Here is a 57,671-nt window from a genome sequence, read left to right on the forward strand (position 1 = left end):
CACGAGCAGGACATGCGCAAAATGGGTGGCCTGCGACACAAGATGCCCGTTGTATATTGGACCTTCCTGATAGGAGCTGCATCGCTGGCGGCCCTACCACTTATCACCGCAGGTTTCTATAGTAAAGATCAGATTCTGTGGTATGTACTGGCTGGTGAGAATGGTAACATTTGGTTATACTTAGCCGGACTGACTGGGGCATTCATTACATCTATTTATACTTTCCGGATGGTGTTCATCACCTTCTTCGGCGAGAGTAAAACGCACCTGGAGCACCCGCCTGGTAAGGTCATTACTGTACCACTCATCATCCTGGCTATACTTTCATTGTTTGGTGGTTTTATAGAATTGCCGCACAATTTCGCTCATGTTACCTTCTTCTCTGATCTGATGGCTCCTGTACTTCCGGGTATAAATGCTAACGAAGCTTTGGCAGCAAACGAATGGATGTTCCAGTTGGTGGCGGCTGTAGTTTCCTTGGGTGGGGTGTTTGTGGCTTACCTATTCTACATCAAGAGTCCGCAGCTGTTGGCAAGTATAGAGCGCTCTGCTTTTGCGATGGCGCTGCACCGATTCTGGCACTACGGCTGGGGTTTCGATGCGCTGTATGATGCCCTGATCGTGCGGCCCTACGTGTTCATCTCCCGGCTCAACAAACGCGACTTTATCGACAGCTTCTACACCGGACTCGCCCGCCTGGCCGAAGGCTTCCATGTGATGTTTTCGGAAACACAGAATGGTGTGCTTCGCAACTACGTGGCCGGCATTGTGGTCGGCGCGATCATGATTCTAACTATAAGCCTGTTCCTATGATACTCGTCTGGCTGATTGTGATACTGATGGCTGGCGGACTGCTGGCTTGGCTCTCTAAAAAAGTAAGTCCTGTGTTACCCCGCTGGGTGGCGCTGGCTGCCGTACTGCTTGATCTTATTCTTATAGTTTATCTCTGGATCAGCACGGAAGCAACAGCCGGTTCAGCCTGGTTGATGCGCTACGAAGTGCCGTGGATTCCACAATGGGGTGTGAGTTTTAGCCTGGCGCTGGATGGGTTAAGTTTACTGATGCTGGTACTGACGTTCTTCCTAGGCTTGCTGGCCGTGCTCATCTCCTGGAAAGAGATCAAAAACAAAGTCGGCTTCTTCCACTTTAATTTGCTTTGGGTGCTGGCTGGTATTACCGGCGTGTTCCTGACTATGGACCTGTTCCTTTTCTACTTTTTCTGGGAAGTGATGCTGATACCAATGTACTTCCTGATCGGGGTTTGGGGGCACGAGAACCGCACCTACGCAGCCTATAAATTCTTCCTGTTCACGCAGGCTAGCGGCTTGCTCATGTTGCTGGCTATACTTGGGTTATACTTCATCCACGGCTCCGAAACAGGTAGATACACATTCAATTATTTTGAGTTACTCAACACACCCCTTGCCCCTGCCGCAGCACGCCTGCTGATGTTTGGTTTTCTGGCTGCTTTTCTGGTAAAGTTACCTGTAGTTCCATTCCATTCGTGGTTACCCGATGCGCACTCTCAGGCCCCCACTGCTGGTAGTCTTATACTTGCCGGACTGTTGCTTAAAACAGGAGCTTATGGTTTGCTGCGCTTTGTTATCCCACTCTTCCCGACAGCAACTATAGAGTTTGCGCCGTGGGCGATGCTGCTGGGTGTGATCGGCATCATTTACGGGGCTATAGTTGCCTACTCTCAAACCGACCTGAAACGGTTGGTTGCTTATACTTCGGTGAGTCACATGGGCTTTGTGATACTGGGAGTTTTTGCCTTTAATGAATGGGCTTTGCAGGGTGTGGTAATGCAGATGATCGCGCATGGCCTAAGCACAGGCGCACTGTTTATACTTGCCGGCTTCCTGTACGAGCGTCTGCATACCCGCGACATAACACAGATGGGCGGTTTCTGGGCCAAAGCTCCCAAAATGGGCGTGATAGCCTTAGTGTTTGTAATGGCATCGCTGGGACTTCCGGGGCTAGGCAACTTTATAGCTGAATTCCTGACACTGGTCGGTTCCTGGCAGGCTGATAACTTAATGACCATTTTTGCAACGATAGGCATCGTTATGGCAACGGCTTATTCACTGCGCATTATGCAGAAAGTATTCTACGAACCCGGCCCGCAGCACGAATCATTCAGCGACCTGAACTTCCGTGAAATGCTCATTGCTGTACCGATGGTGCTTGGCTTGCTCTGGCTAGGCCTATATCCGCAACCTATATTGGATACAGCGAAACCATCCATCAACGAACAGCTCCAGGCTTATACTTCACCGGAGCCAACTATAGCGGAGCCAAAAACCGCGCTTCACCAGCAACCTGAAGCAACTGTAAACCCAGCTCAAGTGACTATACATCAGCGATCATTTACCAATCTCCAAATCTTCCAATCTCCAAATTAAAAGATATGAGCCAGACTGATTTCATATACCTGATGCCGCTGCTGATACTCACATTTGCGGTGCTTGTTTCGATGCTGGTGATTGCCGCGTGGCGCAACCATAAAATCATTTATGTGATTACGGCGCTGTCGTGTATTGCAGCTTTTGGTTCGCTGTTCGAGTTGCGTACAACCACTGCTTATGTCATAGAGCCAATGTTTGTAATTGATGGCTTTGGCGTGTTTTATATTGGGATGATTTTACTGACTTCCCTGCTCGTAAGTATGTTGTCGTATGCCTATTTTGAGCAGCGCGAAGAGCGGAAAGAAGAATATTATTTGCTGCTGGTTCTTGCTACTTTGGGTGCCTGCGTGCTGGTTATCAGTACACATTTTGCATCGCTGTTCCTGGGCCTGGAGATTCTCAGTATCTCGCTATACGCACTCATCCCCTACCTGCGCACCCGTCCCCGCTCCGACGAAGCCGGTATCAAATACCTGATTCTGGCTGCTTTCTCATCTGCTTTTATGCTGTTCGGAATGGCGCTGGTATACTTTAGTACGGGTACAATGGTGTTTTCCGGATTAGCCGCAAGTATAGCCGGTATGCAGGAGTTACCGCTGTTGTTGCTCACAGGCATCGGCATGATGCTGATTGGGGTTGGTTTTAAGCTGGGTATCGTGCCCTTCCATATGTGGACACCGGATGTATATGAAGGTGCGCCTGCCCCGGTTACAGCCTTTATAGCTACTGTTTCAAAGGGTGGTGTGCTGGGTTTATTAATTCGTTTCTTTATGGAAGTGGATGGATTCCGGTACCCGGTGCTGGTTACGATCTTAACTATAGTTGTCATTGCATCCATGTTCGCTGGCAACCTGCTGGCCCTAATGCAGAAGAACGTAAAACGCATCCTGGCTTATTCTTCCATCTCGCACCTAGGGTATATTTTAGTAGCTTTTATGGCCGGTAACCAGATGGGCGTAGAAGCTGTGACTTTTTACTTAGTTGCTTACTTTATTACCAGCGTTGGTGCCTTTGGTGTAGTAGCGATGCTTTCGGATAAGAACAGTGATGCGGAGCTGCTGGAAGATTACAAAGGCCTGCTCTGGCGCCGCCCCTGGACGGCTGCCGTTTTCTCTGCTATGTTGCTTTCACTCGCTGGAATTCCACTCACAGCTGGCTTTGTTGGTAAATTCTACATTATCGCGGCGGGTGTAAACGACCAACTTTGGCTGCTGGTGGTGATGCTGGTGCTCAACAGTGTTATCGGTTTGTACTACTACATCAAGATCATTGCGGTCATGTTCCAGCAACCGGAAATCGAGCGTGAACAAGCAATCCGCCTACGCCCATCTATTTATGTAGCCAGTGCTGGCACATTGGCTGTGTTGGCATTGCTGCTGGTTTATGTGGGCGTTTATCCAACGGGGTTGGTGCAGCTTATTCAGAATGTGTTGGTGAGTGTGCCGGAGATTGTAGCTAAGTAGGATTTTATAGTTGACGAGATCCAACCACCCTTAACCCCTCCTTGTCTAAGGTGGGGAATTTTCTGCTACTGCTATAGTTGTGGCTACTATTGTTCTATAGTTACTGCCTTAACACCCCTATAGTCCCCTCGAGGGGACACTCTCTGCTTATGCTCCTCCAGCAACCAGAGTTCTATAGTTTCAGATTGTGAGTAGGATAGGTTTACCTGTCCCTTTGGAACAACAACCACGGGAAAAGCTATGCATCTATAACATCTCTTCCAACTATAGCAGCTATTATCGAAAGATCACAGTCTTTGGGTTGAGCGCCTTGTGAATATCTGGTGCCGCAGGCATTGCAACCGCAGGAGCAAAAGAGATTCGCGCAGCGCGATGCCCAAAGACGGGGCCGCTCGGCCCGAGAGAGCCAAGGTAACTATAAAAAGATATGTGAGTAGAGCTCCCAGGAATGGAAGTGGCTATGAAACAACAGGCTTGGCTCCAGTTGCAGAAGGCTTCAACTATAGGATATATAAGACCCCTCGGCTGACGCTCGGGGTGACAAAGAACAACAACAAAAAAGCTCTTGAAACAAGAGCCTTTTTATCTATTCACCTATACTAAACTTCTAAACTTTTTCTTTCTCTAAACTAAACAAAGCGGCTAAACCTTCTACCAACGCCTCCGACTCACCACGCATACAAGCAGCTTTTAACTCCAGGGCAGGTAGCTTTACGATCTTGTTCAGGATATTTTTGGTAAGTGTTTCCACTACTTCTCTTTCCGCTTCGCCCAGGTTTTTCAGGTACCGGTTTAGTTCCTGCTGACGGATCTCTTCCAGCTTGCTTTTGAACTGCTGCAGGGCCGGCGACATGGCCATTTCGCGGGTCCAGGTACTGAACTCTGTCATAGCTTCTGCAATGATCTGCTGCACCTGCGGGATGGCCGCCATGCGCATTTCGAGGGCTTCAGAAGCACGATTCTTGATCGTATCTACATTATATACTTCCACACCAGTCAGCTCTTCTAAAGCGCTGTCGATGCTGCGTGGCATGGATAGGTCCAGGAAGAATTTTGGAGCGTTTACACCTTGTTTCTCTATTACTTCTTTACTGATAAAAAAGCAGTCGCCTGGAACAGACGAGATAACCACATCAGCTTTGGCAATCTCTTCCCACACGTTCTCCCAGTACACAGCAGTAGCATTGGTCTTCTCAGCCAAAGCCTGTGCTTTATGATGGGTGCGGTTAACGATAACCACGTTGTTTATACTTGATTTCTGGAAGTTGTCGCACACATTCGCACCGATCTCACCTACCCCAATCATCAGCACGCGCGGGTTAACCAAATCAGCTATCAGCTCTTCTACCAGTTCCACTGTAGCATAGGATACCGACGCAGCGCCATCGAAAAAGGCTGTTTCGTTAAATACCTGTTTATTGGTAGCGAAGATAGTGTGCAGCAAACGGTGCAGGAACGGGCCAGCCATGTTTGCATCTGCAGACCACTGGTAGGCTTTCTTCACTTGGTTCAGTATCTGCATGTCACCCACCACCTGCGACTCCAGACCAAGGCCAACATAGAACAAATGCTGCACAGCCAGTGCAGGCTCGGTAATGTGCTTAAAGTATGGCGTGATATTTTTAGTAGCTACAAAGCCGCGTTCCATCGCAATCAGTTTAATGATCGCCTGGTCCAGTTCTTTCTCTGCGCTATAGTATATTTCGGTACGGTTGCAGGTCGAAAGCACCAGCACATCCTGGGCATCAGTAAATTCCTTTATCTTATCCAGCAGGTTACGACAGCCGATCTCATTCAGCGCAACTGCTTCGCGCACGTTAATCGGCGCATGTTTGTAGGATAATGTGAGGGCTTTAAAGTTGTTTTGCATCTTCTTCTGTCAGATTACATTGCAAAGTTGCAAAATGCTACTCTACAGAAACATGACTATAGTCACTTATCGAAAAGATTGATGTCAACTTTATAAAAAACTATAGCCCGGACTCCATTTCTGAAGTTCGGGCTATAGTCTAGAGGTGAGTTATAGTTTCTCCTAATTCCGCATTTTGGCTAGTTTCTCGGAGTTAAGTATAAAGATGCGGCTGCCCTGGCTGTCAATCAGTTTCTCGTCTTTAAAGTCGGCTAAGGTACGGATGACAGTTTCTTTGGAAGCGCCAACTATACTTGCCAAGTCTTCGCGGGTTATACTTATCTGGGTCTTGTTTCCGGCCTGTTGCTGATACTGTTTTTCTACCAAAAGCAGGGCTTCGGCTACGCGTTTGCGCACCGAGTTGTAAGCCAGTTTCAGCAGGCGTTCCTCACGATCAGCCAGGTTATCGGATAGAATTTTGATGAACTTGTTGGCGATGTCGCGGTTATGGTTCAGCAGCGAGAAAAAGTCTTCCTTCGGAATGATATATACTTCAGAATCTTCCAGCGCCACAGCTGACTCACGATATGGAGTTTCTTCCAGCAGGTCCAGGTAACCTATAAAATCACCGTCTTTGTAGAGGTTGGTGATGTACTCTCTGCCTTCTTCGTTTGCCTTAAAAGTTTTGATCTTGCCTTTGTTCAGGAAGTATAAAGCTGTCGGGCGGTAACCTTCCATGAACAGTTGCTGCTTCTTTTTGAACACTGTAACTTTCCGGTTATCAGAGAGCAGTTTGTTCAGGTCCTCAAAGCCGCGCGCCTCCTGTATAAAGTTATCTATACCTTCCACACTCTTCGTAAATTCTGCCTTCAGGATCTCGTTCTTTTTCAGGCGCATTTCCACGGCATCCAGCAGTTCCAGGTCGTCGAAAGGTTTAGTCAGGTAATCATCTGCACCCAGATTCATGCCTTTTCTAAAGTCTTCTTTCTCTGATTTAGCTGTCAGGAAAATAAAAGGAATGCTAGATGTTACCGGGTTTTTGCTGAGCATGTGCAGCACGCCATAGCCATCCAGTTGGGGCATCATTATGTCGCAGATGATGAGGTCGGGGTGCTCGTTTTTGGCAAGCTCCACACCTACTTTTCCGTTCTCGGCTTCAAGTACCTCATAGTTTGCCAGCGAGAGAATTTCGGCGGTGTTTTCCCTGATCTCCTGGTTGTCTTCTATCAGCAATATCTTTTTCATGCGTCGGCTGTTGTGTTCGGAAATATTATCCTGAAAGTGGTTCCTTCGTTCAGTTCGCTTTCGTAAGTTAAGGTGCCGCCCATAATATCTACGTAGCGGTTCACGATGTTAAGGCCCAAACCGGTACCCTGTATGTTGGTTACGTTCTGCGCCCTGAAAAATGGGGTGAATAAATGGGCTTTATCGGCCTCGGGTATACCAATGCCGGCATCTTTTACAGTTAAGTTTATACTTGGGTCTACTTTCGTATCAATGTAAATCGGCTTCCCTTCGCCGGAATATTTACTGGCGTTGGAGAGCAGGTTGATCATGATATTTTTGAGTAACTGCTTATCCAGCGTAACTATAGTTTCAGCGCCGTGATGCGTGTAGTGTATCTTCTGCCCAATCTTCACCAGTCCCTGCATTTCATCCACAATATCAGCAGTAAACTCCTTCAGGTCAAAGGTAGTAGGTACGTTGTAAATCTTACCTTCTTCAATCCTGCTTATCGACAGGAAATCGTTGAGAATATTGGTGAGGTTGCTGACTGCCGATTTTATGCGCTCTACGTGTTTCTGGCGTTTCTCGTCGTCTTCAGTTGTTTTATACTTGCTGATGAGCGAGGCAGACGAAAGCACAGTACTTAGCGGTGTCCGGAACTCGTGAGAGGCGATGGTTACAAACCTGGATTTAAGCTCGTGCAGTTCTTTTTCTTTTTGCAGTGCTTTTCTGATCTCTACCTGCGCCTCGTACAAACTGCGGTTAGAGGCTTCCAGTTTCCGGACCGCTTCGCCCAGTTCGCGGGTACGCTCCTCCACCCGGTGCTCAAGCTCTGTGTTCAGTTTTTGTATCTCGGCCAGACTTTTGGCGTGCTCTACACTATACCTGATAGAACGCTCCAGGGTATACGGGTCGAAAGTACCTTTAACCAGGTAATCGGCGGCCCCTACACGCATGGCTTTTTCGTCGGTTTCGCGGTCGCTTTGGCCAGTTAAAAGTATAAACGGAGCCATACTTCCGGTTTCTACTGCCTGCGAGATCAACTCCAGCCCGTCGTGCGCTCCCAGGCGGTAATCTACCAGGTACACGTCGTGCTTTTCCTGCTTTATCAACTCCGCCGCTTCACTGAAAGAGGCAGTCCAGTCGAGCAGGTAGTTGCTCCCCGGAATATCTTCTATCGTATCCCGGGTAATGATGAAATCATCCTCATCATCATCGATCAGCAGTACACGTGTCTTGTTGTCAGGCATATTTTATAGTTTGGAGTTTTGGAGTTAGAGAGTTTAGGAGCAGATGATTTTGAGGGTTTTTCTATTGAAAGATAATCCAAACCCAACTATACTTTTCAACTCCATCATTAACACTTCTTTAACTCACAAACTCATTAACTCTTTAACTTTTTGGCAGTTCTACGATCTCGAACCAGTATTTGCTCAGGGTTTTCATTACATCTACCAGCGAGCTGAAGGTTACCGGTTTGGTTATAAAAGAGCTCACGCCCAGGTCGTAGGTGCGCAAAATGTCTTCTTCGGCTTTGGAAGTGGTAAGCACCACCACCGGAATCATGCGCAGGTGCTCATCGTTCTTTATTTCCTTCAGGGCTTCGCGTCCATCTTTTTTGGGCATGTTCAGGTCCAGCAGTATAAGGCCCGGTGTAGGGTACTGGTCCTTGTCTGTAAACTTGCCGCGGTTGTGCAGGTAGTCCAGCAACTCTTCGCCATTCTCCACAAACTGTATGTTGTTATTCAAACGGCTTTCTTCCAGCGCTTCCTTTACAAGCATCCGGTCTTCGGCATCATCATCGGCTATAAGTATAATGATCGATCTTCTGTTTGGATTCATGGGAGTATGGTTTATTCCTGAAGGTGTTTTTTTGCTAAGGTAATAATAAATCGGGTGCCTTCGCCGGGTTTGCTTCTAGCGGTAATATCGCCGCCGTGGCGCACGGCAATTTTGCGGCAAACGGCCAGGCCTATGCCCGAGCCTTCGTACTTCTGCCCTTCCAGGCGCTGGAAGATATTAAAGATGCGGTCCAGGTACTTCTCATCGAAACCAATACCGTTATCTTCTATACTTATCTCTACCAGTTCGTCGCCGGGCGTGGCGGTAAGGTGGGCGTGGCGCTGCACCATTTGTGCCGAGATACGAACCACCGGTGTAACCCCCTCTTTCCTGAACTTAATGGCATTGCTGATCAGGTTCTGGAAAAGCTGGCGCATCTGGGTGGGTTCGGCTTCAATAGTTGGCAGTGGTGTTCGCTCAATTACGGCTCCGGTCTGTTCTATAGTTACCTCAAGGTCCGAGAGCACCTCGGTCAGTATCTTGTCCAGTTTTACTTTTACAAACGCTTTGGATTTGCTGGTAACCCTCGAGAAATCGAGCAGGTCGTTTATCAGGTTCTGCATACGCGCAGCGGCGTTCAACATTCTGTCGATATAATCCTTGCCCTGATCGCTCAGCTTATCATATTCCTTAGTTTTAAGGCGGTCGCCGAAGGCCTGTATCTTACGCAAAGGTTCCTGCAAATCATGCGAAGATACATAAGCAAAGTCCTGTAGTTCGCGGTTGCTGCGCTCCAGCTCAGCGGCATAGCGGCGCAGGCGTTCTTCGCTTACTTTCTGCTGGGTAATATCGTGTACAAAACCGGTGTATACTTTACGGTCGGCCAGCTGCACTTCGCTTATACTTAAAAAGAACGGGAAGATACTTCCATCCTTCCGTAAACCCGAAACTTCACGTCCGATACCGATTATATGGGCTTCCCCAGTATGATGGTAGCGTTCCATATAGGCATCGTGATGGCTGCTGTCTGGTTCCGGCATCAACATACTGATGTTGTGCCCTATCAGTTCATGCTCCTCGTAGCCAAAAAGCTTTTCAGCCGATGGGTTCACCATTTCAATCAGCCCGCGGGTATTGATGGTGATGATGCCATCCACAGCCGTTTTAATAATAGAATTGAATTTATTCTCGCTTTCGCGCAGGGCGGCTTCCGTTTTTTTCTGCTCGGTTATGTCATGTATGATTCCGGTAAATATCTGCTTGTCGTGCAACCTTACCTCGCTTATACTTAGCAGAAACGGGAAAATAGTACCGTCTTTTTTCTTACCCAGCACTTCGCGGCCAATACCAATTATTTGCCCTATACCTGTCTGGTGATAATTCTCGATATACACATCATGCAGGCTCCTGTCCGGCTCAGGCATCAGTATCTTAATGTTATTCCCGATCACCTCTTCCGGCTGGTAACCGAAAATGCGTGCTGCTGCCGGGTTCATGGTTTCTACCACTCCCCTGTTATCGATGGTAATAATGCCATCAATGGCCGTATCGATAATGGCCTTCAGCCGTGCCTGACTGTCGATGTTGTTGCTACTGTTTTGCTGCTCTTCCAATACAAACGGATTTTACTAAATATAAGCTTTCTGCTTTAAACGGCAAAGTATAGCCGCCCGGGCAAAGATACGTTTCGTCTGCCAAAGCGGGTTACCTCATCAAAAGTATAAACCAAACCTCAGAGATACGCAAGCTATACTTTATATGCAATGATTCTTGTCATTTTTGAGGTTGATGCTGCTCATTTACCAGCCTTCACGGGCTGCCTACCTTGCGGTATGCTTAACGTGTGCCTGCACCAACTATATAGTTATACCTGCGGCACCCGGCGGCTTATACCTAACCTTATACCCATGCAACTTACTACACCGCACACTTTTCATTTACCTGTAATGGGCCTTGCCTTTTCTATTGATTCGCCGGTTAAAGTCGCGCGTTTCGGTATTTCATCGGTAGTATCGCTCAGCGATGATGCCTTGCTGGAACACACCCGCTCGCATTACAGCCAGGTGTATAACCGCCCTTACGAGCCCATTACCGATAAAGAAGAAGACTACAGGGCTAAACGTACCACCGCTTTCCTGAACCTGTTAAATGAGATTGTGAAAGAGCAACTTCTGGAGATGCGCACCCAGGATTTTACCCCGGAAACTGACCTAACCAAATATTTTACGTTGTTGCCCGATGCCTCGCCGCTAAGTATAAAGTATAAGCAAATGCTGCAGGTTAAAGATGAGGCACAGAAAAAGCTGTTACAGGATGAACTGCGCAACGCACTGGTAGCTGGTAAAATTGATGTGAACATCATGACCAAGCTGGACAAAACCAACTATAGCAAAACCGGCGAACCCCTGTCGCAGGAATATTCGGATGCGCTGGCTGCCTTACGTGGTTTCGCTAACAGTACGGTTAATTCGTCAGTGGTTTTCTCGGCGGGTATGAACATGCGCCTGTTCGCTTACCTGGAGCAGTTTCCGTGTTTTCTGCCGGATGCCAAAGGTCATTTTGAGAAGACGGTGATCATTAAAGTGAGCGATTACCGGTCAGCGTTGGTACAGGGCAAAATTCTGGCTAAAAAAGGAATTTGGGTATCGGAGTTTAGAATAGAATCAGGTTTGAACTGTGGCGGCCACGCGTTTGCTACCGATGGCTACCTGATAGGCCCAATACTGGAAGAATTTAAGCAAAACCGCCAGACGCTGCAGGCAGAACTTTATAGTTTGTTCAGCTCGGCACTGGCCAGCAAAGGTTTACATGTACCGGTTGAGATTCCGGCGCAGCGTATAACTATGCAGGGCGGCATTGGTACGGCAGCCGAGCACGATTTTCTGCAGGACTATTATGGCATAGATGCCACCGGCTGGGGAACACCATTTTTACTGGTGCCCGAGGCCACTACCGTAGACGAACCAACCTTGCAGCAACTATCCGCTGCCAAAGCAGAAGATCTATACTTAAGCTCGATATCGCCTTTGGGTGTACCATTTAATGCTTTGCGCGGCACATCCAGTGAAGAACTGAAGCAGATGCGCATTGACAAAGGTAAACCCGGCAGCCCTTGTGTTAAAAAGCACCTGGTTTCCAGCACAGAATTTACCGAAGAACCTATCTGCACTGCATCACGCAAATACCAGCGCCGCAAGCTGGAACAACTACAGGAGCAGGTTCAGACACAAACTATAACCCAGGAAGTATATTTATCGGAAGAAGCTAAAGTACTGGCCAAAGAGTGCCTGTGCGAAGGGCTGGCGAACTCTGCGTTGCAACTGTTCAATATCGGCAAAAAAGCTGCTACAAAAGCTGTTACAATTTGTCCGGGTCCCAACCTGGCTTACTTCTCAGGGGTGTTTAAACTACAGCAAATGGTAGATCATATCTATGGTCGCTTTAATGCCCTCAATCAAACCTATCGTCCGCATATGTTCATCAACGAGCTGAAAATGTATGTAGAATACTGGAAAAACAAGAAAGCGGAGCAACTAGAAAATCTGACCGACAAGCAGGAAAAATACCTCAGTAGCTTTTGGCAGAACATGCAGGATGGCATTGCCTATTACAAACAGCTGTTGCCGGAGCTTTTCAGGAACCAGCTCGAGCGACAGGTACTTATGCTGGATGAACTATTGGATGCAGAAGATGTATTGCTGCAAGCCAGACTCAGCAAAGCCGAAGCTATAGTTTAACAACAATGGATTACATCAGACTTACCCGCCAGTTCTCTTTTGAGACGGCACATGCTTTATTAAACTATAATGGCCCGTGTAAAAATATACACGGGCATTCTTACAAACTGCAGGTAACTATACTGGGCAAACCTATTACCGATACTACAGACCCCAAATATGGCATGGTGATGGACTTCGGTGACCTGAAAAAAATGGTGAATGAAACTATAGTTGCGCCACTCGACCACGCCCTGATACTTCGTGAAGATACCGACCCTGAACTGGTTGCTATGTTGCAGCAGCTTAACCATAAACTGGTGCTCACTTCCTATCAGCCTACCTGCGAAAACATGCTCATCGAGTTTAGAAAAAAGCTGCAAATCAGCCTCCCAAAAAGCGTACAATTACACAGCCTGCGGCTCTGGGAAACAGAAAACTCTTTTGCAGAATGGTTTGCTTCCGATAATGTATAACTTAACTACAACCGTATGTTTTACCTGCTAAGTATAGTTGCCATTTATTTTGCTGCAACCGCCACTCACCGGCTATGCCATGGCTCCCACTCCAGCTAGCACCACGCTGCCTGCTTGTGTTCTACTTTTTGCATTATATTCAGCCACAGTGTACACCAAACTTTGTTAAAAGCATTCTTTAAAACGATTTAAGGCACCTCCCGAAACTAATAAGTTGCATTATCGTTGCAAATACAATATAGGTATTCAAAGATTTAAACATCTGACAAGAAAGCCTTTAGACTAAAACGCAATGCAATGAAAAAAATATCAATAACAGGTTTAATAGCCAGTGTGCTGCTGCTCTTTAACTCCTGCTCCACTAACCCGGTAACAGGTAAAAAAGACGTTATCCTGATGTCGGAAGGCCAGGAACTGGCTATGGGGCAGCAGGCAGACCCGCAGATCGTTGCCCAATTCGGGATGTATGATAACCCGGCCATGCAGCGGTTTATAAGCGATAAAGGCCAGAAAATGGCCGCCATCTCACACCGCAGCAACATCAAATATGAGTTTAAGGTGCTGGACTCACCTGTACTAAACGCCTTTGCCGTACCAGGTGGCTATGTATACTTCACACGCGGTATTATGGCACACTTTAATAACGAAGCTCAGTTTGCCGGTGTACTTGGCCACGAGATTGGGCATATTGCCGCCCGCCACTCAGCACAACAGCAAAGCAAATCTATACTTGCACAGGTAGGTCTTATTGCTGGTATGGTCATCGCACCTGAGCTGGCACAATTTGGTGATATAGCTTCGCAGGGATTAGGTTTATTGTTCCTTAAATTCGGGCGTGATGCTGAACGTGAATCTGACCAGCTGGGTGTGGAATACTCTACCAAAATCGGGTATGATGCAAACGAGATGGCAGACTTCTTTTTAACACTCCAGCGCAAGCAGGAAGAAAGTGGCCAGTCTATACCTGAGTTCCTGAGCACGCACCCTGACCCAGGTAACCGCTATAATACCGTGCACGAACTTGCCGACCAGTGGCAGAAAAAAACCAATGCAACAAACCTTGCCGTCGGACGTGATTCTTACCTGCGCATGATAGATGGTATTGTGTATGGCGAAGACCCGAAACAGGGATTTGTAGAGAATCAGATCTTCTATCATCCGGAGCTTAAATTCCAGTTCCCGATCCCGCAAGGCTGGAAATATCTTAACTCACCACAGGCATTCCAGATGGCTGAGCCTAATGGGAAAGCTATTATGAATCTGACCCTGGCACCGGGTACCTCGCTGGAAGATGCGGCCCGCAAAACACTGGAAGGCTATAAGCTAACGGCAGTAGAATCGAAAAATGTAACTGTAAATGGTAATAATGCCCTGGCTATGGTAGCCGACCAGCAGCAGGAACAAGGTACTATCCGCACGCTTACTTACTTTATACAGTATGGCAGCAATATTTATAGTGTAATGGGTATTACCACTGCCAACGATTTTAACAACTACTTTAACACCTTCTCCGGCACCATGACCAACTTTAAGCAACTTACAGATCAATCCAAGATCAACAAGAAGCCGGAGCGTGTTCGTATAAAAACTATAGGTCAGAGCACTACCTTAGCACAAGCGCTTCAAACATTAAATATGCCTAGCAAACGAATGGAAGAACTGGCTGTGCTGAATGGTATGCAATTAAACGACCGTGTTGAAAAAGGAACTTTGATTAAAGTGATTTCGCAGTAAAAGAGCATAACAAGTATAAAAGCAGCGGCCAAACTATAGATTTATAGTTTGGCCGCTGCTTTCATACTTGTATTTATACTTAACTCAGCTTTCCTTCCAGTTCTTCCACTTCCATCATCTGTTCTTCCCACTGGTTGTTTGCCTGTGCCAGTTCTCTCTGCACAGTTTCAAATTTCTGAGAGGTTTCCTGTAACAGGCTTACATTGCCATATACTTTCGGGTCGGCCAGCTCAACTTCATACTTTGCCAGTTCCTCTTCCAGTTGCTGTACTTTCTTTTCCAGCTCGGTCAGCTTTTTGTTTGCCTGCTTCAGTTGGTTATTTAACTGGTTGTACTCGTTGTTGCTGCGTTGTGGCTTTGGTTCTTCTTTTTTTGGTGCCGGAGAAGTGGCAGCCTGTGCCTTGGCTTCTTTCTCGCGCTTCTCCTGGAAGGCCTCGAACTCGTGGTAAGTACCTGGGTATTCTTTCAATTGATAGTCTTCGATATACCAGATCTTGGTGGCCACATTTTCTACAAAGTAGCGGTCGTGCGAGATCACTACAAACGTTCCTTCGTATTGCTCCAGTGCCTGAATCAGGATGTTTACCGACTGCATATCCAGGTGGTTGGTAGGTTCATCGAGCATCAGGAAATTGGCCTCCGAGATCAGTGTTTTAGCTAAGGCTACACGACTCTTCTCCCCTCCCGATAATACCTTTATCTTCTTGAACACGTCATCGCTGGTAAACAGGAAAGAACCTAACAGCGTACGCAGTTCCACTTCTGTTTTTTTTGAGCCGGCTTGCTGTAGCTCCTGCAGTATCTCGTTGTCCACGTTCAGCGATTCGAGCTGGTGCTGTGCGTAAAAAGACATGATCACGTTGTGGCCCAGCTCACGTTTTCCCTGTATCGGCTCGGTGCCTGCTATAATGCGCAGCAACGTAGATTTACCTTTACCATTCGCACCAATTAAGGCAATTTTATCGCCACGTTCGATGTGCACGTTGGTATCCCGGAAGATGACTTTATCGCCATAGGCTTTGCTCATGTGCTCCAGGCGCAGAATGTGGCGGCCAGGCTGTGTGCTGAACTTAAAGCTGAAGTTTACCTTGGCTGCATCCGGCGCTACCTCCTCTATGCGTTCCATGCGCTCCAACTGCTTCATACGGCTTTGTGCCTGCTTTGCCTTGGTAGCTTTGGCTTTAAAACGTTCAATAAAACGCTCTGTCTGTCGTATCTGGGCCTGCTGGTTTTCGTAAGCTCCTTTCTGTATCTCGTTGCGCAGCGCCTTCTCCTCCAGGTAAAAACTATAGTTGCCCGGGTAGTAGTTCAGCTTGGCTCCCGATACCTCCACGGTAATATTGGTCGTGCGGTCCAGGAATTCGCGGTCGTGCGAAACAATGATAACAGCTCCTTCAAACCGCTCCAGGTATGTTTCCAGCCATTTAATAGATGGTAAGTCGAGGTGGTTGGTAGGCTCATCGAGCAACAACAGCGATGGTTTCTGTAACAGGATCTTGGCCAGCATTACACGCATGCGCCACCCACCTGAAAACGATGCCAACGGTTGCTGTAACTCTTCGGTGCTAAAACCCAGACCCTCCAGTATTGCTTCTGCTTCGGCCTGCATGGTATAGCCGCCCAGTGCTTCAAAACGTTCCTGCAGATCGGCCAGTTTCCCTACCAGGTCGTCATGGAAATTATTTTCGAACTCCACCAGCACCTTGTCAATTTCGGCCTGCAAACCAATAGCTTCTTCAAAAGCCTGCATCGCCACCGAAAGTATACTTTCGTGTGTCTGGTAGCTGAGCAGGTCCTGATTCAGGAAACCGATGGTTGTTTCCTTACTCATTTGTATGCTGCCGCTATCCGGTTTATACTCGCCTACAATAATGCGAAGCAAGGTAGATTTACCGGTACCATTAAGCCCGATAAGACCTATTTTATCTTTCGGACGGATGTGCAGGCTGGCATCCTCGTACATCGGGCGGCTGCCAAAATGAAAGCTAAGGTTATTAATGGAGATCATGTAATCAAATCAAACTATAAAGTACAAAGGTACTTAAATAAACGTATACCGCGCAGCATGTGTGTTTCAGGTATACCAGAAGTGTACTTACTGCGTTTTAACCGTTTGGCTAAACAAATCCCTGCACCAGCCGTTTCATACAGAAATGCATGATATAAATGCATACATTTGCCGTTTGGCAAACCCAATATTTAGCAGGTAACTATGATTGCGATAACTTCGCTGTTAGATAAAACCCATTCTGCTCGTGTTTCTGAACTGACAGAACATTTAGAAACAAAATTTGGGCTTAATGGGGTTAAAATAACTCCCTATCCCCACCTGACTTTGCTTACAGCGGAAGTCCCGGACATGGAAGAACTGAAGCAATACTTGGAGCTTACCTGTTTTGAGATGCCTGATTTTACGATACGTACTACTGGCTTAGGCATATTTCCTGGTCCATCTCCGGTGGTATACATACCAGTACTGCGCACGCCGCCTCTTAACCAGCTACACTCTAAACTGCACCGCAATATATCTGAGATGAGCAGCGAAATGGGTGTTTATTATAACCCTAACATGTGGCTCCCTCATATTACGCTGGCTTTAGGCGACACCACTCCTGCCATGCTTGGTCCAGTGCTCTCGTTTTTGTGCCAGTATAACTTTAACTGGGAGATAACCCTGGATAATATTACCATCCTGCAGCAATGCGGTGATTATTACCTCAAAGAAGAAGAATTCAGGTTTGGCCGGCGCGAGCTGATCAGCTAAACTATAAGCTATAAAACAAGAGCGGCTGCAAGTATAAACCTGCAGCCGCTTCTGTTTTATAGTATAAGCCTCTCGGCCAGAATTACATATCCAGCACGATCGCAAATACCAGTGGCGCAACTATAGTTGCATCCGATTCGATCATGAATTTAGGGGTATCTTTACCTAGTTTACCCCAAGTAATTTTCTCGTTTGGTACAGCCCCAGAGTAAGAACCATAGCTGGTAGTAGAGTCAGATATCTGTGCAAAGTAGCCCCAAAGCGGAACACCTGTGCGTTGAAGATCCTGGTGCAGCATTGGCACTACGCAAATCGGGAAGTCGCCGGCAATACCACCACCAATCTGGAAGAAACCTACAGTAGACTCTTCTTTGGCATTCTGAGTATACCAGTCAGCCAGGTACATCATATACTGGATACCAGTTCTCATGGTATGCACATTCTTGATGTCGCCTGCAATTACGTGGCCTGCATAAATGTTACCTAGTGTAGAGTCTTCCCAGCCCGGGCAAATAATTGGCAGGTTCTTTTTAGCAGCTTCCAGCATCCAGCTGTTCTTCGGGTCTATCTGGTAGTACTGCTCCAGCTCACCTGATAACAGGATCTGGTAGAAGAACTCGTGCGGGAAGTATGATTTGCCTTCCTGGTCTGCTTTCTCCCAGAACTTAAGTACCGTGTGCTCAATGCGGCGCATCGCTTCTTCTTCCGGAATACAGGTATCGGTTACACGGTTCATGTGGCGCTCCAGCAAGGCCTCTTCGTCGGCAGCTGAAAGTTCGCGGTAATGCGGCACGCGCTCGTAAAAATCGTGGGCTACCAAGTTAAAGATATCTTCTTCGAGGTTGGCACCGGTACACGAAATAGCATGTACTTTGTCCTGACGGATCATTTCGGCAAGTATAATGCCCATCTCAGCTGTAGACATGGCTCCAGCCAGCGTGATCATCATTTTACCACCGTTGTTCAGGTGTGTTTTATAGCCTTCGGCAGCGTCTATCACAGAGGCTGCGTTAAAATGTTTGTAGTGTTTCTTTAAGAAATTTGTTACTTCCATGTTCATTAGCTTAAAGCACCCTTTTGCTCAGGGATACTTGAGTCTGCAAGTTATAAATTAATAATGATTTATACTTTACGGTTTATAATCTGCAGCTGTTCGAACACCTGAACGGAGCAGGTGGAATAGGTAGCCTTGATTAGGTCTGCCGATTTCAGAAACGAAACATATTACAGCGCAAAAGATTCCATTTTAAGAACCCGGAATTTTAACTTTTGCACAGTAATACAAGCCGACTATTTAGCAGGTTTTTCTATGATCAGGTTATGGTTGGTATAGATGCAGATATCAGCAGCAATATTGAGGGCTTCGCGCACCATTTCTTCTGCTGATAAATGCGGGGCATGTTTTTGCAAAGCCAGCGCTGCAGCGTGTGCATACATACTTCCCGAGCCTATAGCTGCGATCTGGTTATCAGGCTCCAGCACATCGCCTGTACCTGATATAATCAGTAATTCGTCTTTGTTGGCTACCACCATCATGGCTTCGAGTTTGCGCAGGTACTGGTCTTTACGCCAGTCTTTGGCCAGCTCTATGGCAGCGCGTTTCATGTTGTGCTGGTAGGCGTTTAGTTTCTCCTCGAAGCGTTCCAGTAAGGTAAAGGCATCGGCGGTGGAGCCGGCAAAACCGGTTACTACTTTACCATCCAGCAGCTTTCGTATTTTCTTAACGTTGCTTTTGGCGATATGCTTGTCCATGGTGGCCTGGCCGTCGGCACCCAGTGCTACCTCGCCGTTATGGTAAATACCTAAAACAGTGGTCGATCTTATCTTGGTCATGAGTTGCTTGTGTTTGTTAGCTGGGTATACGCAACTATAGTTTATACTTTGCTGCGGTACGCCTGTAAAACTACGGCATCCTCAAACAAAAAGCCAATTGTAGGGTTTACGCCAAATTGTCGGTAAAAATTTTAAAGTGCGTGCAACCAATTCGCCTGGTTAAGCATCTATTGAGGTATATATAGCATAGCTACAATACAGCAACCTGACTTCTTCAGGAAGTAAAGAAATATTACCCGCTCCAAATAGTATAGATTAGTTTGTATAAGAAAAGCCGCTCTCCTGGAGCGGCTTTCTCTTTTATGGCCAATTTTATACTTGCAGGCAAGTATAGCTTTTCCTATATTTAACATAAAGTTTATTTCGTTTAGCCGCCGTATTTGGGTGTATAAACGTAATAAACTCCGTTTATACAGTAGTTGGGCAACAAATCAAAACAAGATAAATGAAACAAACATTACTGCTCTTTTTCCTTCCATTACTGTTTTGCTTTCATATCGCAGCCCAAGCTAAGAAACCAGAGGACTTCGGCTTCAGGCACCTGCAAACTCTTTACAAGCAGGATACGGTGGATATTCTGTTACTGTCGAAAAGAGGTGAAGAAGAGATGGAGAAGCCGCTGTTCCTCTTCATCCAAGGGTCGCTCCCAAAGCCGCTCATCAAGCTTCAGGAGAATGGAAAGCCATACATGGTGTTCCCTTTTGAACCGGGAATTCTATTGAATGATTATCACCTTGCCATCATCAGTAAACCGTACGTGCCGCTTATCCGTGAGGCGAGCGAGTTGCGGAGGGATATGGCTTACGTGGACCCTGAAATCAACAGCTTCCCTGAGAAATACATCAAGCGGGATAACCTGTACTACTATGCCAACAGAAATAAGCAAGCTATAAAATTCCTGAAGAAGCAAAACTGGATAAGCGATAAAGAAGTAGTTGTTGCTGGTCACTCAGAGGGCGCTGCCGTGGCAGCTAAGCTAGCGGAGCTGTCAAAGGACGTAACGCGCCTCATTTTTGCAAGCACCAACCCTTTCGGGAGAATGATTACCATCATCTCGCAGATGAGGCAACAAGACGACTCATTGGGAACGGCAACAGAGAAGCAGTTTAAGTTGTGGCAAGAGCTGATCAACGACACAGAGAATAATCAGGTTCAGGGAGAGACTACATTCAAATCCATTTACAGCTTCTCCAAGCCACCTATAAATTCATTGCGCAAGCTGAAGATTCCTGTGCTGGTAGCTTATGGCACTGAAGACATCGCTGCGCCTTTTTTCGATTACATGCACCTAGAGGCCATTCGTAATAAAAAGAAGAACTTCACTTTCTTGCCCTATGTAGGCAGGGAGCATAACTTCTTCGGCTTGGACGAGAGTGGAAAGGTGAACTATGACGACTTCGGGTGGGATAGCGTGGCACAGGACTGGAAGGAGTGGCTTAAAAAGAAATAATCCATTGCCCAACAAGGTGCAGCCTTAACCCTTGCTACGCTACGGGCTTCGGCTGCACGAACACGTTAGACTTAATTACAACTATAAAAAAGCTTATGAAAACACTTTATACCTTGTTTACGTCAATGTGCCTCTTGTTAGCAGTACAGGCGAACGGTCAGACCTATCATGAACAGCATGCAGAATGCTCCGTGGCTTTCAAAAACAAAGAAAGTCTAACCCCAGGATTAGTGGCAGACTTCAACGAATGTATGGTGGGAGCAGACGCTCCTAATTTCATTGTAACTACCTTGGATGGGGCAGAAATTGAACTGGCTAAGCTAAAGGGGAAAGTGGTAGTGCTTAATTTCTGGTCAACTACGTGCAAGCCTTGCATAGAGGAAATGCCTGCCTTAAATGAGTTGGTACGCTTCTACAAGGACGCAAACGTAATATTCCTTTCATTAGCACCTGAAAATGCAGAAACCCTTGAAAAATTCTTTGTTAGATTTCCATTTGACTACACTCCAGCAGCCGACGCGGAGAAAGTAAAATCAGAAATTTTCAAACTCCAAACTATTGTACCTTACTCTGTAATCATTGACAAGGAAGGTAAGATTAAGAAAATGTGGTTTGGTTCGTTTCCCGGACGGGAGCATATATTTAGCCTTTATACCCCTCTTATTGACGAGTGCTTGGCAAAAAGATAGAACTACTTAGTCTAACAAGACCTATAAGGTAGCTACACCATCTTATAGCAAAGCCGTTACTTGCAATAAATAATTATGAATCCAGATATAGATTGGGTAAAAGAATTGATTAAGGTTTGTGAAAGTAGTACACTTAATAAGACCTTAAGCTGGTTGGGGCAAGTATATAAGACTGATGTTGACTACAAAAAGGTCCCAATTTATTTCCTCAAGCCAAACAACACACGGATTGATAGAATAATTGTTAATGGAGAAAATGGCAAAATTAGATAGTATTGGAATAGAAGGGAACACGTTCTCACTCTCATTCGATTTTCTTCGCGGACTAACTGAAGACTATAAAAGAACTTTTAACACTTATGACCCAATTTTGGATGAGCAGTACATGTTCTATCCAGCTAAAATTGAGTTTCCTTTTGTTGCAATTGACAGCTGGATTCCAGAAGAAGAACAAAAAAAGGATTTAGAAAATATAAGATTCAAAAATGTCAGCTTTTATTTTGGAAAGAATAAAGTCCCATACCATTATAGAGACGGGTGGATTTTAGAAAATCGGCAAATAAAATAAAATAAAATTAAAGCAAGTAACCACAGCTATACGGCAGCTACGCCACCCCAAAGCCCAGTCGTTGGCAGCAAGTATAGCAAACCAAAAGAATAAAAACTTACTCGGAATTCTCATAAAACTAAATTGGATGAACAAAATGACGCTGGTAGACGCTAATCAAGCTACAAAAGGCTCTGTAGAAGATTTACAGCACCTAAAAAATGCCCAACAGGATATGCGGGAGGCCTACCTGAATGGTTACCCTGGTGTGGTAGTATCCGGTATGGTTTGGCTTATTTCAGCATTTGTAGCCATGTATGTGTCGCCAGACAAAGCAGTTTGGTCCTTACTTGTTGGAGGCATTTTTATACATCCTGTAAGCATGCTGCTCAATAAAGTTTTGGGAGCTGCTGGTGCACACGCGCGTAGTAATCCCTTGGGCAAGCTTGCCATGGAGGGAACTGTATTTATGATCATGTGCCTACCGCTGGCATATGGGCTGTCTTTTCAAAAAGTAGAATGGTTTTTCCAAGGCATGCTCCTCATCATCGGGGGCAGGTATTTGCATTTTGTAACGCTCTACGGTTCCAGGCTTTACTGGGCATTAGGCATCGGATTGGGTGCAGCAGCCTACCTGTTGTTTAACATGCATGCACCTTCCCATGCTACACTTTTAGTGGGTGCAGCTATGGAAATCTTGTTCGGTCTTGTCATGCTCGTAGCGATTAGCAGAAGAAGATCGCCATTATAAAGGTAATTGGGCTGCAAGGCAACAGCCACCAACAAAATGCATTGTATAGGTTACGCCCACACTATACACTGGTGCGTTATTCCTAAAAAGATAACAATCACCTACACATGAAAATTAGCAGAGAAGAGGTTTTAAGTATAGAAGCCAAACTTATTGAGGCAATAAAATCAAGTGACATTAAGTTTTTGGATAGTATTCTATATGATGATCTGCTATTTATAGCACCCAACGGACAGGTGATTACGAAACAAATGGACCTGGATTCTCACCGGGCAGGTGAAATGTTGGTGGAACAACTCTTGCCAACTATTGAAGAAGTGAAAATTGTTGATGATACCGCCATTGTTATAGTTGTTTATGATACAAAGGGAACAATGCTGGGCAACCCCATTGAGGGGCAGTTTCGCTATCTCAGGATCTGGAAACAGTTTAGTGACGGGTTAAAAGTAATCGGAGGTAGTTGCTTTAAGTTAACATAACGCAGGTTTTCATAAATCTTATTAACCCCTTACCTACAACTCTATGTTAGAAATAAGGCCCATTTGCGAGAACTGCGGCAAAGACTTACCACCCGACAGCACAGAAGCTATGATCTGCACGTTTGAGTGTACGTTCTGCGCTGATTGCGTAAATAATGTACTGCATAACGTTTGCCCTAATTGTGGTGGCGGCCTCGAAAAGCGTCCGGTCCGTCCAGGAGTATTGCTAAAGAAGTACCCTGCTGAAACCGAGAAGTTGCTTAAAACTGTAAACCTTAAAAGTTTCGCTGTTTTACGTGATAAAAACAAACACATTGAACCCTCTGACAGGTAGCATTACTTTCTAAAACTAAGATTACAGAACCTAAACTATGGAAATTGAAAACCTTAAATACCCGGTGGGCCGTTTTCAGAAGCCCGAGCAGATCTCAGGTGAAATGCTTGCCGGTTTTATTGCTGTAATTTCTGATTTTCCGGGTAAACTGCACAAGGAAGTACAGCACCTGAATGAGCAGCAACTGGATACCCCCTACCGCCCCGAAGGCTGGACTGTACGGCAAGTTGTAAACCATTGCGCCGATAGCCACATGAATGCCTTGATCAGGCATAAACTGGCTCTGACCGAAGATAATCCAACTATAAAACCTTACCACGAAGACCTTTGGGCAGAACTTCCGGACACTAAAACAATGCCCATAGAACCGGCACTCCATATACTGGATGGTTTACATGCACGCTGGATTGCACTCCTAAAGGGGCTGTCGGAAACAGATTTAAACCGCACTTTTACACACCCTGAACACAACAAGGCCTTTACCCTGGATGAAAGTATAGGCTTATATGCCTGGCACTGCGACCATCACCTGGCACACATCACATCGCTGAAAGAAAGAAAAGGCTGGACCTGATACTACTTAACTGTATAACTTTTGATGCACCAGATGAATATACAGAAACCTACCACATTTGAAGCTTATAGTGCTAACTTCCCGGAAGACATCAGCAAACGCCTGACGCAGTTAAGGGAAACTATAAAAGCTGCTGTGCCTGAGGCAGAAGAGATATTCAGCTACGGCATCCCCGGGTTTAAAGCCAACGGGAAAAAAGTTTGGTTTGCTGGTTATAAGCAGCACATCGGATTATACCCTATGTACGGCATGGAGGCACTGGAAGCAGAAATAGCTCCCTATAGAGGGAAGCGCACAAAAGATACGCTTCATTTCCCTCACAATAAGCCATTGCCATTAGACCTAATTGCTAAAATTGTAACGTATAAACTAACAAAACTATAACAGGATATTGGCTGTAATTTAAAGTATAAAACGTGTGTTCTGGTACGTACGGTAAACTTTTGAAACAATTGGCTCGCTTTATGCTTACTACCTGTAAGCATAAATAAAACTATAAAATGAAAAGGCTTATTCTGTTATTTTTTGGTTTGGTATTGTCGTGGAGTGGCTTTGCGCAGAAGTATAATACGCTGGCTTATGAGCCCGGCAAAAAATTAACCTGGCAGGATTTTAAGGGAAGACCTAAACCAACCGACATACATAAAGGCGCTGAGATTACGGTAAGTATATTTTTAAATGTAAGAGAAACCAGTTTCTGGTCGGGCAGAGTAACTTACGATGCGTATGCTGTTGCCTTTAAAGATGAATCGTGGGTAAGGCCTGCCTACAGAGATGATTACTCTCTTAAACACGAGCAGTTGCACTTCGATATTGCTCACCTGTATGCCGAGACCCTGGAGATTAAATTAAACAGCCTCGACAGCAAAACCTCGAAAGACCAGGCCGAAGTAGAAAAGATCCTGAAAAACCACCTGGCTGAGATGCGTACATTCCAGGACCGTTACGACCGCGAAACCCATGGCGGTAACAACTATGCCAAGCAAAAGAAATGGGCCAATAAGATTGAGAAAGCCATTCGCATTCTTCACGCACCGGCTTAAGCAATACATCACTTATACTTCAAACTAAAAAGCAGCCTTTCTGGTAACGGAAAGGCTGCTTTATTTTTACATGATGCTCAATTACAGCATTGCTAAAATATAATACATTTTATATTTTTATTGTATGTGCTTCAGCTCCAAACTGTAGCAGCAATCTCTTACTTGAACCTAACCTTTATTTATGAGAAACTATTATAAACTATTTATTGCAGCCCTGCTATTAATGGGTGGTTACAGCTTTACAACCGACTACTTTAGTGATGAGAAAAAGCAACATCTGGAGGAAGATATAGCTGCCTACGAAAAACTTGTTGCTTCCCCTACTGAGGCAGTTGCCCTGCTTGATTCTGTTTACACAGAGAGAACGATCAAAATTATGGGTGCACCCATCAAAACCTACGAAACAACCTACTTCTTTGAAGCTAATGGTCAGAAATATACAGGCCTTTATAACCCAACAGAACCGCCTACCATACCTGTTATACCTATACAGTACCTGGCCGAGGACCCAAGTATAAATTCTGCTGATGCGAAAAAGCAACTGGCTTCACTCCATGAAGAAAGCACATCAAATCTCTCGTTATACCTCGGTTTGGGGTTGTTCCTATTCGGCGGAATATCAGCCTACTCAAATATTAGTGCTATCCGAAAAAGACGAAGAGATAAAGAGATGGCACTACAACAAGAGCTTGAAGAATTTAACAGAAGCAGAGGGGTTGTACAGTAAGGTCTTCTGCAGTTTGGCAGCCTCACAAGTATAATTTTTACCTGTAAAACAAAAAAGCCTCTCCGTTTACGGAGAGGCTTTTTTATACTTTATACTTTACTGCAGTTATACCAGTATTCTTACCGGGTTCTCCAGCAGGTTCTTAAACGTTTGCAGGAAGGCTGAACCTACGGCTCCATCCACAACGCGGTGGTCACAAGACAACGTAACTTTCATAACATTACCGATCTGGATGTTACCGTTACGCACTACAGGCGTCTGCTTGATTCCACCAACTGCCATGATGCAGGCATCCGGCGGGTTGATGATAGCTGTAAATTCTTCGATGCCAAACATGCCCAGGTTAGAGATGGTAAACGTGTTACCTTCCCAGTCTGATGGCTGTAATTTTTTGCTCTTTGCTCTGCCACCCAGGTCTTTAACCTCAGCAGCTATAGTTGACAGCGACTTATAGTCGGCGTTGCGCACAACCGGTACCAACAGGCCTTCTTCTACTGCTACAGCTACACCAATATTAATGTGCTTGTTATAACGGATCTTATCGCCTAACCACGACGAGTTAACTGCAGGGTGCTGACGTAATGCCGCAGCTGCCGCTTTAATTACTAAGTCGTTAAACGATACTTTAACCGGAGATACTTCATTTATACTTGCACGCGCTTCAATTGCCTTGTCCATGTCAATTTCCATGGTCAGGTAGAAGTGTGGAGCAGTAAACTTGCTTTCGGCCAGACGGCGTGCAATTACCTTACGCATCTGCGATACGGCAACTTCTTCGTAAGCCTCGCCTGGCGCACCAGGTATAGCTGCAGGAGCAGCCTGTGGAGCAGCAACCTGAGGAGCAGCCGCCGGTTGAGGCGCAACAGCACCTGGTGTAAAGCTTTCGATATCGCGAAGTACGATACGGCCACCTTCGCCGGTTCCTTTAACCTGCGTCAGGTTTATGCCTTTCTCTTTAGCCAGTTTCTTAGCCAGTGGAGATGCTTTGATACGACCGTTTGTTTCGGCTGGAGCACTTGTAACAGCTGCACCTGTAGCAGGGACCTTGGTTTCCTCTACCTTACCAGACGTTACAGCACCAGTACTTGCCGCAATAGCTGCATCAGTCTGCGCATTTTCCTGGCGCTCCTGTGTATCAGCAGTACCCTTGTTATCAGATGCACCACCCTCTAACAAAGCTTTATAGTCAGCACCTTCTTCACCTATGATCGCAATAACTGCATCTACAGCTACTGAATCGCCGGCATTAACGCCAGTGTATAGTAGAGTACCATCTTCGTAAGATTCAAGCTCCATGGTAGCCTTATCGGTTTCCACTTCTGCCAGAATATCACCTGATTTTACTTTATCGCCAACTTTTTTCAGCCAGCTAACCAACACGCCTTCTGTCATGGTATCGCTCATCTTCGGCATTCTGATAACAGATGCTTTAATGTTGCTGGTATCAACAGCTGTTTTAGCGGCAGGAGCTTCTGCTTTGGCAGGGGCAGGTTTTACTTCTTCTTTTTTCTCTTCAGTTTTAGGAGCTTCGGCTGGCTTAGCACTTCCGCCTGCCTCGTTCAGCAATGCAGAAATATCTTCGCCTTCTTTACCAATAATAGCTATAACAGCATCAATAGGTACAGCTTCGCCTTTTTTAGGGCCAATGTAAAGCAGTGTGCCATCGTTATACGACTCCAGTTCCATGGTAGCCTTGTCGGTTTCCACTTCTGCCAGCACGTCGCCGGAACTCACCTTATCCCCTACATTTACTAGCCAAGATGCAATAACCCCTTCGGTCATTGTGTCACTCATCTTTGGCATTCTTATCACTTCAGCCATATATCTCGTATTGTTTTATCGCCCGGTCAGGGCTCCTTATAATCCGCCCAAAATTAGATTTAAAAATATTTTATTCAAACTATACTACCTAATTTGTTCGTGAGGATTATGTGCAGCCAGGTCAGGTAATTTTGTAACATGCAAATGTTGCAGATCGCAATACCGTTTTACCGTGAACATATTACCGGTATAATCGAGCTGGTACAGGCACAGGTTCTGGTGTTCGAACTGGTCCATACAACGAAGGGGGTAGTGCAGCAACTGGCATAACAAAATACGCATGGCGCGCCCGTGCATACAGATAAGTATAGTTTCTTCTTCAGGCCGGCTAAGTATAGTTTCGATCACAGTTACCTGTCGGGCCGCTACCAGTTCAGGGCTCTCGCCACCTTCTATACAAACACCTGTTTCGCCATTGCACCAGGTTTGCAGCAGGTTGTGGTAGTAGGCATCTTCTTCGGGTGTAATGCGGGTACCTTCGCGGGTTCCCCAGTTTATCTCGTTCAACCCGGCGTGGGTTTCGTGGGGTAAGCCAAGTTCTAAAAAGCCCTGGACCGATTGTATGCTACGCTGTAATGTGGAAGTATAAACCTTATCAAAAGGAATGTGTTTATAGTGATCGAAGAACAGGTTTGCCTGCCTGCGGCCTTCATCGTTCAGATGTGCATCTACTCCACTGCCCTGCACTATGCCCTGCACGTTGTAATCGGTTTGCCCGTGGCGGATAAGGTATACTTTCTTAATACTCAAAATTCTTCTACTTTTGCTTTTTAGGACCTTGTAAAACGCGAAAATAGCCATCGCAGCCCATGGATAAAAATATAAATACGTTAGAGCGCGTAAAGGAGTGGAATAAAAATACCATGGTAGAGCACCTGGGCATTGAAGTAACCGAAGTTGGCGAAGGCTATTTAGCTGGCAAAATGCCAGTCGATTTCCGTACGCACCAGCCCATGGGCCTGCTGCATGGCGGTGCATCGGTGGTGCTGGCCGAAACACTGGCAAGTATAGGCGCTGCCCTGCAGGTTGATTTATCTAAGAAAGCTTGCGTGGGTTTGGAGATCAATGCAAACCATATACGGGGCGTGAAAGAAGGCTGGGTGTTTGGCAAGGCAACCGTTTTGCACAATGGCCGCAGCACGCAGGTATGGGAAACTAAAATTACAAACGAAGCCGGCGACCTGGTGTGCATCAGCCGTATGACAGTAGCCGTTATTGACAGAAAGTAAGTTTGTTTTAATAATCTTATAATTTATCCGGTTATCTGCTTTAGTTTTTACTGATGATTGATAACTGTTAACTGATAACTGAATTAATGGGTGCAGATACCCCTATTTATACTTTAGAGAACATATTTTATGCAGCCATCGCACAGCAAAAGGCGGTGGCTGTATGGCGCTTACCGCTTGAGCAGCAGGTGCAGCTCTGTGTATCGTTACAGCAGAACTACATTAACGGTCAGCCCAATCTGGAAAACAGTTCTCCCGGTTTCCTTTTCAGTCCGTTTATACCTGGCGAAGAGCAGCCTACTGTTTTTATAAAGGCAGATTTAACTTATACTTCTGAAACCGGCCGATTGCAGTATTCTCGTGATGTTGACAGATCTCAGCAACAGGAATTTTCAGATGTTTTAGCTATATCTCAAAATTATAATTGGCACCTGAACGAGGTACAGCAACACGCTGAACAGACTGAATCAGGTTTTAAATACGCTGTAACAGAAGCAGTGCGAAGTATAAACAAGGGTGCAATGGAGAAAGTGGTGTTATCGCGTACCGCTTCCCGCAAACTGCCTGCCAGTTTTGATTTAGTTACAGCATTTAATGCCATGCTGGATGCCTATCCAAAAGCTTTTGTATCATTGGTTTCGGTTCCCGGAGTAGGTACCTGGCTGGGTGCTTCGCCGGAGATATTGGTAAGTATAGATCAGCAGCAGATCTTCAGAACAGTAGCTTTAGCCGGAACACAACCTGCTATAGATGGAGAATCAGTTGGCAATGCCATCTGGCGGCAAAAAGAGATTGAAGAGCAGGGCATGGTGGAACGTTATATTCTGAGCTGTTTTAAAAGACTGCGCCTGCGCGAGTACTCCGAAGTTGGCCCCCGTACTATAGTTGCCGGTAACCTGATGCACCTGCGTACTGATTTCAGCGTGGACATGAAAGAAGTGGATTTCCCGACATTAGGTACGGATATGCTGCAACTACTCCACCCTACGTCAGCGGTCTGTGGTTTGCCAAAAGAGCCCGCACTTAATTTTATACTTGCTCACGAAGGTTATAACAGAAGTTATTACAGTGGCTACCTTGGTCCGGTAAATAGCTCTGCCGGCACCCATCTATACGTAAACCTGCGCTGCATGCAGTTGTTAAAAGACCAGGTCATTCTTTACGCCGGCGCCGGTATTACAGCCGAATCAGATGCCGAAAAAGAATGGCAGGAGACCCAGCACAAAATGCAGACGATGGGTAAAATCCTTTCGGATTTTAATTAATTTGAAGATGCTGAGATTTGAAAGTTTGAAGATGAACCTATAGTTGCAAATTTCCAATAATTTCAAATTTCTATCTTTATCAAAACTATTAGTCCGTAGAGCTGAAGAAATAAATTTTCACATCTTCAAATCTCCAAATTTTCAAATCCACAAAATGATACTACAGCCAGTTGTTAATATAGCCGAGATTTGTGCCCGCAAGGGAGTGGAAAATGTAGTGTTATCGCCGGGGTCTCGCTGTGCCCCGCTTACCATTGCGTTTGCCCGCCACCCGAAGCTGAAAGTAAAAACAGTGAGTGATGAGCGCGCCGCTGCTTTTATAGCCCTGGGCATGGCTTTAACAACTGGAAAACCAACTGTACTGATTTGCACATCTGGTACTGCTGCACTTAACTATGCGCCAGCTGTGGCTGAAGCATTCTTTCAGCAGGTGCCGTTACTTATACTTACCGCCGACCGCCCACCCGAATGGATTGACCAACTGGATGGGCAAACCATACGTCAGCAGAACGTGTATGGCCAGCATATCAAACAAAGCTATACTTTCCCGGTAGATTTCTCGCACCCTGACAGCGTGTGGCACAGCGAGCGCATGGTTTCCGAAGCGCTGAACGAAACTATAGCTTACCCTCCCGGACCGGTACATATCAACATCCCGTTACGCGAACCCTTCTACCCTGCTCCCGGCGAAGAGATTGCTTTTGATGCTGATGTCAAGATCATTGAAGAAGAACCTGCAAACTATAGTCTAAGCACTGCACAGGTGCAGCAACTAAAACAAGAGATCAGCAGCTATAAATGTGTACTTATAGTTGCCGGCCAGCAGAACCATACGCTAGCGCTACAGCCTGTTTTACAACAATTTGTTAAGCAAAGTGGGGCTGTTATAGTTGGCGACCTAATCGCTAACCTGCACCAATTACCTGAAACTGTACGCCATCAGGATGCCATACTTGCCTGCCCTGATACTGAGAAACTGGAGAAACTGCAGCCTGATTTGCTGATTACTTTCGGTAAATCGGTAATCTCAAAAGCGCTGAAATTATACCTACGCAAGTATAAGCCAAAAGCACATTGGCACATACAACCAGCCGGCCAGGTGGCAGATACCTACCAGTCACTTACCCGCATAATCCGCTGCACACCAGAGGCATTTTTCGAAAGTGTACAGACTGCTTCTGATTCTACCTATAGCTCAGACTGGGCTGAAATTGAGAAAAAAGCAAGTGCTTTTTTAAAAGACTATACTTCGGGAGCTGACTTGAGTGAGCTGGCTGTTGTTGCCCGGTTATTCCGAAGCTTACCAGCTCAAAGTAACCTGCACTTAGCTAACAGTATGGCCGTGCGCTATGCCAATATTATAGGTATAGATGCGGATAAAGACCTGGAAATTTATGCCAACCGGGGCACCAGTGGTATTGATGGTAGTAACAGTACTACTGTAGGCTGTGCACTTACCAGCCCTGCTATTACCACGCTCCTTACTGGTGATATGGCCTTCTTTTACGACCGCAATGGCTTGTGGCACAATTACCTGCATTCAAACCTGCGCATCGTTATCCTGAACAATCATGCAGGAGGTATTTTCAGGTTAATTGATGGACCAAAACAGCAACCTGAACTGGAAGAATTCTTTGAGACCAGACAAGCTTTGGATGCCGAAAATACTGCCCGTGATTTTGGAATGAACTATACTTCGTGCAGATCTCTGGAAGAGTTGGAAAATGCTTTACCTGCTTTTTTTGCTGCTGATGCCGGAGCTGGTATTTTAGAGATCTTTACTGACAGTAAAGCCAATGCCACCTCCTTTGCCAACTATAAGCAGGCATTGTTGCAGGCGCTTTAGTTGGGTTTTCCAGCCCCCCTTTGTCCCTCCTTGTCTAAGGCGGGGAGTTTTGTACTACTGCTATAGTTGGAGTTTTAGTTTTATAGTTACTATCCAACACCCCTGTGACCTGCGGTCGCAAGTTTCGAACTCCCGTTCTCACTTGTCCTCAAGGGGACACTTCTTCTATTGCAAATCACGAGCTTTAGTTTAGAGGTACAGTATGGGGAATATTGCTGAGAAAAAGCTAAGCACTCATCCTAACTATAACTCTTTCAAACCTGTCCAAAAATTACACAAAATCGTTTAAACAATTATAAATCAATTTGTTTAACCAAATACTTTAGCCATGAACTTAACACACGATATGCACCGTGTCGAGCACTGGGCCGACACCCATCATCCAATCTGGCTCGATTTCCTGAGAATGGGTTTGGGTATATTTCTGATGATAAAAGGCTTTATGTTTGTGCAGAACACTGATGCCTTATTTAGTATTCTGCAAAAGAGCCAGTTTCCATGGGTTTCAATTGGTTTAGCGCATTATGTTGCGTTTGCCCATTTGGTTGGTGGCTTCTTTATTGCTATTGGCCTGATCACACGGGTTGCTATCTTGTTCCAGATACCGATCTTATTAGGTGCCGTATTTTTCATAAACCCGGAACGTGGCTTTTATTCTGAAAATACCGAATTGTGGTCATCTATTATTGTGTTACTACTTTTGATCGCGTTCCTTGTTTTCGGCTCCGGACGTTTCTCCGTAGACCGCCTGATCCGTAAACCAAAACGCGACTGGCTCTATTAATCAGTTAGCAAGTAACAGTTATCAGAAAAAGAGTAACAATTCGTTATTCTTGAGTATATTTTATACATCTCTTTTCGCCATTTTTGCAGTACAGCGTAAAAGTTACTTCATGTTTAACAGTTAAGCTGTATTACTGTTAACGGATTACTGATAATTGCAAAGATGGCTGAAAGATACCTGTTGCTGAATGGCAAAAAATTCTATTACGACGAGATTGCGGAATACTCGTTCCGGAACAGCATTGAACTGAACGGCTACGAAGCAAATACGCTCGAATTTTGCCGCAACTGGCTGAATGGTGTTCAGGAATTTCCGATACAGACCTCCGGCTCAACAGGTACGCCCAAAACCATACAACTTACACGACAGCAACTCGAGGCAAGCGCCCGCAAAACTATAAAAATACTAGACCTGCGCCTTGGCGATACCACCCTTGTTTGCCTGAATACCGAATACATTGCCGGCATGATGATGCTTGCGCGTGGTTTTCTGGCAGAGCTACAGATGATCATAGTTGAGCCCATCAGCAATCCTTTAAAGCTGGTGCCAGAAGGTATAAAATTCGATTTTGCCTCCTTTGTACCGATGCAGTTGCAGAAAATCATACAGGATACACCTGAAAATATACCGCAGCTTAACCAGATGAAAGGTATACTTATTGGTGGGGCACCTGTAAACTTTACACTGCAACGTGAACTGCAGCAGTTAGCCGTACCTGTATACCATACATACGGCATGACCGAAACAGCATCTCATATAGCCCTCCGCCTGCTAAATGGCCCTAATGCAGCTGAATATTACAATGCACTGGAAAATATAAGACTCGGCCTCGATAACCGTGGCTGCCTGACCATACAGGGCGATGTGACCAACAACGAGCTTATAGTTACCAACGACCTGGTGGAGTTGCTCACTCCTACCCGTTTCCGTTGGATAGGCCGTGTAGACAATACCATAAACTCGGGTGGTGTAAAAGTGCAGAGCGAGGTAGTGGAAGTTGCTGTCGCCGAAGCCTTGGCAGACCTGGATCCTATGCCGCGTTTTTTTATAGCATCTCAGCCGGATGAGCTATTGGGCGAGCATGTTATTTTAGTTTTAGAAACAGAGCCCTTTACCGAAGCCGAAGAAAAAGATCTGAAAAGTCGCATTAAACCGCTGCTTAAAAAGTTTGAACGGCCCAAAAGATATTATTACTGCCCTGCCTTTTCTGAAACCGCAACTGGTAAAGTATCAAAACAACGAACACTTCGCAAACTGGGCCTGGAAGTACACTAGAAGCTGCCGTTAAACAGTTGGCCCGCTAAAGCGTAATAGCGAGTACTATCAACAGTCATCATCATGCGGTTTATACTTCGTTATACTTTTATGTTGCTCATACTGGCAGCTTTATACGGTTGTGGATCTGTTTTCACGCCTAGAGGGCCAGTAGAGCTAAAGCAGGTCTGGGCAACAGACAATACATTACGAACTCCCGAATCTGTACTTCACGACCCGGACAGGAACGTGCTCTACGTTTCCAACATTAACCAGAACCAGGAGCGCAAAGATGGAGACGGCTTCATCTCTAAACTTAACGCTGAGGGCAAAATAGAAGAACTTTTTTGGGTAACAGGCCTCAACAACCCGAAAGGTATGGCCTTGCACAACAATGTGCTGTATGTAGCTGATGTAGATGAAGTGGTAACTATAGCTGCAGAAACGGGTGCTATACTTGGTCGTTACAAAGCTGAAAAAGCAGAAGGTCTGAATGATATAACCATAGACAATGAAGGCAACATCTATATCACGGACAAAGAGGAAAAAAGAATTTACCAGATGCGAAACGGGCGCATCAGCACCTGGCTTGATAAAACAAAGCGTGAAAACCCCAACGGAATTTACTTTGATGGCAACCGCCTGGTGGTAGCTTTTACCAGCAGCGGCGAAATTCGCTTTTTAGACCTGGACTCTAAAGAATTTACAGACCTGGCAAACAAGATAAATAATGCAGATGGCCTGACAAAAGCAGGTACGGATGGTTATTTCGTATCGAGCTGGGATGGCGAAGTATACTATGTTAACCAGGAAGGCAAAAAATGGAAAGTACTGGATACTAAAGGTAAAGACATCAATTCTGCAGACATTCATTACTCCGAGCAGACACAACTACTATATATTCCTACCTTCCGGGACAATAGAGTGGTAGCTTATTCCGTTACTTTTTAGAGAGTCTATTTTCATGATGAAGGGCAGCCGGCTTTAGGTCAGGGTGCCCTTTATTTTTACAGGCAACTATATGTTGTAGTTAACTAAAAATAAAATTTGAGCTAACTATAAAACTGGCCTCAAAAATGCAGTAGCGGATGCTATACACTTAATTTAACTGTGAGCTATTTATGAAGATGAAACAAACCTATGCATGGGCTATAGTTGCAGCAGTTCCGTTTATGATGCAGGTATTGCCTGCCAAAGCACAGGCTCAGGATAAAACCCCGACCGCCACCGAAAAAGAACATGAACCACATACTGCCTGCACCAACGATTCCGAAACCTTATCCGGCCTCTTCCTGACGCCAGCACCCAAAGGGACCTTTAAACTTGATTTTGAACAGCAACTGAAAGAGGATGCCGTACTTGCCATTACAAATACAAAAGGCCAGAAAGTTTTTGAGAAACCGGTAAGTATAGCTAAAAAACAGCAGGCCTGGAGCTACAATGTGGGCAAATTAAAACCAGATACATACCTGGTAGAAGTAAAAACATCTGATACCACCTACTGGACCAAATTCAAGATCGGAAATTAAGTAAATCTACAGTTGATCAAAAAAACAGCGGCCTTACAGAAAAATGTAAGGCCGCTGTTTTTTGCTTATACCTGGCTCCACTGCTGTACCACATGATAGAGCAACGAGGCACCCAATTTCGCGGTCCGGTTATCAATATCCAGTTTTGGGTTGAGCTCCACTATATCCAGTGTAAGTAATTTGCCGCTGTTAATGATCTCCTGCAATGCCAGCAACACAATTTCGGGTTGCACGCCTAATGCTGTTGGCGCACTGACTCCCGGCGCATAGGCTGCTGCAAACACATCCATATCAATACTCACATAAACTACATCTACCAGTGCTATAAACTCCTGTAACCGCTCCCGTAACGCCTGGAAATTAAATACCTGCAAAGCTGGTGCAAAAACATAATCTACGCCATAAGCTTCTGCAGTACTAAAAAGCTTTTGTGTATTACCAGCTTGTTGTATACCCAGGCACAGGTAATTAAAATCTATACTTGCCGCGGCAAGTTCATCTGCGATCTGCAAAAACGGAGTACCCGAGCTGGACTGCTTTTCATAACTCCGAAGGTCGAAATGGGCATCAAAATTAATGATACCTAATTGCTGCCCTTCCGGTAATGCCTGTTTTATACCTAAAAAGTGACCATAGGCTGTTTCGTGCCCGCCACCAAGTATAATGGTTTTGTAGGTGTTTGATAGTAATGCATGTACTTTTTTGCCAAGTTGCTTTTGTGCCTCCTCCAGGTTCTGGTTGGTACAATATACATCACCGGCATCTAGCAGGGCTATATTATCATCCAGGTGCCATGCAAACGATGCCATAGCCTGTCGTAACGCTGCCGGCCCCTCCACAGCCCCTTCCCTGCCCTGGTTGCGGCGCACGCCTTCATCGCAGCAGAACCCTAAAAAAGCAATGGCCTGTGTAGCATCTGCCGGTTCAGTTTCGTCTGTCAGGTTCAGTAATTTTATACCCTGGTGCCAGCGTTTTCCTTCTTCGCCGTCGTGTGCATCTACTCTGCCTCTCCAGGTACCGGCTGCAGTTGGTTTATACATAGCTTCTTATGGTTGAATAGCTGAAATCTTTTAATCGTAAATTATACCTTAAACCTGCTCTCCCCGCTTCCAGACTTTTGTTGGTTTGAGTTTCCCCTGAAAGTAAAGAATCTCTTTATAGTTATCTGTCGGGAAGGCTATCATATCTGCTTTTTGTCCTTTTACGATGCATCCACGATCCGAAAGATTAAGAGCACGTGCTGCGCGGGTGGTAATGGCTGCAAGTGTTTCGGCTATAGTTAATTTTTCTGCTGCGCCAATCAAAGCAGCCTGTACGAGCAGATCTCCCATAGGTGCTGAACCAGGATTCCAGTCGGTGGCAATAGCCAGGCAAAGACCATTATCCAGCATTTTACGGGCTGGGGCATAATGCATGCCTAACCCCAACGACGCCCCAGGTAAAACGGTAGCAACCACACCAGCATTTCTAAGCAAAGCAAACTCTTCTTCGCCACTCGCTTCCAGGTGATCGGCACTTACGGCCCCTACTTCTGCTGCAATACGGCTACCACCGGTACTAAACTGATCTGCATGAACCGTGATCTCGAAACCTTTCTCTTTAACCGCCAATAAGTACTCCAGGGAATTCTCTTCGTTAAAAGCAGTATCTTCAATAAAAATATCTATCCTATCTGCCAAGCCCTGCTCCTTTACCTGAGGCAGCAGTTCATCTAGCAAACACTGCAGATAAACCCTGGAGTCTGTAAATTCTGGTGGACGCATGTGCGCCGCAAGGCAGGTTGGCACCAGGTCAAGGGCATGGTGCTTATTTACCAGGTTTATCACATGAAGCATTTTCAGCTCATCATCTACCGTAAGACCATAACCACTTTTTACTTCACAAGTTGTTACACCTTCTGCCAGATGTCTGTCACAGCGTTTTTTCAGCAGTTCAACCAGCTCTATTTCCGACGCTTCACGTGTTTTGCGTACGCTATCTAAAATGCCCCCACCACTTCTGGCTATCTCCAGGTAGGTTTTACCGGCAACACGCATAGCATAATCGTTGGCTCTAGAGCCTGCAAAACAAATGTGAGTATGGGCGTCGATCAGGCCAGGCAGCAGCACCATCGGCTCACTGATCTTTTCAAGTTTATAGTTTTCTTCCTGTGCTACTTTCAGCAGAACGCTATACTTCCCTACCAGCTTAATTTTACCTTCACAAACTATAACTCCTCCGTCTTCCAGCACTTCCAGTTTTTCATCGGCTATGGGTCCCGTTTCAGGAAGTTCTCCCATGGGCAGGATTTGTGTGAAGGGGCCGATTAAAATATAGTTTTGATGTTGATTCATAGTTCAGGGGTAAAAGTTCTTCTTTGTTATTTATACTTGAAAGATCGGAATTGTTGTTGTTTTTATTGTCCTAAAGTATGTGTTATGTCATTCAGAAGGAAATAAAGGTATTTTGTATGTACTACTGTTGTCTTATACTCTACTGTCATCCAGAGCAAAGCCGAGGGATCTTATATGTCTTATAGTTAGGGTCTATAGTTACATGAACCAAGCTGTCCTTTCATAGTTGCTCTTCATCCTGGGAGCTTTACTTCCCTATAGTTGTCATAGCTTGCTTGGCTCCCTCACGGCCGGGAGGCCCCGTCATTGGGCATCGCGCTGCTGATTTGAAGCTACCCTCGCTGTGCTCGTGTTGCCTTCGGCACCGCAACAAATCAAAGGCGCTCCACCCAAAGACTGAAATCAATTCGATAGCTAAATTTTAGTGAATTAGAGATGCTCCAGTTGCATCGCCTTTTCAACAATGTATTTCCGTAGGGACAGGTAAACCTGTCCTGCTCTTGGTTTGTAACTATAGCTTTGATTATAGCAGTTACAGAACTGTTCCCTTGAGGACAAGTGAGAACGGGAGTTCGAAGCTTGCGACTGTAGGTCACAGGGGTGTTACAACAGGAACTATAAAACTCTCACAAACTGCAGCATCTTTTCTAATCGAACCCTTAAATGAAGAAGCTGGTGCAAGAGTATAATTTATCCTGATGCACCAGCTTCTTCTCATCATCCTAGATTTTAAAAATCTTAGTTTATAGTTTCAAACCAAATTTCTCTGCATTAGCTTGGGCAGTTTCATAACCGGCATCGGCGTGGCGGAAAATACCCATAGCCGGGTCGTTATGCAGCACGCGGCTCAAGCAACGGTCGGCACGCTCGGTACCATCTGCCAAGATTACCATACCCGCATGTTGAGAATAGCCTATACCTACCCCACCACCGTGGTGGAAAGAAACCCAGGTTGCCCCACCTGCCGTGTTCGACATGAGGTTAAGTAATGGCCAGTCAGACACCGCATCAGAGCCATCCAGCATACCTTCAGTTTCGCGGTACGGTGACGCTACAGAGCCACAGTCCAGGTGGTCACGGCCGATCACAATAGGTGCTTTTACTTTGCCATCACGCACCAGTTGGTTGAACATCAGGCCGGCTTTTTCGCGCTCGCCCATACCCAGCCAGCAAATGCGGCACGGCAGCCCCTGGAAAGCAACTTTCTCTTCGGCCTCGTCCAGCCACTTGATCATGTGCGTATTCTCCGGGAAAAGTTCTTTCAGCGCTGCATCCGTTACGCGGATATCTTCAGGATCGCCGGAAAGGGCAGCCCAGCGGAAAGGACCTTTGCCTTCGCAGAACAGTGGTCGCATGTATTCCGGAACAAAACCCGGTATGTTAAAGGCATCTTTCTCACCACCCTGCTGTGCAAATTCGCGCAAGTTATTGCCATAATCGAAGGTGCGGCTGCCACGTTTCTGTAACTCCAGCATAAATCCTACGTGGCGAGCCATACTTTTCAGAGATCGGGCTTTATACTCCTGAGGATCACTTTCGCGCAAGGCTTTGGCTTCTTCCAACGTCAGGCCATTCGGCACATACCCATTGATTGGGTCATGGGCAGAAGTCTGGTCGGTAAGGATTTCGGGGGTGATATTATCTTGTATTAACTTTTCCAGCACATCGCCGATATCACCTACTAAACCTATAGAGATTGCTTCGCCTTTTTCTTTGGCTTCCAGGGCCCAGCGCTTCGCTTCTTCGTAGTCGTAAGTCATTTTGTCGATGTAGCGGGTTTCCAAGCGCTTTTTGATGCGCTCCGGATCAACATCAACGCCTAAAAAAGTAGCACCGGCTATAGTTGCTGCCAGTGGCTGCGCACCACCCATACCGCCAAGTCCGCCTGTTACCAGTAGCTTGTGGCGCAAATCATCGTTAAAATGGATTCTTCCGCAAGCTGCAAAAGTCTCGTAAGTTCCCTGTAAAATTCCCTGTGTACCAATGTAGATCCAGCTACCGGCTGTCATCTGGCCATACATCATCAGGCCACGCTCGCGCAACTCGTTAAAGTGCTCCCAGGTTGCCCAATGCGGCACCAGGTTAGAATTGGCAATGAGTACGCGGGGCGCTTCGGCATGCGTTCTCACTTTACCAACTGGCTTACCCGACTGCACCAGCAAACTTTCGTTTTCTTCCAGGTTCAGCAACACTTCGATTATCTTCTGTGCATCAGCCACCGTGCGCGCTGCCTGGCCAATGCCACCGTAAACTACTAAACGGCTAGGGTCTTCGGCTACTTCGTCGGTCAGGTTGTTCAGGAACATACGAAGCGCTGCTTCACACTGCCAGTTTTTGGCATTCAGTTCGGGACCTGTTGGCGGAATGTACGTTGGATGGTTAGCATATTTCTGGATAAACTCGCTCACCGAAAGGCCTGAGCGTTGTATTGTTGCTGTTTCTGGTGCAGTATTCATAGTTGATCAGATCATAGATTGTCTTTCAATATTCTTAAAAATAAAGCAAAAAGGATAGGAAAATCGTGCTTAATTTCGGCTGTATACTTTTCTGTTGTCTCTGTCAAAATTATAAATACCATGTTTCACATTCCCATTACATCCCTGAAAGCTCAATTTGGCGATATAGATATTTACTTGTTCGATCAACTCCTGAAAGGAAGAATACAGAAAGGCATGAAACTGCTGGATGCCGGATGTGGCAATGGTCGCAACATACAGTACTTGATGCAGGCAGGTGTAAAAGTATACGGTGCTGATGTATCGGAAACAGCTATCGAACAGGTAAATCAACTGGCAAAAGAACTGGCTCCCACCTTGCCTGCCCGTAATTTTATAGTTGCCGACCTGGAGAATTTACCTTTTGCTGATACTGAATTTGATGTGGTAATCTGTAGCGCCGTTCTTCATTTTGCCCGCAGCGAAGCACATTTCAGCAGTATAATTACCGAACTATGGCGTGTATTAAAACCGGGTGGCCTGTTGTTTAGCAGGTTAAGCACCACGATTGGCCTGGAAGGAAAATTACAGCAAATGGAAGGAAGATTCTACCAGATGGCCCATGGGCCAGTTTGGTTTTTAGCTGATGAAGCCATGTTGGTTAAATTAGAAAAACAACTTGGCTTTATGCGGTTAGACCCGCTGAAAACTACTGTGGTAGAGCAAGACCGAAGTATGACAACGTGGGTGCTGCGGAAAGTATAAATATCGAACTTCCCCTCCTTATCCAGTTAGTTTAAATTAACATGGCGCGAGTGACTACGCTTGCGCCATGCAATAAACTATAATTCACAAATTTAATTACTCCATCTCTACAAAATCAGCGCTGCGGCGCATGTGTACAAAATGTTCTGCGAGTTCTTCGGGTAGTGTAGCCAGTTTACGTTTCAGTACATCAATCCAGGCACCTTCAACTACTATAATTGCAGCCTTTACGCCGTCTTCTTTAAACAACTCGTGGCGGATGGTCCAGCGGGAAGCGTCTTTTTTGCTTTTTACCAGCTCCGTGGTAACAGTTATAGTTTCGTTTACACCCACTTCGCGCAGGTAAGTAGTTTCTTCCCTGAAAAGTATAGGCCCGATGTGCAGCTTCTGAAAAGTTTTCATATTCAGTCCCATTTCATCTAATACTTCAATACGGGCTTGTGCAGCAAAATCGGCATAGGCAGAGTGGCGCATGTGCATATTGGCATCTAAGTGCGCCCACATTACTTTCCCTTTATAGGTATGACTCATGTTGGTTATAGTTGGAAAATGATCAAATAAAACGGCTCCCGCTTTAGCAGCAGAAGCCGTTCTCAATATAAGTTATAGTTCTTACAAACTGGCCATGTCAATCACAAATCTGTACTTCACATCGCTGCGCAACATGCGCTCGTAGGCGTTATTTATCTCTGAAATCGGGATCAGTTCGATATCGGACATGATGTTGTGCTCAGCACAGAAATCCAACATTTCCTGCGTTTCCGGGATACCGCCGATCATCGAACCAGCCAGGCGTTTACGGCGCGCAATTAAACTGAAACCTGCTACGGCAGATGGTTCCGGCGGCGCACCCAGCAATATCATAGTTCCATCACGTTTCAGCATCGACAAGTATAAATTATAGTCGTGCGGCGCTGATACGGTGTCGATAATAAAGTCGAATGAGTTACGAAGCTCTTTTAGGGTTTCAGGGTCTTTGGTAACAGCAAAATTATGGGCACCTAAGTCTCTTGCATCCTGCTCTTTAGTAGGCGAAGTACTCAGCACGGTAACATCGGAACCTTTGGCAGCAGCAATTTTAACAGCCATATGCCCCAGTCCGCCTAGGCCAACTATACCTACCCTGTGACCCTTGCCAATATTCCACTGCATAATGGGCGAATAAGTAGTGATACCGGCGCAAAGCAACGGTGCTGTTCGGGCCAGGTCCAGGTTCTTCGGCACTTTCAACGTATAGTTCTCATCCACTACTACCTGCGAAGAATAGCCACCATAGGTAATAGTTTTGTTATCACGCTCGTAGCTGTTGTAAGTACCTACGTTATGTACTTCGCAGTATTGCTCCAAGCCCTCTTTGCAGCTATAGCACTCCCGGCACGAATCAACAAAACAGCCAACTCCGGCAAGATCGCCTTCTTTAAACTTTTTTACTTTGCTGCCTACTTTGGTTACCACGCCCACAATTTCATGGCCTGGCACCAGCGGGTACATAGAGCCACCCCACTCGTTCCGTACCTGGTGCAGGTCTGAGTGACAAACGCCGCAATATTTAATTTCAATCTGTACATCGTGCTCCCCTACTTCGCGGCGCTCCAGGCTCCAGGGTCCTAACGGGCTTTCCGCATCGAAAGCAGCATAAGCTTTAGCTTGACTCATAGTTTATAGTTATTGTTAAAGGTTATAAGAACAGTATAACGTGTATTTTGTTAAGTATAGCTGTTACATATTGCCGTAATGCCATCCGCTTATGGGTATTACTGCTTTGTTTTACAGAAATTAGCGGGCACTCCCCTGACTCCGGGCTTTACGGCAAATAAACCGCCGCTGTCAGGATATTGCTGCAGTTGTTCTTCCGACAGCCCCTCTGTTCCCGAAGTAATATAGAGTATATCCAGGTCTTTTCCGCCAAAGGCACAGGAAGTAGTTTGCGGGGCAGGAACCGTGATCTTACGCAACATTTTTCCTGTTTCAGGATTCCAGCACCCGACAGCTCCTCCTTTATGCAATGCGACCCACAAATTTCCATCCGCATCAATGGCCATGCCGTCCGGTGATCCTTCAGAATCAGGAATTTCTATTACTACGCTGCTGTTACTGATTTCTCCGGTTTCAAGGTTATAATCAAAAGCCCGCACCTGATGGGTTGGGGTATCAATGAAATACATCTTTTTATTATCAGCTGACCAGACAATGCCATTCGAAATAGTCAAATCATCCAACACCAGGTTTATACTTTTATCAGTACCTATCCTGTAGAGCACTGCTGCGCCTTTACGGGTATCTAAAGCCATTGTGCCCACCCAAAATCTGCCGGCAGCATCGCACTTTCCATCGTTAAACCGGATGTCGTTTTCGTTTATGGGATTAAGTATAAAAGTGAGCTTTCCTGTTTCAGTATCCAGTTTATGTATCCCGTTCTGGAGCGCTACTAGCACACCATCCTCTTCAAGAGGTACTACCGTACCAATCCTTTCTTTTACAGTGAACACTTTATCCTGCTCAGTTTTCGGGTCGAAAATGTGCAGCTTTCTTCCTTCAATATCAACCCAGTAAAGCACCTGCTCGCGTGGGTGCCATAACGCTCCTTCTCCTACTATAGCTTTCGCGTTAAGTATAAGTTTGGCTTCAGTTAATTGCTGTGTTATGCTCATGCGCGGTTTATAGTTAAAGTATATACTTTATAGTTTCCTGACCTTGATATTTCTAAACCATACTTCGTCGCGGTGGTCCTGCAGTACAATATGCCCGGATCGGAAAGTGCCAAAGTATGGATAATCTTTAAACTTGCTGTTGGCTATCAGTTGTCGCCAGTGATCGTCCCAAAGGGTAGTTGTAAGTATCATTTCACCATTCTGATAAAATTTTAGTTGGTTATTTTTGCATATGATCTCGGCCTCATTCCAGGTGCCAGCAGGGTTTGCATTGTCCGGGTTGCCTGCTACTATATCATAGAGGTCGCCGGCCTTGCGTTTCGGAATTCTGGCATCAGGGTGCCGCTCGTTATCCAGCAATTGCATTTCTGGTCCTGTCATCCAGGTACGCTTATACTTTTCCGGCTCGTCCTGCACATGAATCAGAATACCGCTATTACCGCCGGGTGCCACTTTCCACTCCAGTTTCAGGTGAAACTCCTCAAAAACAGCATCCGACACCAGGTCCCCGCTGTCTTCGTCGTATGCTTTGGATGCAGCAGCTAAGTATAAGGTGCCGTTTTCAACTTTCCAGGCGCCGGCTGCGGTTTGCTTTCCATAGCTATGCCATCCATTGGTGGTTTCGCCATCAAAAAGCACCACCCAGCCTGCCTCAGCAGTAACTGAGTTATTCTTATCTTTCTTCAAAATTTTCCGGATCAGGATTCAGGTAATAAAGGCCTACCTGGTTTATAATTTTACTTTTTAAGCGACAACACGTAACGGGCCATCTCTTTGGCATCTTCTGGTTTCAGGTCAGGGTGTGGAGGCATTGGTATCTGTCCCCAAACACCTGCGCCGCCTTTTATGATTTTTTGCGCCAGGTAGTCTACATTTTTGTCGTTAAACTCATACTTATCGGCAACTTCGGTGTAGGCTGGTCCAACAACTTTCTGGTCATCTTTGTGGCAGGTAAGGCAATCAGATTTGGAGATAAGCGAGGCGCCGAGTTCATAGGTTTTTTTGCCTTCGGCAGAGGCAGCAGAGGCTGTAGCAGTAGTTGTAGTGGCGGCCGGTGCAGCAACAGAATCTGTTAAATCGTTAACGGCAGCATCTGAGCCTACTCTGGTTTGTGTATTTGTTGGCCTTTCGGGAGTGATGGTGGCTACGGAGTCCTTATAGCCCTGTTCATAGTACTCATCATACTCTGTTTTCTTGTTTTCGCAGGCTACCAGCAGTGAGCCGCAGGCAAGTAAAAGAATCGCCTTTTTCATAGTTTTCCTGTATGTCTTAATGTATTACAGGGTTTACGGATGTAGTGGGTGGGTGTTTTATGTTGCTCATTCAGAATGGTGCAGTTGCAGTTACGGCGCCAGTTATATCTCCTTAAACTATACATTTCATGCTTTGGCATCTTAGTTAAAAATCCAGTTCAGCATTAAATGAGAGGGCAGAAAAACAACTACGGGGAAGAAAATCAGAACAAGTATAAAGTATAGATTGGGTGTTATAGTATGTTGTGGTTTGTTGCCTATACCAAATACCCAGTTAATGTTTTCTTTAGGGTCTGAAAATAGGTAAGTTGTCAGAAGTATAAGCCATGCCAGCCCCGTTTGGTAGTAAATAGCTTTTGTATCATATCCCCACTCCCAAAGCAGCCAGATAACGATACTTGGTAGAAAAACATGGAAAAGCGACAGCCCGCGCAGAAACAGGCTCAGGTCCTGCCGGAACATGTACTCACTTAGCCCCAGCAGTTGCCTTCCGGTCAGCAGCCTTCCGAAGTAGTCGATGTTCCATATTATCTCAAGTCCCAGCACACCTACCGCCATCATACTTAGCAGCAGCCGGTTACCCGTCCAGAGCGCTACTCCCACCGAAAATAAAGCTACATCCGAAAACCAAAGGAAATTAGCGGGACCATAATGCTTCCAGTAAACCGGTACCAGTACAAGCAGAAACAAAGTATAAATTACCGGCAGCCAGAGGGGAATAGTGTTGTTCATGATGCGGTTTATACTTCGGATTTATATTTTATACGTGCAACCCTTCCAAACCGTAAATAAAGAAAAATGCCCTGCTATAACTACTTATAACAAGGCATTCTTGCTTATTAAAACTTAGCTTTATGATATGCTTAAGTCCTGAACATCAACTTGATCGAGGTAAGGATCAAAAATGGCAGAGGCATTTGCAGACTTTTTAAATGTGCTGAAAACCTGTACATTATCGCCACTCCACAACTCAACAAATGTATTATTGAATTCATACAGTGTAACCAGCCACTTGTTGTATTGGCGCTGGGCAAGTATAGTACCGTCTTTTGCTATCGCTTCGGCCTGGCTCCTGAACGGGAGCCTTTCAAACATCGAATATTCCAGCATGCTTATTTCTCCTTTGTATGCTAATTTAAGCGTTTGCACCGCCGAATAGTTTCATTTGTGATGCAGCAGCTGTTTATAGGTTACGCCAATTATACAGGTAGTTCTTCAGCTAAAAAATGACTAATTCAAATATTCAGCATTCGATATTAAATCTTGTTACCTAATTTTACTCCAACCCCTAAACTAACGCTAATTAAATCAATCTTTACTAACCCGAATGAAGAAGAAATTACAATCTTTTGCCGTACTGCTGTTTCTTTCCGGCAGCTTTGCCCATGCGCAGGCTCCCAAAGACCCGGTAGTAGAAAACATTGTTAAAGAAGCCACCCAAAACTCACAGCTCGAGACCCTGGCGCATGAACTGCTAGACGGCATTGGTCCACGCCTGGTAGGTACCCCTGAAATGCAGCAGGCCAATAATTGGGCAATTGCCAAGTATAAAAGCTGGGGCATTGATGCCCGCAACGAAAAGTGGGGCGAGTGGCGTGGCTGGCAGCGCGGCATTACGCACATTGATATGGTGCACCCACGTTTGCAAACCCTGGATGGTATACAACTGGCCTGGAACCCTGGCACAAAAGGGAAAGGCGTAACGGCAGAGCTCATTATACTTCCGGAGTTTCAGGATTCTATTGCTTTCCAGAAGTGGTTGCCTGCCGTTAAAGGCAAACTGGTCATGATCTCGATGAACCAGCCAACCGGCCGCCCGGAGTATAACTGGAAAGAGTTTGCTACCGAAGAGTCTTTCAAGAAAATGCAGGCAGCTAAAACTGCTGCCACCGAAGCCTGGAACAACCGCATTAAAAATACCGGCAAAACTACCCGTACCTTACCTGTTGCCCTCGAAAAAGCCGGTGCTGCCGGTGTAGTTACATCGAACTGGTCTGGTGGATTTGGCGTGAACAAAATATTTGGCGCTTATACCAAGAAAATACCAACTGTAGACATTGAATTGGAAGACTATGGCATGCTGTACCGTTTGGTAGAGTCTGGTAAAAAACCACAGATCCGCATACAGGCTGAAGCAAAAGAGCTGAAGAATGCCCCGGCATTTAACACCATTGCAGAGATAAAAGGCACTGAAAAACCGAACGAGTATGTTATCCTATCTGCTCACTTCGACTCCTGGAACGGTGGCACCGGCGCAACCGATAACGGTACCGGAACTATAGTGATGATGGAAGCCATGCGTATCCTGAAAAAGATGTACCCGAATCCTAAACGAACTATACTTGTAGGTCATTGGGGCAGTGAAGAGCAGGGCCTGAATGGCTCGCGAGCATTCGTGGCAGATCATCCGGAGATCGTGAAAAATGTGCAGGCGGTATTTAACCAGGATAACGGTACTGGTCGTGTGGCCAACATTTCTGGTCAGGGCTTTTTGCACGCTTACGATTACCTGGGCCGCTGGCTGAGTGCTGCGCCACAGGAAATTACAAGCTCTATACAGACGCAGTTTCCCGGGTTTCCGGGTGGTGGTGGCTCGGACCATGCCTCGTTTGTGGCAGCTGGTGCACCGGCCTTTATGCTGAGCTCGCTTAACTGGTCGTATGGCAGCTATACATGGCATACCAACCGCGATACCTATGACAAAATTGTATTTGATGATGTGCGCAGCAATGCCATTCTGGTAGCTATACTTGCTTACAAAGCCAGCGAAGAGCCGGAGCTGTTTAACCGTAAGCGCATCAACATGCCAACAGATACACAAACTGGTAAGCAAAGAACCTGGCCAGAACTGCGCCAGCCAACCCGTAAAGGTGGCTTAGACTAAGTATAATCTTATTAAGTATAAACCAGAAAAGGCTGCCTGATTAGGCAGCCTTTTCTGGTTTACTAAATTATCTGAGAGAACTCAAACTGCCGTAGAAACCAATCCTTTCCTGTACCTTTACCTTTTTATAAAGCTGGCGTAACAAATCAAACCTGTTATTGCACTTACTCAACCTATGGAACCTATCAGATTAAATAAATTTATAAGCGATACCGGCACCTGCTCACGCCGCGAAGCCGACAAACTGATTGAGCAGGGCCGCGTGACTGTAAACGGGAAGCAACCGGAAGTGGGAGCTAAAGTAACGGCCCGGGATAAAGTGCGTGTTGATGGCAAACTGCTGGAAGTGGACGCTGTAGAATCCGTTTATTTATTGCTTAATAAGCCTGCGGGCATCGAAACCACTACCGATACTTCGCAGCGCGACAATATCATCAGCTTTGTAAATTATCCTGAACGCATTTTCCCGGTTGGCCGCCTCGATAAAGATTCTGAAGGACTGATTATACTTACCAATAATGGCGACATTGTAAACAAGATTCTAAGGGCCGGCAACAAGCACGAGAAAGAATATATTGTAACTGTAGATAAGCCCATTAACCAGAGCTTTGTTGACAGGATGAGTGGCGGCGTGTCTATACTTGGTGTGAACACGAAGAAGTGTTTTGTTGAGCAGTTGGGGGCAAATAAATTCAGGATTATACTTACCCAGGGCATGAACCGCCAGATTCGTCGCATGACAGAAGCGCTTGGCTACGAAGTACAAACCCTGCAGCGCACCCGAATTATGCACCTTTCGCTGGCAAAAATTCCGCTGGGTCAGTGGCGCGAGATGACGGAAACAGAAATAGCTGAAATGATGCGTCTGGTGGCAAGCTCTACTAAAACCGAAGAAGCTTCAACGGCTAAGAAAAGTGGCAGCTCCGGTAAAAGCGGTGGTGCAACAACTGGCAATAAACCTAAACCACGTGGCGGTACTTCTTTTTCTGGCAAACCATCCAGAACAGGCAGTGCTCCTAAAAGCGGCGGTAAAAGTGCAGCTGGTGGTAAACGCGACAAACCTAAATCATCTGGTAGTAACCGTGGTTCGCGTGGCGCGGCAAAAAGCAGTACAGGCGGCAGAGCCGGGGGCAGAAGCGGTAGTTCAAGAGGTGGTAAGCGCAGGTAACTATAAATCTTTTCCAAGGCTAAAGTTCTATTGATTTTTTTAGCCTAATTATAAAGAAGCACCAGCCTGCCGGGTATACTGGCAGGCTGGTGCTTTTAGTTAATATGTAATTGCGTTCTACTTCTTCAGTATTAGTTTAATTGTTTTGGATTCGTTAGCGCTCATGATTCGTGCAATGTATAAGCCACCTTTCAGGCCATTGCCATCCAGCTCTACAGTTACTAACTCTCCGGCAGTGGCATGTCCTGCTTTCAGTTCCCGGATAAGATTGCCTTTCAGGTCGTAAAGTTCAACCACATAGTTTCCGCTGGTAAGCAATTTAAACTCTACTGCACCTTTCCTTTCGATCGGGTTCGGGAATACTGTTGCCTGACTGATGGCACTTGTCTGGGTTGTGGCCTGAGGCGCTACCGTAACTGTTGCAGTGGATGTACAGCCATTTTCTACATCTGTAACCGTTAACGTATATTCGCCTGCCACACTTACTACAGGGTTTTGCTCTGCGGAAGTATAACCATCAGGCCCAGCCCAACTATAAGCTACCCCTTCTGTGGTAGATGAACCTGTTAGTTGCACTGTTCCGGTTTCGCTGCTTAACGTGCCGCCTTGGGCTGTAACATTCGGTGCTTCCATGTCAAGGGTTACTACCACTGTATCTGTTTCGGTGCAGCTGGTTTCTAGATCAATGGCCGTTATCACATACGTACCAGGCATATCTACAACTAGATTTTTATCTCGTTGCCCGGAAACGATGTGCCCATCTGTTGTAGACCAGATAACTGCAAATGTATTTGCTGAACCAGTTAAGGTTACAGTCTTGTCTTTACATGTTAACACCTTGTCAGGGCCTGCATTGGCATTCAGATCAGGAATAAATTCGCCGATAAACACACTTTTAGTAGCCTGGCAACCAGTAATAGTATCTGTAAGTGTTAAAGTATAAGTACCCGGAACAGTGGCTGAGAAGCCGCTTTGGTCTGATGTAAATCCATTCGGCCCTGTCCAGCTATAAGCTGATCCTCCCAGCAATCTTTTAACTATAACTCTTACTTCAGAGTTGTTACAGGTCAGGTAAGTGTCATAGCCTCCAGAAATTCCCTTTTCAATTTCAAAATCAGGTGTTTCAACATCAAGCAATACCAGCACATTATCAGATGCAGATGCTCCGGTTGCAGGATCTGTTACTGTTAAGGTATAAGTACCGGCCACACTAACAGTTGGCGTAGCACTGGTAGAAGTAAAACCACCAGGACCAGACCACGCAAATGTAACGCCCTCTGTGGCAGATGAACCTGAAAGCATGACCTCAGATACTTTGCAGTTAAGAAACTTGTCTGGCCCGGCACTTACAGTCAGAGGGGTTTCTGTTTCTATACAAAACTTAATATCATCAATGGCACCCGATCCCGCCAGCATGCCTGCTGCGTTAAAGCCATCCAGTACTACTTTCATTTTCATCACACCTTTGGTGTTACCCAAGTCAATTTCTTGTTTGCTGTTGTTGCCCAAGCTATGGATCTGTACCTTATACAGCTCATTGCCTTCGCCATCATAGAGGTATACCCACGAGTTGTCTTCATACACATCAAAGTCCAGTGCTTTTAGGGATGTCATCGTCACCGGTCCGAAAGCTGAGAAATCAAGGGTAATCTCCCCACCCCAAGGGTTGTCGTTTGGTTCATCTCCCAGATCCTGATTAATGATAAGTACATTTCCCCAGTCTTCTGTGTAAAGGTCAGAATCATCGCCGGTAGGCGAAAGTGTGTTGAAGATAGCAGCATGGTTTCCAGTAGCATAAGTACCATCCTGGTTGCGTTTCCGGGCATGGATCAGTACATCTCCTTCAATAGCGAAGGTGGAAAAGGTAAGACCTAACGCATCATGTTCAAAATCTATAGTGCGGCAGGTATAAGGTGGTAACGGTGAAACTTCAGGAGTTAATTTTACGACCCAATAGTCTGTATCGCCACGCGATAGTTCTGTTTTGTCTCCTCCTATACCGGAGCCTGTAGATCCAGCTACAATATAGCTCCCATCTTTGGTCTGCACTCCGATTCCATCAGATTCATAGTTGCGTCCGCCTAAGGTCTTATCCCATACCTTGTTTCCGGAGGCATCCATTTTTACCATCCAAAAATCATAATCTCCCCTAGAAGCTTCGGTTTTGTCTCCGCTTATCCCGGAGTTTGATGTTCCTCCCAATAAATAACCTCCATCATGGGTTTGTTGTACTGATGCTAAACTTTCTGTCTCAGTTCCACCAAATGTTTTATCCCATTCTTTATTACCGTTCTCATCTAATTTTAAAACCCAATAGTCTGCGCTTCCTAATGCTGGTTGACTTTTGTCCCCGCTTATATCTGAATAAGAAATTCCTCCTGCAACAATACCTCTATCACTCGTTTCAGAAAGGTCAAAAAGCCATTCCGTATCATTTCCGCCATAGGTTTTATCCCATACTTTGTTTCCGTCCTCATCCAGCTTAACTATCCAGTAATCGGACCCGCCTCTTAAGGCTTCACTTTTATCTCCACCTGCACCAGAATTAGATTCCCCACCTATTATAAAACCACCATCTGTTGTAGCTATAATGTCGCGCATAAACTCTGAACTTGTTCCTCCAATGGTAAAGTCCCATACTTTGTTTCCGGAAGCATCTACTCTCACCACCCAGTAATCATTACTTCCTTTAGAGTTTTCACTTTTATCGCCACTTATATTTGAATGAGAACTGCCCCCTAAAATATAGCCCTCATCCTGGGTTTGACTTACTGCAATAAGCCAATCCAGATCTGATCCTCCAAAGGTCTTATCCCATACTATATTACCTGCAGCATCCAGTTTAACAATCCAGTAATCAGCATCGCCACGGGAGTCCTGTGTTTTATCTCCACTTATGCCTGAGTTAGACATGCCACCTAAAATATACCCCCCATCTTTTGTCTGTTGCACTGAAGACAAATAATCCGAAAATTCCCCTCCAATGGTTCTGTCCCATACCTTATTGCCTGAGGCATCTAATTTTACAATCCAGAAATCATCCCCTCCCTTACTATTTTCACTCTTTTCAGCGCTCGCATTGGAATTGGATGTTCCTCCAAGAATAAAACCACCATCAGTTGTCTGCTGGATAGATGAAAAGTTTTCCATTCTGCTTCCGCCAAAGGCTTTGTCCCACTCTTTTTCCTGAGCCTGCGTCTGTAGCATGAGTGAAATCAAAAAACAGAATGTAGCGAGTAGCCGCTTGTGATGCTTGAATTTCAGAAGCCTGATAACTGCCAACAAGTAGATGTTTTTCATAGATAGAGAATTTAATAAATAGGGATTGAATAAAAATAGGTAGCCTTACCTGGAAGTAAACTATATACTACATTAAACAACTATACTTTTGTATTTATCAAAGAGTTAGCTTTTTATAAAACTATAATTTATACTTTGGCGAAGAGCGTTTTTTAAGGGGTAAACAAGTTTAATAAAGAAGACAATAAAATTTATAAACAATAATCAGGACATTCTAAATGGCATAAGTTTACATTTCCTTGCAGATAGTTCGATACTACTTCCTTGGGGTCTACATCAAAGCACTTAAAAACCTGAGCTCTTTAATTAGCGGGTTCGTATCCAGAGTAACAGAAAATATTCTAAGCTATTACCTGCCTGATTGCCGTTCTTTCAGGTATTTGCAATACTTGAGTTGGTGGTTCTGTAACAGGCTGTGTGCCTGCAACCTTTAAAAGAAAAGCGCTACCCAGCTTTTCAACCAGGTAGCGCTTCTGCTTTTACTTTGTTGGTGTTACTTTTTCAGCAGCAGCTTAATTGTTTTAGACTTGGAGCTGCTGATGATGCGGGCAAAGTATAATCCGTTGTCCAGCGTTCTGGCATCCAGTTCTATAGTTACCAACTCCTCTGCTTTGGCATGACCTGTACTTAACTCGCGAATTAAGTTACCTTTCAGGTCGTAAAGATTCACCACATAGTTATCGGCGTTTTTAAGCCTGAACTCCAGCTTCGATTTCTCTTTAACAGGGTTTGGATAAGCTGTTACCTGGCTGATGCTTTCTGTGGATGTTACAGCCTGCTCTTCTACTGTTACCGTTGCAGTGGCAGTGCAGCCGTTGGTAGGGTTTGTTACCGTTAAGGTATACTCTCCGGCTATACTTACTACCGGGTTTTGCTCTGTGGAAGTATAACCTTCTGGTCCTGTCCAACTATAAGCTACCCCTTCGGTAGTTGAAGTTCCCATTAGTTGCACGGTTCCGGTTTCACTGCTTAACGTGCCGCCTTGGGCTGTAACGTTCGGCGCTGCGTTGTCAAGTGTTACTTCTACAGTGTCTGTATACTCACAGCCTGTTTCAGATTGGAAAACACTCATAACGTATTTGCCTGGTTTATCTACAACTAGGTTAGCAGCAAATTTAATGTGCTGCCCTTGTTCTGTATACCAATGTATAAATGGAACAGTTCCAGTTACTGAACCAACAAGTGTTACTGTTGTATTTTTACAGCTAAGCACTTGATCCGGTCCGGCACTTACTGTTACATTTAGTTTAAACTCTGATACTGAAGTATACTTAGTTGTCTGACAGCCAGTAACAGGATCTGTTACTGTTAACCAATAATCTCCTACTGCAGTAGCACGTATATAAGACTGATCAGAAGTAAACCCATTCGGGCCTGTCCACGCATATGTTACACCTGCTGGCTGATATCTTGTACCTATTCCTACCTCCTTATTTCCGCATGTTAAGAAATTATCTCTAGTGTCACGATAAAACTCAAAATATGGCGCTGGACCGCCGCTTATTGTTACCGTATCTGTAACTGCACAACCAGTAATCTGATCTAATGCGGTGAGTACATACGTTCCTGGAGTTGACACATTGAAATTCAAAGAAGTACTAAGAATTAAATCGTTACCTGCTTTGCGCCATCTAATTAATGGGCTTCCGGTCACTGAACCTTCTAAGGTTACGGTTGTAACATCACACGTTACCACTTTATCTGGTCCGGCATTGACGTTTAAATCAGGCGGAGCTAATTCTGTAACTTCTCTGGTCTCTGTTGCCTGGCATCCGGTCTGGGGGTTAGTTACTGTTAATGTATACTTACCCGGCATAGTTGCATAGATAGATGAAGACAAAACGCCTTCCTCACGTTTAATAAACCCATTGGGGCCCGTCCACTCATAGTTAGCAGCTATTGATGTAGCAGAGCGGAGTTGAACCTGTCTGTTTTTGCACGTAAGGTAAGCTTCATATGGCGTTATATAAATCACATTAACTATACTAACCACAACTTGATCAGATGCTGTTGCTCCGTTGACAGGGTTAGTTACTGTTAAAGTATATGTACCAGGTACAGTAACTGTAGGCTTGGCAATGTCAGAGGTAAATCCATTAGGTCCTGTCCATTTGAAAGTTGCACCATCTGTGTGCGATGCTCCGTTGAGAGTTGCCTTTAACGAAGTACAAGTAAGAAAAACATCTGGTCCTGCATTAGCATCAACATAATTTTCGTCTTCCACACAGAATTTAATATCGTCGATAGCACCAGAACCTGCCAGTTCACCAGCTGCATTACGGCCATCCAGCACTACTTTGAGTTTATACACGTTTCTGATATTATTCAAATATATTTCCTGTTTGCTGTTATTGCCTTTGCTGCTAATACGTGCTTTCCATAGTTCTTCACCATTAACATCATACAAGTATACCAAGGCATTGTCTTCATACACATCAAAATCCAGTGCCTTTAAAGAGTACACCGATACCGGCCCTATGGCCGAAAAGTCTATGGTAATCTCACCGCCCCAAGGGTTATCATTCGGCTCTGCGTTCAGATCCTGGTTAATGATTAAGGCATTACCCCAATCTTCAGTATATAAGTCAGAGTCATCTCCTGTAGGCGACTGCGTATTGAAGACAGATGCGTGGTTTTCGGTAGCATACGTGCCATCCTGATTGCGTTTTCTGGCATGAATGGCAACTGTTCCTTTCGTAGTAGCATATGAGTTGATTAAGCCAGGTGCAGCTTTCTCAAAGCTTATTATGTCGCAGGAAGGTGGAGTTGTAGGTGGTGTCGTTTCTTCTATGCAGAACCTGATGTCGTCGATGGCACCAGAGCCTGCCAGTACACCTGCAGCGTTAAGGCCATCGAATACCACTTTCATCTTCATCACACCTTTGGTGTTACCTAAGTTAATTTCCTGCTGGCTCATGTTGCCTTTGCTCGGGATCTGTACTTTGTGCAGTTCGTTGCCAGCGCCATCATAAAGGTATATCCACGAGTTGTTTTCATACACATCAAAGTCAAGGGCTTTCAGAGAGGTCATGGTTACCGGCCCCATAGCGGAGAAGTCCAGGGTGATATCCCCACCCCATGCATTATCATTGGGTTCGGCTCCTAAACCCTGATTGATGATCAGCACATTTCCCCAATCTTCTGTGTAAAGGTCTGAATCGCCTCCGGTTGGTGTGAGCGTGTTAAAGATGGAAGCATGGTTCGCTGCAGCATAGGTACCGTCTTCATTTCGTTTTCGGGCGAAAATGGAAACTGTTCCTTTTGAAGTAGAGGAAGATGTAACTAAGCCGGGCGTATCCTGAGAAAAGTCTAGTATGCTGCAGGAAGAAGGGGTTCCTATTTGCTGGGCCTGTGTTTGAAGGCCTGTAGCAAAAAATAATAGAGCCATTAGCTGTAAACACCTGTTTTTTAACAATTGCCGGGATTCAGCAATAAAAATTAAGTACAATTGTTCCATAGAATTTTATTAAATTAAGTATATAAAAAGAAGAATATTATGTATATGATTTTTCCCTGAGAAGCAGAGATTAGAAACATATACTTTGAAGCGAGAAGAAAAGATATATTTTAAATATATAGGGAAGAGCTAATCTGGCTAACAGCTTATTAAGAAGGATAAACAGAAGTGTTATGAAAGTAAATCTAATTTAAGGCAGCTGTAGAGCGTGTAATTTACAATCTGGTACAATTTGCTGGTGGCTCGTACTTTTTTGTATTGTAATATAGCAGGTAATTAACCCAAAAGGGTTTTAGTAACCTTTAAAAATTCATAAACAGAATATTAAACCGATATCTATAGTTTATATCTTCTATCTCTTTTAGTACCATAATCTGCCGAAGTATAACCCACACGTTTGCCCGCCTCATTTCTAAAACCTAATAGGTAAACCAATCCTTTTACTTTACTTTTGCAGCTTGTTTAAACTGGCGTGGCTTAAAAACAGTACCTATACCATACGCCATACTTACCATGGAACCAAAGAGATTAAATAAATTTATAAGCGATACCGGTTTCTGCTCCAGGAGAGATGCAGACAGGCTGATTGAAGAAGAACGCGTAACAGTGAACGGTAAATTACCAGCGCCAGGCACAATGGTTACAGCCAAAGACAAAGTCCGGATCGACGACCAGATTCTGCGTGTGCGCGAAGAGCTGCCTGTTTTCCTGGTATTTAACAAGCCTTCCGGTATGTCAGCCAAATCAGATCCATCGGTAAGAGATAACGTGGTGCGGGCCATTAACTACCCTGCTACTCTGGAACCAATCGGCTATCTTGACAGAGACAGCGAAGGGGTTATGTTCCTGAGTAACGATACCGAGCTGGTGCGCAGAATGACCAAATCTGACAATCGTTATGAGAAGGAATTTATAGTTACTGTAGATAAGATCATCAGCCAGGACTTTATAGCCAAGCTGATTGGCGGCGGTGAGAATGAGAAAGGCGAAAAACTGCAGAAAACCTTTATCTCAAAAGAAGGCTCTACCCGTTTCAGGATTGTGCTGACGCCGGGCTCCAACCATAACATAAAGATGCTTTGCGAGAACCTGGGCTACAAGGTAGTGCACCTGCAGCGCATCCGTATCGAAAACTTCTCATTGGTTAAACTGCCTACCGGCCATTGGCGCGCCTTAACTGCAGGCGAAGTAGAAGGATTAAGAAGTATAGCTACCGGTAAAGCAACCATAGAAGAAAATACCAGAAGCCGTGGTTCTAATTATACTTCGGAAAGGGCTGGCAAAAAAGATAGCGCTAAAACTACTGGCGGAGCTAATAAAATAAGTAAAGCAGGCAGCACACCCAGAATTGGTAAAAGTAAGCCTAAAGTGAGCGGACCTAAAAAAGGCGGGGCAGCCAGTACCAAAGGTGCACGCGGTTCCAGCCGGACAACAACTACACGAACAACTCCGGGCAGAAGCAGTTCCCCTCAATCCGGAGAACGTAAAGGTCCATCAGGTCCGAAACGAGACAGATAAGTATAAAAGAAAAGGTGTGGTTTAGGCCACACCTTTTCTTTTACCAATCCTGTTCAGGAAGTTTACTTTGTTATCAATTTATACTTGTTGAACTCAGTTTGCCTTTCAACCCGATTGAGAAATCATAATTCGTAATTCTTAATTTCAAATCCTATCCCTGCCATACTCCCATTTTGCCTAGCTGGTAATCCCGGAAGGCTTCGTGTATTTCTTCTTCTGTGTTCATCACAAACGGCCCATGCGATACTACTGGTTCGTTAAACGGTTTGGCATGACCAAGCAGAATATAACTGTCCTCCAGAGCTTCTACTTTCAGTTCCTCCCCGTCGTTTT

The 57,671-nt window shown here is 45.4% G+C and carries 51 protein-coding genes (2 of these 51 running past the window's edge); 28 read left to right on the plus strand and 23 right to left on the minus strand.

All coding sequences use genetic code 11. The features are described 5' to 3' along the window. The 3 genes in view from nuoL to MJ612_RS07435 are tightly spaced (at most 5 nt apart) and all read left to right on the plus strand, a layout consistent with a single transcriptional unit that may run on beyond the window. Window positions 1-813 carry the end of an NADH-quinone oxidoreductase subunit L gene (nuoL, locus tag MJ612_RS07425; protein WP_187032871.1) on the plus strand. The gene continues 1,074 nt to the left of window position 1, outside the view, so only the last 813 of its 1,887 coding nucleotides appear in the window; the start codon falls outside the window, past its left edge; it ends in the stop codon at window positions 811-813. Beyond that, the gene (gene nuoM / locus MJ612_RS07430; RefSeq protein WP_187032872.1) at window positions 810-2,405 is read left to right on the plus strand and encodes an NADH-quinone oxidoreductase subunit M; all 1,596 of its coding nucleotides are present in this window, start codon (window positions 810-812) and stop codon (window positions 2,403-2,405) included. Before nuoL ends, nuoM begins: the two co-directional genes overlap by 4 nt. A 5-nt stretch (window positions 2,406-2,410) precedes the next feature. Continuing rightward, window positions 2,411-3,871: an NADH-quinone oxidoreductase subunit N gene (locus tag MJ612_RS07435; protein ID WP_187032873.1), complete on the plus strand. Its 1,461-nt coding sequence runs from the start codon at window positions 2,411-2,413 to the stop codon at window positions 3,869-3,871. 607 nt (window positions 3,872-4,478) lie between these two features. Here the strand turns inward: MJ612_RS07435 and hemA are convergent. From hemA to MJ612_RS07460, 5 genes are all read right to left on the minus strand, one after another. Next, window positions 4,479-5,741, minus strand: a complete 1,263-nt coding sequence (gene hemA, locus MJ612_RS07440) for a glutamyl-tRNA reductase (RefSeq protein ID WP_187032874.1) — start codon at window positions 5,739-5,741, stop codon at window positions 4,479-4,481. Between the two features lie 162 nt (window positions 5,742-5,903). Next, window positions 5,904-6,965 (minus strand): response regulator, encoded by a 1,062-nt coding sequence (locus MJ612_RS07445; protein ID WP_187032875.1) that lies wholly within the window; start codon window positions 6,963-6,965, stop codon window positions 5,904-5,906. Then, window positions 6,962-8,197: a hybrid sensor histidine kinase/response regulator gene (locus tag MJ612_RS07450; RefSeq protein WP_187032876.1), complete on the minus strand. Its 1,236-nt coding sequence runs from the start codon at window positions 8,195-8,197 to the stop codon at window positions 6,962-6,964. Before MJ612_RS07450 ends, MJ612_RS07445 begins: the two co-directional genes overlap by 4 nt. 142 nt (window positions 8,198-8,339) lie before the next feature. Next, a complete protein-coding gene (locus MJ612_RS07455) occupies window positions 8,340-8,789 on the minus strand; it encodes a response regulator (RefSeq protein WP_187032877.1) in 450 nt (149 codons plus the stop codon). Between the two features lie 11 nt (window positions 8,790-8,800). Beyond that, entirely contained in the window at window positions 8,801-10,342 is a 1,542-nt protein-coding gene (locus MJ612_RS07460; protein ID WP_187032878.1) for a sensor histidine kinase, read from the minus strand. 150 nt (window positions 10,343-10,492) lie between these two features. Here MJ612_RS07460 and MJ612_RS07465 point away from each other — a divergent pair, with 150 nt between their 5' ends. From MJ612_RS07465 to MJ612_RS07475, 3 genes are all read left to right on the plus strand, one after another. Next, entirely contained in the window at window positions 10,493-12,466 is a 1,974-nt protein-coding gene (locus MJ612_RS07465; protein WP_250419088.1) for a hypothetical protein, read from the plus strand. Between the two features lie 5 nt (window positions 12,467-12,471). After that, window positions 12,472-12,921 carry a 6-pyruvoyl trahydropterin synthase family protein gene (locus tag MJ612_RS07470; protein ID WP_187032879.1) on the plus strand — a complete coding sequence of 150 codons (450 nt, stop codon included), beginning with the start codon at window positions 12,472-12,474 and terminating at the stop codon, window positions 12,919-12,921. A 297-nt stretch (window positions 12,922-13,218) separates the two neighbouring features. Further along, window positions 13,219-14,655 carry a M48 family metalloprotease gene (locus MJ612_RS07475; RefSeq protein ID WP_187032880.1) on the plus strand — a complete coding sequence of 479 codons (1,437 nt, stop codon included), beginning with the start codon at window positions 13,219-13,221 and terminating at the stop codon, window positions 14,653-14,655. Between the two features lie 79 nt (window positions 14,656-14,734). Here MJ612_RS07475 and abc-f read toward each other — a convergent pair whose 3' ends face one another. Further along, window positions 14,735-16,663, minus strand: coding sequence for a ribosomal protection-like ABC-F family protein (abc-f, locus tag MJ612_RS07480; protein WP_187032881.1), 1,929 nt, complete (start codon window positions 16,661-16,663; stop codon window positions 14,735-14,737). A gap of 204 nt (window positions 16,664-16,867) precedes the next feature. Here abc-f and MJ612_RS07485 point away from each other — a divergent pair, with 204 nt between their 5' ends. Continuing rightward, a complete protein-coding gene (locus MJ612_RS07485) occupies window positions 16,868-17,419 on the plus strand; it encodes a 2'-5' RNA ligase family protein (RefSeq protein WP_187032882.1) in 552 nt (183 codons plus the stop codon). A gap of 82 nt (window positions 17,420-17,501) precedes the next feature. On the opposite strand, the gene MJ612_RS07490 is transcribed toward MJ612_RS07485, so the two are convergent. Both MJ612_RS07490 and hslV read right to left on the minus strand, forming a co-directional pair. Continuing rightward, entirely contained in the window at window positions 17,502-18,473 is a 972-nt protein-coding gene (locus MJ612_RS07490; RefSeq protein WP_187032883.1) for a deoxyhypusine synthase family protein, read from the minus strand. 236 nt (window positions 18,474-18,709) lie between these two features. Then, complete coding sequence (hslV, locus tag MJ612_RS07495) at window positions 18,710-19,252, minus strand: ATP-dependent protease subunit HslV (RefSeq protein ID WP_187032884.1); 543 nt, start codon at window positions 19,250-19,252, stop codon at window positions 18,710-18,712. A 445-nt stretch (window positions 19,253-19,697) separates the two neighbouring features. Here hslV and MJ612_RS07500 point away from each other — a divergent pair, with 445 nt between their 5' ends. The 10 genes from MJ612_RS07500 to MJ612_RS07545 all read left to right on the plus strand — a co-directional run bounded on the left by MJ612_RS07500 (window position 19,698) and on the right by MJ612_RS07545 (window position 25,846). After that, a complete protein-coding gene (locus MJ612_RS07500) occupies window positions 19,698-20,702 on the plus strand; it encodes an alpha/beta hydrolase family protein (protein WP_187032885.1) in 1,005 nt (334 codons plus the stop codon). Between the two features lie 95 nt (window positions 20,703-20,797). Further along, complete coding sequence (locus MJ612_RS07505) at window positions 20,798-21,391, plus strand: TlpA family protein disulfide reductase (RefSeq protein WP_187032886.1); 594 nt, start codon at window positions 20,798-20,800, stop codon at window positions 21,389-21,391. Between the two features lie 256 nt (window positions 21,392-21,647). Next, window positions 21,648-21,959: a hypothetical protein gene (locus tag MJ612_RS07510; RefSeq protein WP_250419089.1), complete on the plus strand. Its 312-nt coding sequence runs from the start codon at window positions 21,648-21,650 to the stop codon at window positions 21,957-21,959. Between the two features lie 127 nt (window positions 21,960-22,086). Then, entirely contained in the window at window positions 22,087-22,689 is a 603-nt protein-coding gene (locus MJ612_RS07515) for a DUF7010 family protein (protein ID WP_222619718.1), read from the plus strand. A 107-nt stretch (window positions 22,690-22,796) separates the two neighbouring features. Further along, entirely contained in the window at window positions 22,797-23,168 is a 372-nt protein-coding gene (locus MJ612_RS07520) for a nuclear transport factor 2 family protein (RefSeq protein ID WP_187032888.1), read from the plus strand. A gap of 43 nt (window positions 23,169-23,211) precedes the next feature. Continuing rightward, window positions 23,212-23,502, plus strand: coding sequence for a DUF1272 domain-containing protein (locus MJ612_RS07525; RefSeq protein WP_187032889.1), 291 nt, complete (start codon window positions 23,212-23,214; stop codon window positions 23,500-23,502). Window positions 23,503-23,539: 37 nt separating this feature from the next. Then, window positions 23,540-24,076, plus strand: coding sequence for a YfiT family bacillithiol transferase (locus MJ612_RS07530; protein ID WP_187032890.1), 537 nt, complete (start codon window positions 23,540-23,542; stop codon window positions 24,074-24,076). A 33-nt stretch (window positions 24,077-24,109) separates the two neighbouring features. Then, window positions 24,110-24,460: an iron chaperone gene (locus tag MJ612_RS07535; protein ID WP_222619720.1), complete on the plus strand. Its 351-nt coding sequence runs from the start codon at window positions 24,110-24,112 to the stop codon at window positions 24,458-24,460. Between the two features lie 116 nt (window positions 24,461-24,576). After that, complete coding sequence (locus tag MJ612_RS07540; protein ID WP_187032892.1) at window positions 24,577-25,119, plus strand: DUF922 domain-containing protein; 543 nt, start codon at window positions 24,577-24,579, stop codon at window positions 25,117-25,119. A gap of 181 nt (window positions 25,120-25,300) precedes the next feature. Further along, window positions 25,301-25,846, plus strand: a complete 546-nt coding sequence (locus MJ612_RS07545; RefSeq protein WP_187032893.1) for a hypothetical protein — start codon at window positions 25,301-25,303, stop codon at window positions 25,844-25,846. Between the two features lie 105 nt (window positions 25,847-25,951). Here the strand turns inward: MJ612_RS07545 and MJ612_RS07550 are convergent, their stop codons facing one another. Together MJ612_RS07550 and MJ612_RS07555 are read right to left on the minus strand one after the other, a co-directional pair. After that, the gene (locus tag MJ612_RS07550; RefSeq protein WP_187032894.1) at window positions 25,952-27,667 is read right to left on the minus strand and encodes a pyruvate dehydrogenase complex dihydrolipoamide acetyltransferase; all 1,716 of its coding nucleotides are present in this window, start codon (window positions 27,665-27,667) and stop codon (window positions 25,952-25,954) included. A gap of 84 nt (window positions 27,668-27,751) precedes the next feature. Then, entirely contained in the window at window positions 27,752-28,417 is a 666-nt protein-coding gene (locus MJ612_RS07555; protein ID WP_187032895.1) for a histidine phosphatase family protein, read from the minus strand. A 59-nt stretch (window positions 28,418-28,476) separates the two neighbouring features. On the opposite strand from MJ612_RS07555, the gene MJ612_RS07560 reads away from it, so the two are divergent. The 7 genes from MJ612_RS07560 to MJ612_RS07590 all read left to right on the plus strand — a co-directional run bounded on the left by MJ612_RS07560 (window position 28,477) and on the right by MJ612_RS07590 (window position 35,574). Beyond that, on the plus strand, window positions 28,477-28,896 hold the full coding sequence (locus tag MJ612_RS07560) for a PaaI family thioesterase (RefSeq protein WP_187032896.1): 420 nt from the start codon (window positions 28,477-28,479) through the stop codon (window positions 28,894-28,896). Window positions 28,897-28,982: 86 nt separating this feature from the next. Beyond that, entirely contained in the window at window positions 28,983-30,161 is a 1,179-nt protein-coding gene (locus MJ612_RS07565; protein WP_187032897.1) for an isochorismate synthase, read from the plus strand. A gap of 154 nt (window positions 30,162-30,315) precedes the next feature. After that, entirely contained in the window at window positions 30,316-32,007 is a 1,692-nt protein-coding gene (gene menD, locus MJ612_RS07570; protein ID WP_187032898.1) for a 2-succinyl-5-enolpyruvyl-6-hydroxy-3-cyclohexene-1-carboxylic-acid synthase, read from the plus strand. A gap of 328 nt (window positions 32,008-32,335) precedes the next feature. Then, a complete protein-coding gene (locus MJ612_RS07575) occupies window positions 32,336-32,791 on the plus strand; it encodes a DoxX family protein (RefSeq protein WP_187032899.1) in 456 nt (151 codons plus the stop codon). Between the two features lie 162 nt (window positions 32,792-32,953). Continuing rightward, entirely contained in the window at window positions 32,954-34,066 is a 1,113-nt protein-coding gene (locus MJ612_RS07580) for an AMP-binding protein (protein WP_187032900.1), read from the plus strand. A 63-nt stretch (window positions 34,067-34,129) separates the two neighbouring features. Further along, a complete protein-coding gene (locus tag MJ612_RS07585; protein WP_187032901.1) occupies window positions 34,130-34,996 on the plus strand; it encodes an SMP-30/gluconolactonase/LRE family protein in 867 nt (288 codons plus the stop codon). A gap of 170 nt (window positions 34,997-35,166) precedes the next feature. Continuing rightward, window positions 35,167-35,574 (plus strand): T9SS type A sorting domain-containing protein, encoded by a 408-nt coding sequence (locus MJ612_RS07590; RefSeq protein WP_187032902.1) that lies wholly within the window; start codon window positions 35,167-35,169, stop codon window positions 35,572-35,574. Between the two features lie 65 nt (window positions 35,575-35,639). Here the strand turns inward: MJ612_RS07590 and hutG are convergent, their stop codons facing one another. From hutG to hutU, 3 genes are all read right to left on the minus strand, one after another. Then, window positions 35,640-36,614, minus strand: coding sequence for a formimidoylglutamase (hutG, locus tag MJ612_RS07595; protein WP_187032903.1), 975 nt, complete (start codon window positions 36,612-36,614; stop codon window positions 35,640-35,642). 48 nt (window positions 36,615-36,662) lie between these two features. Further along, the gene (hutI, locus tag MJ612_RS07600) at window positions 36,663-37,907 is read right to left on the minus strand and encodes an imidazolonepropionase (RefSeq protein WP_187032904.1); all 1,245 of its coding nucleotides are present in this window, start codon (window positions 37,905-37,907) and stop codon (window positions 36,663-36,665) included. Window positions 37,908-38,650: 743 nt separating this feature from the next. Beyond that, window positions 38,651-40,363 carry a urocanate hydratase gene (gene hutU / locus MJ612_RS07605; RefSeq protein ID WP_187032905.1) on the minus strand — a complete coding sequence of 571 codons (1,713 nt, stop codon included), beginning with the start codon at window positions 40,361-40,363 and terminating at the stop codon, window positions 38,651-38,653. 120 nt (window positions 40,364-40,483) lie between these two features. On the opposite strand from hutU, the gene MJ612_RS07610 reads away from it, so the two are divergent. After that, window positions 40,484-41,107, plus strand: a complete 624-nt coding sequence (locus tag MJ612_RS07610) for a class I SAM-dependent methyltransferase (RefSeq protein WP_187032906.1) — start codon at window positions 40,484-40,486, stop codon at window positions 41,105-41,107. Between the two features lie 96 nt (window positions 41,108-41,203). Here MJ612_RS07610 and MJ612_RS07615 read toward each other — a convergent pair whose 3' ends face one another. The 7 genes from MJ612_RS07615 to MJ612_RS07645 form a co-directional block, all read right to left on the minus strand. Further along, window positions 41,204-41,704, minus strand: coding sequence for an acyl-CoA thioesterase (locus MJ612_RS07615; protein ID WP_250419090.1), 501 nt, complete (start codon window positions 41,702-41,704; stop codon window positions 41,204-41,206). 15 nt (window positions 41,705-41,719) lie between these two features. Further along, complete coding sequence (locus MJ612_RS07620) at window positions 41,720-42,763, minus strand: NAD(P)-dependent alcohol dehydrogenase (RefSeq protein ID WP_187032907.1); 1,044 nt, start codon at window positions 42,761-42,763, stop codon at window positions 41,720-41,722. Between the two features lie 98 nt (window positions 42,764-42,861). Continuing rightward, the gene (locus MJ612_RS07625; protein ID WP_187032908.1) at window positions 42,862-43,758 is read right to left on the minus strand and encodes an SMP-30/gluconolactonase/LRE family protein; all 897 of its coding nucleotides are present in this window, start codon (window positions 43,756-43,758) and stop codon (window positions 42,862-42,864) included. Window positions 43,759-43,785: 27 nt separating this feature from the next. Beyond that, on the minus strand, window positions 43,786-44,445 hold the full coding sequence (locus tag MJ612_RS07630; RefSeq protein WP_222619722.1) for a 3-keto-disaccharide hydrolase: 660 nt from the start codon (window positions 44,443-44,445) through the stop codon (window positions 43,786-43,788). A 50-nt stretch (window positions 44,446-44,495) separates the two neighbouring features. Continuing rightward, window positions 44,496-45,011 carry a c-type cytochrome gene (locus MJ612_RS07635; protein WP_187032909.1) on the minus strand — a complete coding sequence of 172 codons (516 nt, stop codon included), beginning with the start codon at window positions 45,009-45,011 and terminating at the stop codon, window positions 44,496-44,498. Window positions 45,012-45,152: 141 nt separating this feature from the next. Then, on the minus strand, window positions 45,153-45,743 hold the full coding sequence (locus MJ612_RS07640) for a membrane-associated protein (protein WP_187032910.1): 591 nt from the start codon (window positions 45,741-45,743) through the stop codon (window positions 45,153-45,155). Window positions 45,744-45,863: 120 nt separating this feature from the next. Next, entirely contained in the window at window positions 45,864-46,121 is a 258-nt protein-coding gene (locus MJ612_RS07645) for a hypothetical protein (RefSeq protein WP_187032911.1), read from the minus strand. Between the two features lie 217 nt (window positions 46,122-46,338). Here MJ612_RS07645 and MJ612_RS07650 point away from each other — a divergent pair, with 217 nt between their 5' ends. Next, complete coding sequence (locus MJ612_RS07650) at window positions 46,339-47,895, plus strand: M20/M25/M40 family metallo-hydrolase (protein WP_187032912.1); 1,557 nt, start codon at window positions 46,339-46,341, stop codon at window positions 47,893-47,895. A 175-nt stretch (window positions 47,896-48,070) separates the two neighbouring features. Then, on the plus strand, window positions 48,071-49,063 hold the full coding sequence (gene rluF / locus MJ612_RS07655) for a 23S rRNA pseudouridine(2604) synthase RluF (RefSeq protein WP_187032913.1): 993 nt from the start codon (window positions 48,071-48,073) through the stop codon (window positions 49,061-49,063). A 117-nt stretch (window positions 49,064-49,180) separates the two neighbouring features. Here the strand turns inward: rluF and MJ612_RS07660 are convergent, their stop codons facing one another. Together MJ612_RS07660 and MJ612_RS07665 are read right to left on the minus strand one after the other, a co-directional pair. Further along, window positions 49,181-52,363 carry a T9SS type A sorting domain-containing protein gene (locus MJ612_RS07660; protein WP_187032914.1) on the minus strand — a complete coding sequence of 1,061 codons (3,183 nt, stop codon included), beginning with the start codon at window positions 52,361-52,363 and terminating at the stop codon, window positions 49,181-49,183. Between the two features lie 493 nt (window positions 52,364-52,856). Next, window positions 52,857-55,751 carry a T9SS type A sorting domain-containing protein gene (locus MJ612_RS07665; protein ID WP_187032915.1) on the minus strand — a complete coding sequence of 965 codons (2,895 nt, stop codon included), beginning with the start codon at window positions 55,749-55,751 and terminating at the stop codon, window positions 52,857-52,859. 582 nt (window positions 55,752-56,333) lie between these two features. On the opposite strand from MJ612_RS07665, the gene MJ612_RS07670 reads away from it, so the two are divergent. Next, window positions 56,334-57,338 (plus strand): pseudouridine synthase, encoded by a 1,005-nt coding sequence (locus MJ612_RS07670; RefSeq protein WP_187032916.1) that lies wholly within the window; start codon window positions 56,334-56,336, stop codon window positions 57,336-57,338. Window positions 57,339-57,489: 151 nt separating this feature from the next. Here MJ612_RS07670 and MJ612_RS07675 read toward each other — a convergent pair whose 3' ends face one another. Next, window positions 57,490-57,671, minus strand: the final stretch of a protein-coding gene (locus MJ612_RS07675; RefSeq protein ID WP_187032917.1) for a pirin family protein. It continues 673 nt past the right edge of the window; the window shows 182 of its 855 coding nt (coding positions 674-855); the start codon falls outside the window, past its right edge — the gene reads right to left on this strand; it ends in the stop codon at window positions 57,490-57,492.

This window comes from Pontibacter deserti (genome assembly GCF_023630255.1).
Classification (GTDB): domain Bacteria; phylum Bacteroidota; class Bacteroidia; order Cytophagales; family Hymenobacteraceae; genus Pontibacter; species Pontibacter deserti.

Bases quoted from the DNA above. Each gene is read 5' to 3' on its own strand.
- nuoM (WP_187032872.1), top strand. From the start codon at position 810: ATGATACTCGTCTGGCTGATTGTGATACTGATGGCTGGCGGACTGCTG.
- MJ612_RS07435 (WP_187032873.1), top strand. From the start codon at position 2,411: ATGAGCCAGACTGATTTCATATACCTGATGCCGCTGCTGATACTCACA.
- hemA (WP_187032874.1), bottom strand. From the start codon at position 5,741: ATGCAAAACAACTTTAAAGCCCTCACATTATCCTACAAACATGCGCCG.
- MJ612_RS07445 (WP_187032875.1), bottom strand. From the start codon at position 6,965: ATGAAAAAGATATTGCTGATAGAAGACAACCAGGAGATCAGGGAAAAC.
- MJ612_RS07450 (WP_187032876.1), bottom strand. From the start codon at position 8,197: ATGCCTGACAACAAGACACGTGTACTGCTGATCGATGATGATGAGGAT.
- MJ612_RS07455 (WP_187032877.1), bottom strand. From the start codon at position 8,789: ATGAATCCAAACAGAAGATCGATCATTATACTTATAGCCGATGATGAT.
- MJ612_RS07465 (WP_250419088.1), top strand. From the start codon at position 10,493: ATGATTCTTGTCATTTTTGAGGTTGATGCTGCTCATTTACCAGCCTTC.
- MJ612_RS07470 (WP_187032879.1), top strand. From the start codon at position 12,472: ATGGATTACATCAGACTTACCCGCCAGTTCTCTTTTGAGACGGCACAT.
- MJ612_RS07475 (WP_187032880.1), top strand. From the start codon at position 13,219: ATGAAAAAAATATCAATAACAGGTTTAATAGCCAGTGTGCTGCTGCTC.
- abc-f (WP_187032881.1), bottom strand. From the start codon at position 16,663: ATGATCTCCATTAATAACCTTAGCTTTCATTTTGGCAGCCGCCCGATG.
- MJ612_RS07485 (WP_187032882.1), top strand. From the start codon at position 16,868: ATGATTGCGATAACTTCGCTGTTAGATAAAACCCATTCTGCTCGTGTT.
- MJ612_RS07490 (WP_187032883.1), bottom strand. From the start codon at position 18,473: ATGGAAGTAACAAATTTCTTAAAGAAACACTACAAACATTTTAACGCA.
- hslV (WP_187032884.1), bottom strand. From the start codon at position 19,252: ATGACCAAGATAAGATCGACCACTGTTTTAGGTATTTACCATAACGGC.
- MJ612_RS07500 (WP_187032885.1), top strand. From the start codon at position 19,698: ATGAAACAAACATTACTGCTCTTTTTCCTTCCATTACTGTTTTGCTTT.
- MJ612_RS07505 (WP_187032886.1), top strand. From the start codon at position 20,798: ATGAAAACACTTTATACCTTGTTTACGTCAATGTGCCTCTTGTTAGCA.
- MJ612_RS07510 (WP_250419089.1), top strand. From the start codon at position 21,648: ATGGCAAAATTAGATAGTATTGGAATAGAAGGGAACACGTTCTCACTC.
- MJ612_RS07515 (WP_222619718.1), top strand. From the start codon at position 22,087: ATGAACAAAATGACGCTGGTAGACGCTAATCAAGCTACAAAAGGCTCT.
- MJ612_RS07520 (WP_187032888.1), top strand. From the start codon at position 22,797: ATGAAAATTAGCAGAGAAGAGGTTTTAAGTATAGAAGCCAAACTTATT.
- MJ612_RS07525 (WP_187032889.1), top strand. From the start codon at position 23,212: ATGTTAGAAATAAGGCCCATTTGCGAGAACTGCGGCAAAGACTTACCA.
- MJ612_RS07530 (WP_187032890.1), top strand. From the start codon at position 23,540: ATGGAAATTGAAAACCTTAAATACCCGGTGGGCCGTTTTCAGAAGCCC.
- MJ612_RS07535 (WP_222619720.1), top strand. From the start codon at position 24,110: ATGAATATACAGAAACCTACCACATTTGAAGCTTATAGTGCTAACTTC.
- MJ612_RS07540 (WP_187032892.1), top strand. From the start codon at position 24,577: ATGAAAAGGCTTATTCTGTTATTTTTTGGTTTGGTATTGTCGTGGAGT.
- MJ612_RS07545 (WP_187032893.1), top strand. From the start codon at position 25,301: ATGAGAAACTATTATAAACTATTTATTGCAGCCCTGCTATTAATGGGT.
- MJ612_RS07550 (WP_187032894.1), bottom strand. From the start codon at position 27,667: ATGGCTGAAGTGATAAGAATGCCAAAGATGAGTGACACAATGACCGAA.
- MJ612_RS07560 (WP_187032896.1), top strand. From the start codon at position 28,477: ATGGATAAAAATATAAATACGTTAGAGCGCGTAAAGGAGTGGAATAAA.
- MJ612_RS07565 (WP_187032897.1), top strand. From the start codon at position 28,983: ATGGGTGCAGATACCCCTATTTATACTTTAGAGAACATATTTTATGCA.
- menD (WP_187032898.1), top strand. From the start codon at position 30,316: ATGATACTACAGCCAGTTGTTAATATAGCCGAGATTTGTGCCCGCAAG.
- MJ612_RS07575 (WP_187032899.1), top strand. From the start codon at position 32,336: ATGAACTTAACACACGATATGCACCGTGTCGAGCACTGGGCCGACACC.
- MJ612_RS07580 (WP_187032900.1), top strand. From the start codon at position 32,954: ATGGCTGAAAGATACCTGTTGCTGAATGGCAAAAAATTCTATTACGAC.
- MJ612_RS07585 (WP_187032901.1), top strand. From the start codon at position 34,130: ATGCGGTTTATACTTCGTTATACTTTTATGTTGCTCATACTGGCAGCT.
- MJ612_RS07590 (WP_187032902.1), top strand. From the start codon at position 35,167: ATGAAGATGAAACAAACCTATGCATGGGCTATAGTTGCAGCAGTTCCG.
- hutG (WP_187032903.1), bottom strand. From the start codon at position 36,614: ATGTATAAACCAACTGCAGCCGGTACCTGGAGAGGCAGAGTAGATGCA.
- hutI (WP_187032904.1), bottom strand. From the start codon at position 37,907: ATGAATCAACATCAAAACTATATTTTAATCGGCCCCTTCACACAAATC.
- hutU (WP_187032905.1), bottom strand. From the start codon at position 40,363: ATGAATACTGCACCAGAAACAGCAACAATACAACGCTCAGGCCTTTCG.
- MJ612_RS07610 (WP_187032906.1), top strand. From the start codon at position 40,484: ATGTTTCACATTCCCATTACATCCCTGAAAGCTCAATTTGGCGATATA.
- MJ612_RS07620 (WP_187032907.1), bottom strand. From the start codon at position 42,763: ATGAGTCAAGCTAAAGCTTATGCTGCTTTCGATGCGGAAAGCCCGTTA.
- MJ612_RS07625 (WP_187032908.1), bottom strand. From the start codon at position 43,758: ATGAGCATAACACAGCAATTAACTGAAGCCAAACTTATACTTAACGCG.
- MJ612_RS07635 (WP_187032909.1), bottom strand. From the start codon at position 45,011: ATGAAAAAGGCGATTCTTTTACTTGCCTGCGGCTCACTGCTGGTAGCC.
- MJ612_RS07640 (WP_187032910.1), bottom strand. From the start codon at position 45,743: ATGAACAACACTATTCCCCTCTGGCTGCCGGTAATTTATACTTTGTTT.
- MJ612_RS07645 (WP_187032911.1), bottom strand. From the start codon at position 46,121: ATGCTGGAATATTCGATGTTTGAAAGGCTCCCGTTCAGGAGCCAGGCC.
- MJ612_RS07650 (WP_187032912.1), top strand. From the start codon at position 46,339: ATGAAGAAGAAATTACAATCTTTTGCCGTACTGCTGTTTCTTTCCGGC.
- rluF (WP_187032913.1), top strand. From the start codon at position 48,071: ATGGAACCTATCAGATTAAATAAATTTATAAGCGATACCGGCACCTGC.
- MJ612_RS07660 (WP_187032914.1), bottom strand. From the start codon at position 52,363: ATGAAAAACATCTACTTGTTGGCAGTTATCAGGCTTCTGAAATTCAAG.
- MJ612_RS07665 (WP_187032915.1), bottom strand. From the start codon at position 55,751: ATGGCTCTATTATTTTTTGCTACAGGCCTTCAAACACAGGCCCAGCAA.
- MJ612_RS07670 (WP_187032916.1), top strand. From the start codon at position 56,334: ATGGAACCAAAGAGATTAAATAAATTTATAAGCGATACCGGTTTCTGC.